Raw genomic sequence first — 56,217 nt, 5'->3', positions numbered from 1 at the left:
GCTGGCCCCCAGCATGGTGCCGTCACCGCCCACCACCAGAGCCAAGTCGCAGCGCGCGGCGATGTCCTCCAGCGCCAGCGTGGGCAACCCTTCCAGGCCATCGGCGGCGGTGGCCGTCTGGGCTTCCACCGCCACGGCACAACCCTGGGCCTGCAGCAGGGCTGCGATGCCGCCCAGCGCCGGGCGTGCCCGCAAGCTGGTCGCGCCCGGGGTACCGCCTTGCTGCTGCGGGGCGAGCGGGTAGCGGCCGATCAGGGCGACTTGGTGGAATTGCAGGCTCATGGTGGAAACCGGTGATATGTATCAATATACAGTATTGGCGCCGACTTTCAATCCCGCCACGCCCCTGTTTTGCAAGAATGAAGCGGGCGTGCACAGGGCGCATCGTTAGAATGATTTTCCATGCTGGATGACCGTGCCAAGTTGCTGCTGAAGACGCTGGTGGAGCGTTACATCGCCGATGGGCAGCCAGTCGGTTCGCGCACACTGTCGCGCGCATCGGGGTTGGAGCTGTCGCCTGCGACCATCCGCAATGTGATGTCCGACCTGGAAGAGTTGGGGCTGATCGCCAGCCCGCACACCAGTGCCGGGCGGGTGCCCACGGCCCGGGGCTACCGGCTTTTCGTCGACACCATGCTGACGGTGCAGCGCGAGCAGATGGCCACTCCGGAATTCGCACCGCACCAGCTCGTGCCCGACCAACCGCAGAAAGTCATCAGCAGCGCGGCCAATCTGCTGTCATCTCTATCGCAGTTTGTCGGGGTGGTGGTCGCGCCGCGCCGTTCCTCGGTGTTTCGCCACATCGAATTCCTGCGCCTGGGCGAGCGGCGTATTCTCGTCATCCTGGTTTCGCCCGAGGGCGATGTGCAGAACCGCGTGATCTTCACCGGGGCGGACTACTCCGCCTCCCAACTCAACGAGGCCGCCAACTACCTCAATGCCCACTATCTCGGCCTCACGCTGGAACAGGTAAAAGAGCGCCTGCAGGGCGAGGTCGAGAAGCTGCGTGGCGAGATCGCTGCCTTGATGCAGGCGGCCGTCACCGTCGGGACCGAGGCCATGAGCCAGCCGCAGGAGGAAGTGGTGATCGCGGGCGAGCGCAACCTGCTGGCGGTCAGCGACTTTTCCAGCGACATGAGCCATCTGCGCCGGGCTTTCGATCTGTTCGAGCAGAAGGCGCAGATCATGCGCCTGCTCGACAGCGCGGGCCAGGCCGAGGGCGTGCGCATCTTCATCGGCGGCGAAAGCCAGGTCGTGCCCTACGAGGAACTGTCCGTGGTCAGCGCGCCGTACGAAGTGGACGGACAGATCGTCGGCACGCTGGGTGTCATCGGCCCCACACGCATGGCTTACGACCGCATGATCCAGATCGTCGACGTCACGTCCAAGCTGCTGGGCAACGCGCTGAGCCATGGCAAATAAGCACGCGGCAAGGTCGGCGGGCGCCGTGCTGCCTCTTACAATCCCCCACTTCGCAGGCACGGCGATCGCGGTGCCTGCGTGGGGGGCGTTAGCTCAGTTGGTCAGAGCAGGGGACTCATAATCCCTTGGTCGCTGGTTCGAGCCCAGCACGCCCTACCAATCAATCCACCCAGCAAGGCCGGGCAGGGATGTTTCGCGAAGGCCGGCGGCACAATGCTGCGATGGACCCCATCCTTGACCGCCTTGCCACTTCCGTCGCCACGGCCCGATCCGTCGAGGAATTGACGCGGCCCCTGCTGGAGTTGCTCGAAGCCGCCACCGGCCTGGAGTCCACCTACCTGACGATGGTAGACCTGCAGCAGGGCGTTCAGAGCATCCTGTTCTCCAGGAATACCAGCCAGCTCGAAATGCAGGAAGGCCTGAGCTTCCCCTGGGAAGATTCCCTGTGCAGGCGGGCCCTGGAGTCCGGGCCGCTCTGCACGGACGATGCGGATGTGCGCTGGCCGGAGGCTGGCGCCGTGCGCCACCTCGGCGTTCGGACCTATATGAGCACGCCCGTGTACCTGGGGGATGGCGCCATGTACGGCACCCTGTGCGCCGCGAGCACGGACCGTCGCCCCCAACCAGCGCAGGCGCAGCGCCTGCTGAAACTGTTCGCCGCCCTGATTGCCCATCAGATTGAACGCGAACAACTTGTGGCGCAGTTGCTGCAAGCGAATGCGCGCCTGACGGCCTACGCGACCACGGACCCGCTGACGACGCTGTCCAACCGCCGGGCCCTGCTGCAGGAACTGACCCGCCAACTGGCCCAGGGCAAGCGGCAGAAATTCTGGGTTCTGGTGGCCTTCATCGACCTGGATGGTTTCAAGGCCATCAACGACCAGCATGGCCACGGCGTGGGGGACCAGTTCCTGGTCGAGATGGCGAATCGACTGAAGGTGGCCTTGCGAGCAGGCGATTTCGCCGCGCGACTCGGCGGCGATGAGTTCGTCGTCGTGGGGCAGGGGCCGGCCGACGCCCAAGCGGTCGAGGAAGCCAAGCAAGCCTTCCATTCCCGCGTGTCCGGCGCCACCAGCGGCCGCTTTCAGCTGGGTCCCATCACGATGGACTACGCTGGCGCCAGCGTGGGCATGCTGGCCGTCGAGCCAGGTCAGCACGATCCGGACGAGGTGCTCCAGCGGGCGGACTTGCTGATGTACCAGGTGAAGGCGACCAGGCGTTCACAGGGGTGATCTCACGGCCCTGGCCGCTTGGGCGGCGCGGATTGCATCTCTTGCACCGACCGGTTTTCGCATAGAGGTATGCATGTCCAGTCTGCACGCTGACCTCAGATCTGGAACACGGTAGGCGACGCCCCAGCCGTTGGCTGCGAACCACACTGGGGCGCGAAAAATATTGTATTTTTAATGGTAGTAATTATCATTGTCTGTTGCCTTCTTTTTATCGAAGGTGAACCCGTCGTTAGGCGATGAGGGGCGTGAGCCCCTTGAACATTGATGTGAATAAGCACAAGAAAATGAACAAAGCACGCGCAAAAATTGAAATGGCGAGCACAAACTTCCGTTCTGACCTCAGCAAGAAGCCGGTTGCACAGGCAGCCCTGCTGGCCTTGATGGGGATGGCATGGATGATGCCGGCTGCGGCGCAAACCGATGCATCGTCTGCTGATGCTGCCAATGTAAAGACGCTGGAGGCTGTGACGATCACCAGCCAGCGTGAAGCGCGGGTCAGCACCGGCGCCACGGGCCTGAATCTCGAAATCAAGGAAACGCCGCAGTCCATCAGCGTGGTGACGGCGGAGCAAATCAAGGATTTTGGTGTCACCAATCTCAATGACGCCTTGCGCTTGGGTACAGGCATACAGGTCGAGGAGACGGAAACCAACCGCACTCAATACACAGCGCGTGGTTTTGACGTCAAGAACACTCAGATTGATGGGGTTGGGATGCCCAACGACTGGGGCATCGTGACTGGCGCAATGGAGTCTTTTGGCTACGAAAAAATCGAGGTCATCCGCGGCGCGAACGGTTTGTTGACCGGCGTGGGAAATTCCTCGGGCACGATCAACTATGTGCGCAAGCGCCCCACTAATAACGAACAGGGTTCAGTGGGTGTGAGTTATGGCTCATGGGCCACCAAGCGGATTGAAGCGGACTATTCTTCGCCGTTTACAGAGGATGGCCGTTGGGCCGGTCGGGTGGTTGCGGCACGTGAGGAGGGTGGGTCCTATCTTCGTAGCTACGAAAAAGAACGTACCTTTTTCTACGGTGTGATCGATGGGCAGATTGGTGACAACGGCGTGCTGACACTGGGGTATTCCCATCAACAGTCTGACAGCACGGGCAATACCTGGGGTGCATTGACGTTCATGAACAGCGATGGCACTCAGAACGAGTGGAAGCGTGGTGCCTCGACGACACAGGATTGGACTTTCTGGGATACCAAGACCCAGAACGCATTCATGGAGTACGCGCATCAATTGAGCGTGGACTGGCAGTTGAAGTTGACCTACAACCACCGTCGTGTCAGCAACGACTCCAAGCTGTTCTACGCGACTGACTATCTGGGTGATGGCATGGACCCGGTCACTGGTGAAGGTTTGTACGGCTATCCATGGTGGGGCAAGGACAAGCTGACCGAGGACATGGCTGCGGCTACGATCAATGGTCGGTACGATCTGTTCGGGCGTCAGCACGAAGCCATGTTCGGCGTTAGTTTGTCCAAAAGCAAGGGAACGTATGACCAGTACGCCGCCACCTATGCCAATGCTGGAGATCTGAATGGTGATGGCTACAGTGACGGATACATCGAGATGCCCGGATTCCCGTGGGCTGGAAACGTCATTCCCGAGCCTGTCTGGGGCAGTCTGTCTACCTATCGCATCAACAAACAACGCATGACGCGTGCCTACGGCGCAACCCGCGTCGTGTTGGCTGATCGAATCAAGGCCGTGCTTGGCGCCAATTACACCGAATATCACCGTGAAGGTGTGAGCTATACGGTCGAATTTGACCAGACGGAAGGAAATGTCAGTCCCTATGCTGGATTGACCTATGACTTCACTGACAAACTGTTGGGTTATGTCAGCTATTCCGACATTTATCAGCCGCAAGATCAGTCGGATGCAAATGGCCGTTATCTGGAACCGACCAAGGGCGTGAACTACGAGGTAGGTGTGAAAGCGGATTGGCTGGACAAGCGCTTGCTGACCACGGTGGCCGTGTTCAGGGCAGAGCAGGACGGCTTGGCTACTGGAGCGGGGTACAACTCCAAGAACGAGTATTACTACAAGGGTGTTGATGTCGAGTCCACGGGCCTGGAATTCGAAGCCGTCGGCAAGCTGAACAGCTACCTCGATCTGACATTCGGCTACACCGCGCTGAAGTTGGACGGCGAAGACGGTGACGACACTTACGCATGGGTCCCGCGTCGAACCGCCAACCTGATCGTCAGCAGCCGATTGCCGGGCTACACCGCAGTGACGCTGGGTGTGGGTGGCCGTTGGCAGAGCGAGATATCCAACGTCGAGTCCAATGACTACACGGTGCGCCAGGACAGTTATGCGGTGCTCAATGCGTTCGCCGCGTGGCGGGTCATGTCCAGCACCACTTTGCGTTTCAACGTCAAGAACCTGACCGACGAGAAGTACATCAACACCCTGCGCTATAGCGGTCATTATGGCGAACCACGTAACTATCAGGTTTCTCTGAATCACCAGTTCTGACCGAAATTGGGCGACGACTGACCTTCTGAAACAGAAGACGCCTCCGGGCGTCTTTCCCATTCATCCTTATGCAACAAAAAACCATCAAAACTTGGTCCTGGCTGCACAAGTGGACCAGCCTCGTCTGCACGGCCTTCATGTTGCTGCTGTGCCTCACAGGTCTGCCGCTGATCTTCCACCACGAGATCGGGCACCTGCTGGGCACGGAGGTGGAAGCGCCGGAAATGCCCGCGGACACGCAGCGCGTCAGCGTGGACAAGGTGATGGCGGTGGCGAAGGCGCAGCATCCGGATCGGGTGGTGCAGTTCCTCTTCCCCGACGAGGACGACGCGAACATCTGGTTCGCGACCATGACGCCCACGCCCGCGCCCACCGACGATTTCCGTTCGGTGGCCATTGATGCCCGCACGGGCGCGGTGTTGGCCCAGCCCCGGTTCGACGAGGGCTTCATGTGGGTGATGTTCAAGCTGCACGTGGACCTGTTCGCCGGGTTGCCGGGCATGCTCTTCCTGGGTTTCATGGGCCTGTTGCTGCTGGTGGCCATCGTCAGCGGCGTGGTGCTCTATGGCCCCTTCACGCGCAAGCTGGAATTCGGCACGGTGCGCCGAGAAAACAGCCCGCGCGTCAAATGGCTGGACTTGCACAACCTGCTGGGCATCGTCACCCTGGTCTGGCTGTTTGTGGTCGGGGCCACGGGGGTCATCAACACCTTGGCCGATCCGTTGATCAAGTACTGGCAGTACGACCAGCTCAGCGGTCTGCTGCAGCCTTATCAGGGCAAGCCGCCTGTGCCCGAGGCCGAGCGCGGCTCGGTGCAAGGGTCATTGGACGCCGCCTTGCGGCATGTGCCCGGCAAGGAACTGTCCTTCATCGCTTTCCCGGGCACGGCCTTTTCCAGCCCACACCACAACACGGTGTTCCTCAAGGGCAACGAGCCCTTCACCGCGCGCCTGATCCAGCCGGTGTTGGTTGACGCCAAGACCAATGAGGTGACGGCGGCGCCGCCTTCGCCCTGGTACATCAACACCTTGCTGGTGTCGCAGCCGCTGCACTTCGGCGACTACGGCGGACGACCCATGCAGATCGTCTGGGCGGTGCTGGACATCGCGACCATCATCGTGCTGGGCAGCGGCCTTTACCTCTGGCTGGCCAAGCCCCAGGGCGCGGCGCGCCGTCGCCGGGACGAAACCGCGCAGGCGAATGAAAGCGCGGTGGTGTCATGAGCGATCAGCAACAGGAACTGAGCGGACCAGCCGTCTGGACCTGGCCTGTCGTGCTCGGCGTACTGACGGCAGTCGGCCTGATCGCGGCCTTGTTCAGCGAGGATGGTTTCGGTGACATGCTGGCCGGCGTCTGCCTTTGGGTGCCGGCCTTGGTCGGTCTCTGGTACGGCTGGCTGCGTCGTCGTCGCCCCGCCGACTGAGCCGACCGAACGCCGCGCCGCAGTTCGCGGGTTTGTCGGGGGCCGTGCGTGGCACGGTTCCTGAATGTCAAGGGGCATGGATGCCTCAGCCCGAGCCCAAGCTGTTGCCGCTGCCTCGGACGGGGCGGCGGCGGATGTGCCCGTCCAGACCATCGTCAAGGTCCGGCGCGACTACAACGCATGGGTGGCCAGTGAGACGCTGGAGGATTACGCGCTGCGCTACACGCCCCAGCGCTTCCGCAAGTGGAGCGCCTGGAATGTGGCCAACACGGCGGCTGGCGGGGCTGCGTCTTTCCTGATCCTGGAGGCCGTGGGCGCAACGCTGCTGGTGCAGTATGGCTGGGCCAATGCCGCGCTCGCCATCCTGGCGACCGGCCTCATCATCTTCCTGGCCGGCCTGCCCATCAGCGTCTACGCGGCGCGCTACGGGGTGGACATGGACCTGCTCACGCGCGGCGCGGGTTTTGGCTACATTGGCTCGACCATCACCTCGCTGATCTACGCCAGCTTCACCTTCATCTTCTTCGCGCTGGAGGCCGCCGTCATGGCCTACGCACTGGAGTTGGCCCTGGGCATTCCCCCGCGCTGGGGCTACCTGGTCTGCGCGCTGGTGGTCATCCCGATGGTGACGCACGGAGTTTCGGTCATCAGCCGCCTGCAGGTCTGGACCATGCCGTTGTGGCTCTTGATGTTGGTGGTCCCCTTCGTCACGGTTCTGGTGCTCGATCCGCACGCCTTCGATGGGGTTGTGCACTATTCCGGTGATCGCAGTGGTACGGCTGGTGTGAGTGCGCTGCATTTTGGTGCCGCCTTGACGGTGGGCGTGGCCCTGATGACGCAAATGGGCGAGCAGGCTGACTACCTGCGCTTCATGCCCGCCCGCACTTCCACCAACCGCCTGCGCTGGTGGGCGGGGGTGCTGGCCGGCGGGCCGGGCTGGGTGTTGCCGGGTGTGCTCAAGATGCTGGGCGGCGCCTTGCTGGCCTATCTGGCGCTGAGTCAGTCCGTGCCGGCGGACCGGGCGGTGGATCCGAATCAGATGTACCTGGCGGCTTACGAATACGTGTTCCCGCATTACGGCTGGGCGGTGGCCGCGACGGCGCTCTTCGTTGTGATCTCGCAGCTCAAGATCAATGTGACGAACGCCTACGCCGGCTCCCTGGCCTGGAGCAATTTTTTCTCGCGTCTGACGCACAGCCATCCGGGGCGCGTGGTGTGGGTGGTGTTCAACACCCTGATCGCCTTCCTGCTGATGGAAATGGACGTGTTCCAGGCCCTGGGCGACGTGCTGGGGCTCTACAGCAACATCGCAATCGCCTGGATGATGGCCGTGGTGGCGGACCTGGTCATCAACAAGCCGTTGGGCCTGTCGCCCAAGGGCATCGAGTTCAAGCGTGCGCACCTGTACGACATCAACCCCGTGGGCGTCGGCGCGATGGCGCTGGCTTCCCTGGTTTCGGTCACGGCCCACTTGGGGATGTTCGGGCCTCTGGCCCAGGCCTATTCGGCCCTGATCGCGCTGGGCGTGGCTTTCATCACCTCGCCCCTGATCGCCTGGGCCACGAAGGGGCGCTACTACATCGCGAGAGAAGCAGGGTTCCCGGACCAAACGTTGCGCGCGGCATCCATTCCCCCAAGGAGTTCTCCACCGACTTGGACGGGCCCTGACGTGGTGGGCATTGGCGCGACGGAAGCAGGCGCCTACCTGGGCGCGAAGCTCCAGCGCTGCGTGATCTGCGAGCGCGAGTACGAAGGGCCGGACATGGCGCATTGCCCGGCTTACCAAGGGGCGATCTGCTCGCTGTGCTGCACGCTGGACGCGCGTTGCGGTGACCTGTGCAAACCGGAGGCCAGTTTCTCGGCGCAGTGGAATGGGGTGCTGCAGCGTTTGTTGCCGCGTGCGCTCTGGCCCTATCTGGACCGCGGACTCGCACATTTCCTGTTGCTGATGCTCTTCACCGCGCCCCTGCTGGCTGGGGTCTTCGCGCTGTTCTACCAGCAGGAGTTGCAGGGCCTGATGCACCGCGGCCTGAGTTCCGCTGCCGAGTTGGGGGCGGCCGAAGCTGCCTTGCGTTCCGCTTTCCTCAAGGCCTATGTGGCCTTGCTGCTGGTCGCGGGCACGGTGGCTTGGTGGGTGGTGCTTGCGCACAAGAGCCGGCAGGTGGCGCAGGAGGAGTCCAACCGCCAAACCGCGCTGCTGCGCCGCGAAATCGACCTGCACCAGCAGACCGACGCCGCCCTGCAGGAAGCGCGGCGCGTGGCTGAGGAGGCCCAAGGCATCGCGGAGCACGCGCGTCGGCAGGCCGAACAGGCCAACCAGGCCAAGAGCCGCTACATCAGCGCCATCAGCCATGAATTGCGCACGCCGCTCAACAGCATCCTGGGCTACGCGCAGCTCATGGGCGAAGACCCGCAGGTGCCCGCGCACCGCAAGCACGCGGTGCAGGTGATCCGGCGCGGTGGTGAACATCTGCTTTCGCTGATCGAAGGCACACTGGACCTGGCCCGCATCGAGTCAGGCAAGCTTACCCTCGACGTGAAGCCCATGGCCTTTGCCGACGTCGTGCATGAACTGGCCGCGATGTTCGAATTGCAGGCTGCGGCCAAGGGCTTGGCCTTCCGCTTCGTGCCCCTGTCCACCCTGCCTGAGCGCGTGCGCGCCGACGAAAAGCGCGTGCGCCAGATCCTGATCAACCTGCTGGGCAACGCCATCAAGTTCACGGCCCGGGGCGAGGTGACATTCCAGGTGCGCCACGCGCGCGAGATGGCGCACATCGACATCCGCGACACCGGCCCGGGCATGGCGCTGGAGGAAATGGAACGTCTGTTCGAACCCTTTGCCCGCACGGCGTCCGCACAGGGTACGTCCGGCGCTGGCCTGGGACTGACCATCGCCAAGATGCTGACCGACCTGATGGGGGGTGAACTCACGGTGCAGAGCACGCCGGGCCTGGGCTCGGTCTTCCACGTCAAGCTCTTCCTGCCCGAGGTGCACGCCGCCTTGCCTACGGCCCGGCCGGCCTTGCCCAGGCCGCCGCGCCGTGGTTACCTCGGCGCGCGGCGCCATGTGCTGGTGGTGGACAACGAAGAGCCCGACCGCGAGATGCTCACGCAACTGCTGGTGCCTCTGGGGTTCGTGCTGCGCACCGCGTCCAGCGGCCATGACGCGTTGGACCTGTTGGCCGCAGGCTACCAGCCCGACGCCATCTTCATGGACTTGGCCATGCCCGGCATCGACGGCTGGGAGACCATCCGCCGCTTGCGGCGCATGAAGGGCATGGCCCAATTGCCCGTGGCCGTGGTCTCGGCCAATGCCTTCGACAAGGGCCTGGAAAATGACGCAGGCATCGCGGTGGCGGACTTCATCACCAAGCCCATCCGCCACAGCGAGCTGCTGGACTGGCTGGAACAGCGCCTGCAATTGCGTTGGACTGAACAGACACCTCTCTCGTCCCTGCCGTCCGTCACATTCGCTCCTGCGCCGGTCACGCCGCCTTCGGATGAACGGTTGGCCGAACTGAGGGAGCTCGCTGTCCTGGGTTACTACCGCGGCATCGTGCGCCTGCTCGACGACATCGAGGCGCAGAATCCCGTGCATCAGAGCTGGGTGGATCAGGTGCGCGGACTCACACGCGCGTACCGTTTCGAGGACATCCTTGCCCTGATCGATCCCTTGCCTCAGAAGACATGAGCGATACCCTGGACCAGGCCCTCAACCGTGCGCACAGCGACGTGGTGCTGATCGTCGACGACGTGCCGGACAACCTGTCGCTGCTGCACGACGCGCTGGACGAATCGGGCTGCACGGTGCTGGTGGCGCTGGACGGTGCCTCGGCCCTGCAGCGCGCCGTGCAGGCGCGGCCCGACATCGTGCTGCTCGACGCCATGATGCCGGGCATGGATGGCTTCGAAGTCGCGCGGCGCTTGAAGGCCGACGCGACCACGACTCACATTCCCATCATCTTCATGACGGGTCTGACCGAGACCGAGCACCTGGTCGCCGCGCTGGAAGCCGGCGGCACCGACTACGTGACCAAGCCCATCCGGCCCAAGGAAGTGCTCGCACGCATGCAGGTGCACCTACAGGGCGCGCGCGAGCGGCGCCAGGCGCGCAACGCACTCGACGCCTTCGGCTACGCCAGCGTCACCGTGCGTGCCAGCGACGGCCGCTTGATGTGGCAGACGCCGTTAGCGCGTGAACTGCTGGCGCGTTATTACGGCGAGCCCGCGCCGGGCCCGGCCCATGTGCCCGAGCCCGTGCTGGCCTGGTTGCGCCGCAGCGTCGAACATGCGCTGGAGGCCCAAGCCCGTGGCGAACCCCTGGCCGAACCGCCGCGCCTGAGCGTGGAGCAGGGCGCGCGTCGCCTCACCTTGCGCTTGCACCAGCGCGGCGACGATGCCCTCACGCCCGAGGCTGGCGGCGACTGGCTGCTCATCATGCAGGAGGCCTCGGACGAGTCCGTCATCGAAGCCATCTCCCTGAGCTTCCGTCTCACGGCCAAGGAGGCCGAGGTGCTCTACTGGGTGATCAAGGGCAAGATCAACCGCGACATCGGCGACATCCTGGGCAGCAGTCCCATGACCGTGAAAAAGCACCTGGAGCGTGTCTACGCCAAGCTCGGAGTGGAAACCCGCACGGCCGCCGCCGCGCTGGCGATGAACCGCATCCGGCAGTTGCATCCGCAGTTCGAGGGCTAGGGCCGGGCATGGGCGGCGTTGCCTGCGGCAGAATTGGTGCATGCACCACCTACCGCCTTTCATTTCACCCCAACCCTTTGACGATGCCGCAGCAGCCCTGGCCCAGGTCCAGCTGATCTATGACGCCAGCATCGCCCACCTGCGCGAAGGCATGCGGCGTTTTGTCGCCGGTGACGACAGCGCCGGGCCGGTGCGTGCGTTTTACCCCCTGGTGCGCATCCGCACGGACACCGTGCTGCGCCAACCGGTGGACGCCCAGGAGCGCCGCAGCTACGGTTTCGTGGCCGGCCCGGGCGTGTACGAAACCACGCTGACCCGTCCCGATCTCTTCGCCCGGTATTACCTGGAGCAGTTCCGCCTGCTGCTGCTCAACCATGGGGTGACGCTGGAGGTGGCGACCAGCCGCCAGCCCATCCCCGTGCATTTTTCCTTCGCAGAGAACGACCACATCGAGGGCAGCCTCAGCGCCGAGCGGCGCCAGAAGATGCGTGACTGGTTCGACCTGCCCGACCTCGAGGCCATGGACGATGGCATCGCCAACGGAACCCATGAGCCCCAGGCGGGGCAGCCGCAGCCTTTGTCGCTGTTCACCGCGCCGCGCGTGGACTATTCCCTGCACCGCCTGCGCCACTACACGGGCACGGTGCCCCGGCATTTCCAGAACTTCGTGCTCTACACGAACTACCAGTTCTACATCGACGAGTTCATCCGCCTGGGCCATGAGTTGATGCGGGACCCGGCCAGCGAGTACATCGCCTTCGTCGAGCCCGGCAACGTGGTCACGCGCCGCGTGGGCGAGGCTGCCGAGGCCGACGATGCCCTGGGCAGGGCCCCGCCCCGCCTGCCGCAGATGCCGGCCTACCACCTGGTGCGACCCGACGGCAATGGCATCACCATGGTCAACATCGGCGTCGGACCGGCCAATGCCAAGAACATCACCGACCACGTGGCCGTGCTGCGTCCGCACGCCTGGCTCATGCTGGGGCACTGCGCGGGCCTGCGCAACGGCCAGCAGCTGGGCGACTACGTGCTGGCCCATGCCTACGTGCGCGAGGACCATGTGCTCGACGAGGAGTTGCCGCTATGGGTGCCCATCCCGGCGCTGGCCGAGGTGCAACTGGCGCTGGAGCAGGCCGTGGCCGACGTGACCGAATTGCGCGGCGCGCAGCTCAAGCGCATTCTGCGCACGGGTACCGTGGCTACCACCGACAATCGCAACTGGGAACTGCTGCCCGAGAACCGCCCGCAGCGTCGCTTCAGCCAGAGCCGCGCCGTGGCGCTGGACATGGAAAGCGCCACCATCGCCGCCAATGGCTTTCGCTTCCGCGTGCCTTACGGCACCTTGCTGTGCGTGAGCGACAAGCCCCTGCATGGCGAGATCAAGCTGCCCGGCATGGCCGACCATTTCTACCGCGAGCGCGTGGACCAGCATCTGCGCATCGGCATCCGCGCGCTGGAGCTGCTGCGCCAGGGCGGCATCAACCAGTTGCACAGTCGCAAGCTGAGGAGTTTTGCCGAGGTGGCGTTCCAGTGAGTGCGGGAATGGAACTCTCCCTGCGGTCTCGCTTGGCGAGGCCGGGGGGGGACCGCCTTACTCCGGCCTGTAGCCACTGCTCTTGAGCAAAGAGGCACTCTCGGACACGTAGCGCTGGCTGTACTTTCTGAAGTCATCGACGCTTTCGATGACTGGATCGATCCCCAGTGGGGCATAAGCGCCAGACTTGACCAGCTGCCGGGTGGCTTCATTGATGGCCTTGTGCAGTGCCTGTTGCCGCTTGGCGGGCAGATCCTTCGGGCCCCAGACCCCGTACCAGGACTCCGCGACAAAGTTGGGGAAGCCGCTTTCGGCGGCCGTAGGGATCTCAGGCATCAGCGCGCTGCGCTTGGCCGATGTCACGATGATGGGCTTGACCTTGCCCGCCTTGGCCAGCGACTGCAGGGAGATGATGGAGTCGATCAGGATCTGGGTCGTGCCACCCGCGACGTCGGTCAGCGCGGGCGCAGTCCCACGGTACACAACGGTTGCAAGATTGAGTTGTCCCTCCTTGGCCAGCATCAAGGTCGCCAGATGGCTGGGCGCGCCCAGCGCGGGCAGGCCCGCGAACCACTTATCCGGCTCGGTGCGCGCAGCCTGCATGATGTCCTTGAGCTGGGTTTGCGGCAGGGTTGGTGAAATGACCATCAGCAAGGGGGCGGAGGCCGTTCGGGCGACGAAGCTGAAGTCCTTCAGGGGATCGTAGGGCGGCTTGGCCATGGCCTCGCCCGTCAGCACCTGGGTGGCCGCGGAGAACAGCAGCGTCAGGCCGTCGGCGGGCGCGGTTTGCACGGCCTTGCCACCGATGGTGCCGCTGGCCCCGGGGCGGTTGTCCACGATGACAGGTACCCCCAGGTCGGTCTGCAACTGCCGGGCCAACAGGCGCGCGGCGCTGTCGACGCCACCGCCCGCGGCGAAAGGAACAATGATCTTGATGGGGCCTTCAGGAAATTTTTCCTGGGCCAGGCCGCTGCTGGCGATGAGCAAGCCCATGAGTAAACCCATGAGCAAGCCCACAAGTTTCTGGATACGGATGTGCATGGTTGTCTCCTGAAGAAAATTGAAATCGTCAAACCTCACCGCGGTAAGCGCCACGCCAAGCCTTGGAACCGCCCAGCAGGGGAGCGGCCAGGGCCGGGCCATGCAGTTCCGCGTAGGACTGCAGGGTTCTGTTCATGCGTGGCAGCAGCCAGTCGGCGACCGCAGCGCTCGCCTCTCCGTTGCTCAGACGCTGCAGGATGTCGCGCACCGCCTGAGGCTGCATGGCCAAGGGCCCTTGCACGAGCAGGAAATCGACCACTTCGGTCAAACCTTCCCGCTCGCTCTGGGCCAGGAAATAGTCAGCGATGTCATGCTCGAAGTCTTCGAGCGTGACGGTCACGCCACTCATGGCGCAGGCGCAGCCCAGCGCGATGTGTTGGGCCGCCAGCCGATGCCAAAGCATGGAAAGGTAGGCGGCCTGATCACACTGGTGCGTGTCCATGGTGGTCCATTTCCTGCGTGACCTAGGCGCGACGTTGTGCGGTTTCCTGGGCATGGACCTGCAAGCCATCGTCGAGCACAACGCCATACAAATTCTCGGCCTGCGCGCGGCTCACGTAGCCTTCACGCACATCCTCGGCCACCCGCTCGGCGTCGCGTTCCAGGGGGTTGCCGAATCCGCCACCGCCACCTGACAGCATTTTGTAGGCGTCACCCCGCTCAAGGCGCACATTGAAAATTTTGGCGTTGGGATGGTCGGTCTTCCATTCACCCTTGTGTCGCACCGCCAGGCCGTTGCCCATGGCCTCGCCACCGCCTTCCAGCCCCCAGGGCTTGCAATGCACGCGGTCGATGCGGGTGGTGACCGTGAAGGGCGCGAGTGCCTGCACCACCATCTCGGCGCCCAGGCCGCCGCGATGCCTGCCCGCGCCACCCGAATCTTGTCGAATCTCGTATTTCTCCACCAGCACGGGGTACTTGGCTTCCAGTTGCTCGGTTGGACTGTTGTGGGTGTCTCCGTCGTTGATGCAGACGGTGACGGAAACCCCATCCTCGCTGCTCTTGGCGCCCCAGCCTCCGCCCAATGGGCCGATGCCCACGATGAACAGCCGTCCGTCGTCGGGTGAAATGCCATGGATGTTGGGGAAGACCAGGTCGGCGTGGTGACCCGCGATCGAACGATGCGGAATGGCCGGCGCCAGCGCCTTGAAGATGGTGTCGATCACCGTCATGGGAAAGGTCATCCAGACGCGCATGGGATAGGGCCGTTCCGCGCTGATCACGGTGCCCATGGGCATGATCACCTTGAGCGGACGGAAGCTCCCGTCGTTGACCGGGTAGTCGGTGGGGGTGGTCAGGCATTTGTAGGCGACCTGTGCGCAGGCGATACCCGTGGTGAAGCCCGAGTTGTAGAAACCCTTGACCTGCTTGCTCACGTCCGACAGGTCGATGGTCATCTCGTCGCCCTGGACCGTCACCTTGACCCGAATCGGGATGCGCTTGCCGATCTCCAGACCATCGTCGTCCATGAAGGATTCAGCTTCGTAGGTGCCATCGGGTATGGACAAGGTGTTCTCGCGCGCCACCGCCTCGGAAGAGTCCATGATCTGCTTGATCGAACCGTGCACCGCATCGGCACCGTAGCGTTGCAGCAGTTCGACGTAACGTCGCTCACCCGTGGTGATGGCGGTGATCTGGGCGCGCAGATCGCCCATCGCCCGTTCGGAGAGGCGCACGTTCATCGCGATGATGTCGATCAAGTCCTGGTTCACCACGCCTTCGCGCTGGTACTTCACGATGGGGATCTGTATGCCCTCGCTGTAGATGTCGGTGGTCACGTTGCCCAGCGTGCCGCCCACGTCCAGCCAGTGCGCCATGCAGCAGGTGAAGCCCTGCAGCTGGCCTTCGTGAAAGACCGGCATCGTGAAGGTGAAGTGGTTCAGGTGACTGCCCGTGGTGTAGGCATCGTTGGTCACCAGGATGTCGCCGGGCTTGATGTTGTCGTAGCCAAAGTGCCGAATCTTGGCCTTCACGGTCTCCGACATGCCGCGTATGAACATCGGCAGACCGAGGCCGATCGAAACGGTTTCCCCTTCCTTGGTGAAGAGGCCGACGGTGAAGTCCAGCGCTTCGTAGATGATGAGGTTGTAGGCCGTGCGCGTGAGGTTGGTCTTCATCTCCTCTGTCACCGCATACAGGCCGTTGCGAATGATCTCGACGGTGACCGGGTCGATGACGGTTGTCTGGGCCGTGGCTGTCATGTTCATGTTCGTTCGCTCCCGATGGCGATTTGCAGGTTGCCGAGTTCGTCCATGGACAACGTGTCGTCAGGCTGGACCACGGTGGTGGAGGCATGTTCTTCAATCAGCGCCGGGCCCGCGATGACGTTGCCTGCCCGCAGGTGATCACGCACGTAAACCGGTGTGTTTATCCATCCCGTCGCGCGGAAATACACCGGTTTGGTCGCGCGTATCGCCTGAGGCGAGGGCTGGGCCGTTCCCTGCGCCACGCTGTGCCGGGGCGGTTTTTTCATCGTGCCCAGAACCGTGACGCGCAAGCTGACCAGATCCGCCGGCTCCTTGGGCGCGGACGTGCCATAGCGCACTTTGTGCAACTCGTCGAACTGCTGTTTGATCGCAGCCCGATCCTTGGCCGCGAAGAAGGCTTGCGGCAGGTCCACGGTCACCGCGTGTTCCTGGCCGACGTAGCGCATGTCGGCGGCGCGTTCGATGACCACGCCTTCGGGCTTCACGCCCGACTGGGCCAGGGCGGCGCGGCCTTCGTTTTCCATGGACTGGTAGGCGGCCTCGATGTCATCAAAGGACACGTCATTGAGCTTGCGAAAGACCGAGCGCACGTAGTCGTAGCGCAGATCGGAAAACAGCATGCCGTAGGCCGAGAAATAACCCGGCGCATAGGGGATCAAGACCTTGCGGATGCCAATCTCCCGAGCGATGGCCGATGCGTGCAGCGGACCGGCTCCGCCGTAGACCACCATGGTGAAGCTGCCCGCGTCCAGGCCCCGTTCGGTGGTGACGGCCTTGACGGCGTGCGACATCTGCGTCACCGCGATGCGCAGGATGCCATCGGCGGCCTCGGTCGGCTCCAGCCCCAGCGGGCTGGCCACCCGTTCCAGCATCTGGCGTCGGCATCCGTCAAGGTCCAGCCTGAGTTCACCGCCCAGGAAGTGGTCGGCATCCAGGCGGCCGAGCAGCAGATTGGCGTCCGTGACCGTGGGGTCCTGGCCACCGCGGCCGTAGGCCACGGGCCCGGGGATGGAGCCGGCACTTTGCGGGCCGACGCGCAGAGCCTTGCCGGTCTCGACGCGCGCGATCGATCCTCCACCCGTCCCGACTTCATGGATGTCCATCATCGGAATCTGGATGGGCAGCGCGCGTTCGTAACCGCCGATCAGTGCCGAACCCGTGGTGAGCGGGCGACCCTCGCTGATCACCCCCGCCTTGGCCGTGGTGCCACCCATGTCGAAGGCGATGGCGTCGCCCATCCCCAGCTGGGCGCAGATGGCCTGCGCGCCGATCACCCCGGCCGCGGGGCCGGATTCGAGCATGCGCACGCAGCCCACCTTGGCATGCTCCACCGGGAACAGGCCGCCGGTGGACTGCACGATGTAGAAGTCGCCTTCGAAGCCCTGGCCGCACAGGTGCCGCTCCAGCTGGCCGAGGTACTCGCTCACGCGGGGGCCGACGTAGGCATTGGCAACCGCCGTGGACACGCGCTCGAACTCGCGGTATTCCTGGGAGAGCTCATGCGAAGCGCAGACAAAGGCACCAGGCAGTTCTTCCTGCAGGATGTGTTTGACACGCTGTTCGTGCGCCGGGTTGCGGTAGGAGTGCAGTAGCAGCACGGCCACGGCCTCGATGTCCTGGCGCTTGAGCTCGCGCGCGAGCTCACGCACGGCGGCTTCATCCAGCGGTTTGTGGATGCTGCCGTCGGCACGCAAACGCTCCGAGACTTCATGGCGCAGCGAGCGCTTGACCAGGGGCTGATGCTTGTTGAAGAAGAGGTTGTAGGCGTCCGGGCGGTTCACGCGGCCGATTTCGTAGATGTCACGAAATCCCTCGGTGATCAGCAAAGCGGTCTTGGCGCCGTTGCGTTCCAGCAAGGTGTTGATGGCGATGGTCGAGCCATGCAGGAACAGGTGCCCGTCGCGCCAGTCGATGTGGGCGCTGTTGATGGTGTCCTGGATGCCCTTGACGAGTTCGCCGTGCGTGGACAAGGCCTTGCCGAACAGCAGTTTTCCGCTGGTCTCGTCAAACGCGGCCATGTCGGTGAAGGTGCCGCCGATATCGACGGCGATGCGCAGCGATTTCTTGGATGTGGAGGCGTTCATTGCGTGCTCAGGCCTCGTCGGTGATGACGTTGCGCAGAACGCCCAGTCCGGTGATCTCGATTTCGATCACGTCACCGGCTTTCATGTAGACCGGCGGCTCGCGGCGGTCACCCACGCCGCCGGGCGTGCCGGTGGCGATCACGTCGCCGGCCGACAGCGGCGTGAAACCGGACAGGTATTCGATGATGACGGGCAGGGTGTAGATCAGATCGGCCAGGGAGGCTTTTTGCATCACCTGTCCATTCAGGCGCGACGCGATCGTCAGTCGGTTGACGTCGGGGATCTCGCTAGGCGTTGCCATGTAGGGGCCGAAAGGCCCGGTGGCCGGGAAGTTCTTGCCTGGTGTCCATTGGTGGGTGTGGCGTTGCCAGTCGCGCGCGGTGCCGTCGTTGAAGCATGCGTAGCCGGCGATGTGTTCGAACGCCCGGGCCTGGGGGATGGCGCGTCCGCCCTTGCCGATGATGACGGCCAGTTCGGCCTCGAAGTCGAAGCGCTGCGTTGCCTTGGGCTTGAGCATCTTGGCGCTATGCGCCAGCAGGCTGTCCGCGTAGCGCGTGAAGATCGCCGGGTACTCGCTGTCGGGGCGCTTGGTCTCGGCGACGTGGGACTTGTAGTTCAGGCCCACGCACAGAATCTTGCCCGGGTTGGGGATGACCGGCAGCAAGCGGGCCTGGCCGGCGGATACGGTGTGGCCCGAGGTGCGCGCCACGCGGTCCAGCTCGTCCAGCCGATCGGCGGCAATCACGGACTTCAGGTCGGGATACCGGGCCTCGAATTCCGACGGTGCCTGGATCCAGGTCTGTTCATCCTTCCAAACGCCGTAGCTCGAGCGGCCTCCGATCTCAAAACTCACAAAACTCATGGCTTGCTTTCCTTTTGTTTTCCTGTTCGTCACCGTGAGGCGACGGGGTTGTCCATGGATCGGCAGTCTAGGAATGCCCGAGTCATCTGCATAGAATGCAGTCGGAGATTTCAGAATTGCCTAATCAGGCATAACGTGAGGCGCGCATGCAGTTTCAGATTCAGGATTTCCGTCTGTTCCTGGAAGTGGCCGAACTGGGCAGCCTGACCAAAGTCGCCGCGCGGCGCCAGACTGTTCAGTCACACATCAGCCGCCAGATCAGCGCGCTTGAGAAGGCGTGCGGCAGCCCTTTGTTCCGGCGCACCGGCCGGGGAGTGGCCCTGACCGAGTTTGGTCAGCATGTCGAGCGACGTGTCAGGGCCTGGTTGAGCGGCTGTGACGAGCTTTTTGCCGAGATCCGGCAGACTTCCACCGTGCCCATGGGCGAGGTGCGCATCGGCATCCTGCCCTCCATGGCACATCCCTTGATGAGCCATGTATTCAGTCGCTTGCGACAGGACTACCCCAGGATCGTCCTCAATGTGCGCGAGGGGCAGGGCGGGGAGCTGGATGCCATGCTCGACACCGGCAGCGTGGACATGGCGATTCTGTTTCGCTTCGACAAGCCGCGCGGTCATGACGAAGTCTTGCTGGCAACGGTGGACACGTATCTGGTGTCGAGCCCCGGCGCGGCCCGCACGCAGGGGGAGACCGTGGGATTCAGGATGCTTGAAAACCTGCCGCTGGTGTTGCCGCGACGTCCTGCGCATTGGCGGGCCATCCTGGACGAGACGGCCCGCAGCCAGGGTTTTCATCTGCAGGCGGTGATCGATGCGGATTCCCTGCGTCTCCAGAAGCAGGTGTTGGTCGAGAACCCGAATCTGTATGCCTTGCTCGGGCCGTTTTCCATCGACGAAGAGTTGCGCCAGGGCAAGCTGCAGGCCGCCAGGCTTGTGGCACCTGATCTCAAGCGGTATGTCACCTTGGCCCATCCGAAGTGGGGGCAGCTGACCCAGGCCAGCCGCATCGTCTCGCAACTGATACGGGAGACCGTGCAGGTTTGGGGCGGCCAGATGAAACCCCCTGTGTAAATCGACGCTCAAGCCTCGCAGTAGACGGGCGGCAGCAGCTTGATTCGCGGGGTGTGGCACGTATGTTGCATGTGTTCATGTATACAAGATCAAATGCTGCAACATGGTGCAAGTTCCCCCTCCCGTCCGAGCTTCAACGCCCATCCCCTGTTCCGAAGGCGCGCGCGCCTGGATTTCCCGTGATGCATCGCCGCTGCAGGGTGCGGCTGCCGGGCCGCTGGCTGGCCTGCGCTTCGCGGCCAAGGACAACATCGACGCGGCGGGCTTGCGCACCACGGCGGCCTGCGAGGCCTTTGCCTACAGGCCTGCGGCGCACGCGACGGTGGTGCGCAAGCTACTCGATGCCGGTGCATCGCTGGCGGGCAAGACCAACCTGGACCAGTTCGCCTGCGGCCTGAACGGCACGCGCTCGCCTTGGGGCGCTGTGCCCAATGCCTTCGACCCGGCTTATGTATCTGGTGGTTCCAGTTCCGGCTCGGCCTATGTGGTGGCCACGGGGCAGGTGGACTTTGCCCTGGGCACGGACACGGCGGGTTCGGGTCGGGTGCCGGCGGGCCTGAACAACATCGTCGGACTCAAGCCTTCCAAGGGGCTGATCAGCGCGCGTGGTGTCGTCCCGGCCGCGCAGAGCGTGGATTGCGTCTCCATCTTCGCCCGCAGCGTGGGGTTGGCGGCCCAGGTGCTGGAGGCCGCACGGGGTTACGACGCCGAGGACCCGTATTCCCGCCAGCTGACGCTGGCGGACCGGCCTTTCCCCAAGACCTTCCGTTTCGGCGTGCCTGATGTGCTGGAGTTTTTCGGCGACAAGCTGGCCGAGGCCGAATTCGACCGGGCGCGTGCGCGTTTGCGTGAATTGGGCGGCGTGGAAGTGCGCTTCCGCTACCAGCCTTTCGCTGAGGCGGCGGCGCTGTTGTATGAAAGCGCGCTGGTCGCCGAGCGTTACGCTGCCGTTCGCGATTTCTTCGACGTGCATGAAGACCAGGTCATGGAGCCCGTGCGCGGCATCATCGCCCAAGGCCGGGCCTATGACGCCGCCGACCTCTGCATCGCGCAAACGCGGCTGCGCGCCTTCGGCCAGCAGGCCGCTGCGCAATGGCAAGAGGCGGGCGGCCAAGGCATGGACCTGATCTGCGTGCCGACCGCGCCCACGCACTACACCATCGCGCAGATGCAGGCCGATCCTGTGGTACTCAACCGCAATCTCGGGGCCTACACCAACTTCGTGAATCTGCTGGACTACGCGGCGCTGTCCGTGCCCAGCAGCATCCGGTCCGATGGCCTGCCTTTTGGCATCACGCTGATTGGCCAGTGCGGCAGCGACTGGCAACTGGCCGAGTTGGGCCAGCGCTACCACCACGCAACGGGCTTGATGCAAGGTGCGACCGGTGAACCTTTGCCCGTGCCGGCGCCCATTCCCGGCATCAGGTCTTCAGCTTCCGCATCGGCCACGGTGCGCGTGGCGGTGGTGGGCGCGCACCTGTCGGGCATGCCGCTCAACCCGCAACTGGCCGAGCGTGGCGCCCGTCTGCTGACGCAGACCACGACCGCGCCGCATTACCGGCTTTACGCCTTGCCCGGCACGGTGCCGCCCAAGCCTGGTTTGCAGCGCGTGGCTGACGGGCAGGGCGCGCGCATCGTGGTCGAGGTCTGGGAGATGCCGATCGAACACTACGGGTCCTTCGTCGCACTGGTGCCTGCGCCCCTGTCCATCGGCACGCTGGCGCTGGACGACGGCAGCAGCGTGCAGGGTTTTCTGTGCGAGGCGCTTGCCCTGGACGGCGCCCTGGACATCACGGCCCATGGCGGCTGGCGCGCCTACCTCGCGGCGCAGGCCGCACCGACCGCCCCGCGCGACACGCGGGCCTGAAACATGCATGCCTCTCTTCAACCCACTCTGCAGGAGCGTTCCATGAAAGACACCCACCTCTCCAACTCATCCTCCACCGCGACCACGCGCCGCAAGCTCGTGCAGGCGGGGGGCGCTGCCGCCATGCTGGGCGTGCTGGGTGCACCGGCCCTGGTGCGCGCGCAGAGCGGCCCCAAGATCCGCATCGGCTACTGGCCCATCGCTGCGGGATTGCCTTTCTACACGGCCATCGAACGCGGTTTCTTCAAGGAGGCGGGCCTGGACGTTGAAGCCCTGCGTTTCGCCGGCGCCCAGCAGGTGATGGAGGCCGTGCTGTCCGACCGCGCCGACGGCACGGCCAATGGCACGGGTTCGGCCAACATCGCCATCGGTGAGCTCGCCCAGCCCGGCACCTTCAAGATCTTCTGCTCCAACCCGAGCAATGCCAAGAACGTGCTGGATCAGGTGCTGGTGCCCAAGGACAGCCCGGCCAAGACCATCGCCGACCTCAAGGGCAAGCGTGTTGCTTCCGGCCCTGGCATCCAGAACGTGACGTTGGCCAAGACTGTGTTCGAAAAAGGTGGCGCCACGGGCGTGACCGTGGTGGAACTGCCCATTGGCCAGCATGTGGCCGCGCTCGCCGCAGGCCAGGTGGATGGTTGCTACACGCTGGAGCCCACGGGCACCATTGGCCGTATGAATGGCACGACACGCATGCTGGAAGCCGGCGTGATCGCCAAGTACGTGCTGGGCGATCCGATGGCACCGTGGTTCGGCGGCTCGGCCTCCTTGTCCTCGGCCTTCATCAAGAAGTACCCGGCCGAAGCGAAGAAGTTCATCGCCGCCTACGGCAAGGGCGTGCAGTTCGTGCGCAGCCAGGCCGTCGAGGCGCGCCAGTACCTCAAGGGCTACACCGCCATCGAAGGCCCGCTGACGGGCGAGGTGCCCTTGGCCGCTTACACCATGTACAACGAGTTCACGCCGGCCGACGTGGCGCACTTCCAGAAGTTCTTCGACCTGTTCGCCGAGAAGGGCATCTTCTCCTCGCGCCTGATGGTCGACAGCATGCTCTACAAGGGCTGAGGGCCGGACACATGACGGACTCAACCTCTGCTCCGGCGGCCACGCCCTGGGCGCAGGCCGCGGCCAGAATGCCGGCGGTGCCACGCAAACGGAACTGGTCCAAGGCCCTGCCTTTCATCGGCCCACTGCTGCTCTTTATCGTCTGGGACCTCGTGGTGCGGCTCGGGATGGTCAAGCCCATCCTGCTGCCGCCACCGGCCGCCACCGTGGGCACGCTGCTCAACGGCCTGGCCGGTGGCCCGCTGCTCACGGACTTCGCCGTCACCCTGTGGCGGACCACGCAGGCCTTCCTGATCGCGGCCGTGGTGGGCGTGCCCCTGGGCGTGGTGCTGGGCAGCGCCGAGAAGGCCTACCGCAGCGTGGAGTTCCTGATCGATTTCTTCCGCTCCACGCCATCCTCAGCACTGATCCCGCTCTTCCTGATGATCTTCGGCGTGTCTGACATCAACAAGGTGGCCATCGCGGCGTTCGGTGCCTTGCTCATCGTGGTGTTCAACAGCGCCTATGGCGTCATCAACGCGCGCAAGCAGCGGGTGATGGCGGCCAAGGTCATGGGGGCCTCGCGCTGGCAGATCTTCAAGGACGTGCTGATCTGGGAAAGCCTGCAGCCCAGCTTCGTGGGCCTGCGCTCGGCGGTGTCCATGGCCTTGGTGATCGTGATCGTGGCCGAGATGTTCATCGGTTCCGACAGCGGCCTGGGCAACCGCATCATCAACGCGCAGCAGGTCATGAACGTGCGCGATATGTATGCGTCCATTCTGTCTGCAGGCATCCTGGGCTATGTGCTCAACATCTTGTTCCTGCTGGCTGAGCGCCGCATCGTGCATTGGTCGGGGAGATAAGCCATGAGTGTCGTCATCAATGCGCCCGTGTTCGCCGACGTACCGGCCTCGCCTTTCCAACCCGGACCGGCCGGCACCCACATCACCATCCGCGGCCTGACCAAGTACTTCGCGGGCTGGCCGCTGTACGAGAACTTCGACCTGGACATTCCCAAGGGCAAGATCGTCTCGGTCTTCGGGCCGAACGGTTGCGGCAAGTCCACGCTGATCAACATGATCGCGGGGCTGGTGCCCATCGACAGCGGCGAGATCCTGTTCGACGGCAAGTCGCTCAAGGACACCAAGATCGGCTACGTGTTCCAGAACTACCGCGAAGCGATGTTCCCCTGGATGCGCACCATCGACAACATCGCCTACCCGCTCAAGCTCGAAGGCCAGAGCAAGGCGGAGGTGGACCGGCGCATGGCGGAACTGGTGGCCAGCTTCGACGTCAAGTTCGACCTGAACCGCTACCCCTACGAACTCTCGGGCGGGCAGCAGCAGACCGCGTCCATCATGCGTGCGCTGGCACCCAAGCCCGAGGTGCTGTTCCTGGACGAACCGTTCTCGGCGCTGGACTTTGAAATGACGCTGTTCATCCGCGAAAAGCTGCAGGAGGTGTTCATGCAGACCGGCACCACCATGCTGCTGGTCTCGCACGACCTGGAAGAAGCGGTGTACCTCGCTGATCAGGTGCTGCTGTTGACCAAGCGCCCGACCAAGGTGGCCGAGATCCTGCCGTACGACGATGCGCGTCCGCGCACGGTCGAGACCTTGTCGGAAGCCAGCTTCGTCGCGACCAAGAAGAAGAGCCTGGAGATCTTCCAGCGCGAGGTTCGACGCTAGGACTGTTTCAGCCCGGCGGCTTCAGGTAGGCCTCGACCATGGCGCGGCAGGTCTGCAGATTGGCTTTCTGCCAGCCTGGTTTGTGCAGGTCGCGCTTGAGGATGTGCGAGAGCGTGTGGGCGTGCTGCCGGCCGTAATAGGCCAGGCCGGCCATGGCGATGTAGAGCTGCAGTGCGTCGATGTCGGCGCGCACTTCGCCCGTGGCCGCACCCCGCGCCAGCAGCTGGCGGATGCGGCTGACCACGGGCACCGCCATCTTGGGGATGCGCTCGGACAGCGACAGGTGCCGGGCTTCGTTCAGGTTTTCGAAGGCCAGCAGCTTGCGCAGCTTGGGATGGTCGGCGAAGTGCTCGGCGATGAAATCGAAGGCACGCAGCAGACCTTCCATGGGCGGCAGATCGTCGGGGATGGCCTGCAACTCGGCCTGGCGCAGTTCCGCCATCACCGTGTCCAGCACCTCCAGGTAGAGGCCGTCCTTGTCGCCGAAGTAGTGGTAGAGCATGCGGATGCTCGTGCCGGCGGCCTGGACGATGCGGTCGGTGCGTGCGCCGCTGTAGCCGTGGCTGGCGAATTCCTCGACGGCGGCTTCCAACAGCCGCGCGCGGGTGCGCTCCGGGTCGCGACGGGCGGGTGTGCGGCTCGTGGTGCCGCTGGGCGAGCTGCTGCGTGCGCGGGGTGCGGCCTTGCGGGGGGGGCTGGGGCGGCGGGTGCTCAAAAGCGGGTTTCCTTGGGGGGTGACAGCGCCATAGCGAGGTCGAGCAGGCGCTCGTCGTTGCCCGGCGCGGAGATGAAAGACAGGCCCACGGGCAGGCCCTGGGCCTGGCACAGCGGCAGCACGAGCTGGGGCAGGCCCGCCAGCCCGGCCAGAGCGCCCAGGGCCAGTGCGTGTTCGTAAAAGGCGTTGCGTTCCTCGGCGCCTGCAGCGCGGCTCAGTGCCACCGTCGGCGCGGCCGGCAGCAGCCAGGCTTCGTCGGGGCCAAGCCGTTCCCGCAGCGCCTGTGCCGCCCTGATGCGCCAGTCGCGCCAGCGCGGCCACAGAGCGTCGTCGAGCGCGAGCGCGCCTGCGAAGCGCGGCGCGATCGTGGGACCGAAGCGCGGGCGCCGTGCGCGGATCCAGGGGCCGAGGTGGGTGCGAATTTCCAAGCCCTGGAGTGTGGCATAGGCGGTCAGCCAATCCCGCCAGGACGGTGCGTTGTGCGTACCGTGCATATCGTCGTCGCCAAAGGCCTGGCGCTCCTCCCGAATGCCTGCGCGCCGGGCCCAGTCCAACAAAGCCTCGCGCACCGGGGGCGTAGCCAAGTCGAGTGCGTCGCGTGCGATGCACAGGGTCAGAGGGGGACGGGCGGGTTTTGGTGAGTGGCCCAGCAGCACCTGACCGGCACTGCGCAGCAAGGCGGCGTCGCGCGCGAACCAGCCCACCGTGTCCAGGCTGGGCGCGAAGGGCAGCACACCGTCCAGCGCAATGCGCCCGTGTGTGGGCCGCAGGGCATGCAGGCCGCAGAAGGAGGCGGGCACGCGCACCGAACCGCCGGTGTCCGTGCCTAGGGCCAGGTCGGCTTCGCCCCAGGCCACGGCGACGGCGGAGCCGCTGGACGAACCGCCGGGCAGCCGTTCGGGGTCATGCGGATGCATCGGCGTGCCGAAGAAGGCGTTCTCGCCTTCGAGACTGAAGGCCAGTTCGTCGGTGACGGTCTTGCCGACGACGCGCGCGCCCGCGTCGCGCAAAGCGGCGACGCAGGGCGCGTCGGCCGCTGCTCCGCTTTGCGCAGCCGCCCAGTCCGGGTTACCGCCGCCCGTGACCGCGCCGCCCACATCGATCAGATCCTTGACGGCCAGACGGACGCCGTCGAGCAGGCCGTGGCCGGTCGGCGCGCGTTCCGTCCGAGCGCCGGGGACGAAGGCGCCGGACGTGCCGGATGGGCGTTCGGCTGTGCCAGACATGCTCAAGCCGGCAGGGCGCGCAGCACGGCGGCGGAATCGGTGACGAAACCGAAGCATTTCTTGACGTTCCAGATCGTTGCCTCGGTGCAGAAATAGGGCGAACTGGTGGCGCAGCAGTCGCTGAGCATGACGCAGCCGTAACCCAGGAAGTTGGCGTCGGTCAGGGTGTGCAGCACGCACTGGTCGGTGTTGCAGCCGGCGAAGAAGATGCTCTTGACGCCCAGGTTGCGCAGGATGCTGTCCAGCGGTGTGTCCCAGAAGCCGCTGATGCGGTGCTTGTCCACCAGGTAGTCGCCGTCGCGCGGCGTCAGTTCGTCGACGATGGCCGCGGGCCAGGAATCCTTCTGTAGCACGTGGCCCTTGCCATTGGGCAGCGGGTCACCCAGGCCCACGCCGCTGCCGCTGTTCTTGTAGAGGTGGATCTGGTTGGGCGGCATGTTGGCCAGGTCTGGGCGGTTGCCCCAGTTCACCCAGATCACTGGGACGCCGGCTTGGCGCAACCCAGGCAGCAGCGCTTGCAGCGGGGCGATGGGTGCGCGGTCGGCCTGGTAGTTGCCGCCAATGTGGTCCACCCAGCCGCCCTCGGTGCAGAAGTCGTTCTGCAGATCGATGATCACGATGGCCGTGCGGCGCAGGTCCAGCACCAGGTTCTGCGGCTCCGCGGTGACGCGTGCGCGCACCGGCGCGGGCGGTTCGACCGACATGTCGACTTCGCGCTCGCTGGCGACCCAGTAGTACTGCGGGGCCAGGCCCAGGGCGTTGTCGGGGCGGGTATCGGGAATGTAGGGATGGGATTTCATGGGGACTCCTGCAATGTAGGGCCAAAGGACACGATTTGGGGCGTGGTTTTGGGTGTGATGCGCCGCGGTTTGGTGCGACTCCTCGCTTGCGCACCACCTGCGCACCGTGAACGCACCGAATCGCCGCCACCGGGACCAGAAAACCCGGGTTTCAAGACCAGCCCCGGCTGGCATCGTTATTGCAAGAGCCATGCCTGTAAGTAATCAATTATTTACTTGCCGAAACCCATACGCTGAAAGGTCCCGTCATGGAAACTTCCGTTTTTTCCCGTCGTGTGTTCGCCCTGGGCGGCCTGGTCGCTGCCTTCCTGCTGGCCGTGCCGGCGCAAGCCGCCGACCCCCTGGCCGTCGGCATCCTGATTCCCGGCTCCAAGTCGGACAAGGGCTGGATGGAATCCGGCTATGACGGCCTGGTCGCCGCGCAGAAGGAGTACGGCGCCAAGATCAAGGTGCAGATGATCGAGAACATCAACTACGCCGACATGGAGCAGGCGCTGACCAACCTGGCCAGCAAGAACGCGCTGGTGATTGGCGTGGGCGGGCAGACCCAGGCCGCGGTGCTCAAGGTGTCCAAGCGCTTTCCCAAGGTCAAGTTTTCCATCGTCGGCGGCAACAAGTCCGAGGAACTGGCCAATGTGGCCGGCTACGACGTGAAGCAGGCCGAGATCGCCTTCGTTGCGGGCGCGGCCGCCGCCATGCTGTCCAAGAACGGCGCCGTCAGCTACGTCGGTGGCATGGAGATTCCCTCCATCGTCAACGCCGGCAAAGAATTCGGCAACGGCGCGAAGTACATCAACCCCAAGATCAAGTACTTCGAGAACTACACGGGTGACTTCGACAACGTCGCCAAGTCCAAGGAGGCCACGCTGGCCGCCATCGCCCAGGGCGCCGATGTCCACTACCACATCCTCAACCTGGGCTTGCGCGGCATGGAGCAGGCGGCCAAGGAAAAGGGCACGAAGATCATCGGCAGCTACACCAACTACTGCGGCAGCGACCCGCTCTACGTGGCCTACAGCATCACGGGCGTGGGTTTCCAGGTGCAGTACGCGATCAAGGAAGCGGTCGCCGGCACCTGGAAGGCAGGTTACAAGCCTTTCGGCCTGGCCATGGGCCCCAAGGCGTCTGACATGGTGATCTGCGGCGGCACGGCCGAGCAGAAGACCAAGCTGGAACAGATCAAGAAGGACATCCAGTCCGGCAAGATCAAGGTGCTGGAAGGCTGAGCCATGCCCGCCGGTTTGCCCACCTCGACCCCAATGCACGAGGGCCCTCGTGCCGGTGACGGCGCGGCCCTGCTGCGGCTGGTCGGCCTGTCCAAGCGCTTTGGCGCCCTGCAGGCGCTGAGCGAGGTGTCGCTGGAACTGCACCCCGGCGAGATCCATTGCCTGCTGGGTGAGAACGGCGCTGGCAAGTCCACGCTGTGCAACCTGGTCTTCGGCGTGCACCAGCCCGACGCGGGCGACTTGATGCTGGCCGGCGCGCCTTACCGGCCGCACTCGCCCGCCGACGCGCTGGCGCAGGGCATCGCCATGGTGCACCAGCATTTCAGCCTGGTGCCCGACATGACGGTGCTGGACAACCTCTTGCTGGGTCAGGCGAACGATGCGCGCTGGGGCGTGCTTGACCGCAAGGCCGGCGCGGCGCGCATCCGGGCCATGCGTGAGCGTTACGGCCTGGAACTGGACCCACAGGCGCGCATCCAGGATTTGTCGGTGGGTGAACGCCAGCGGGTCGAGATCGTCAAGTGCCTGGTGCGTGATCCGCGTCTGCTGGTGCTGGACGAACCCACGGCCGTGCTGCTGCCGGACGAAATCAAGGCTTTGCTCGCGGTCTGCGAGCGCGTTGCGCAGCAGGGCTGCGGCGTCGTTCTGGTCACGCACAAGCTGGCCGAGATCCAGCAGATCGCGCACCGCGCCACGGTGCTGCGCGCCGGTCGCGTGGTGGCGCGCTCGGAAGCGCCCGCGCGCGAGATCGACGCGCTGGTGCGCGCCATGATCCAGCGTGAACTGCAGACGACAGCGCAGGCCACCGCGCAGGCACCGGGCCCCGCTTCCCTGGTCCCGGCACGGGCCCCGCGCCTTCCCGGCCAGCCCGTGCCCGAGGCCGCGCTGCACGCCGACGGCCTGACCGTGCGCGACGCGGACGGCGTGCTGCGCCTGGACAACTTCACGCTGCTGGTCGAGCCGGGCGAGATCGTCGCGGTCGCGGGCGTGGAGGGCAATGGCCAGAGCGAATTGGGTGCCGTGCTCTCGGGCATGCTGGCGCCGACCGAAGGCCGTTATTTCATCCACGGTCAGGAGCTGACCCGCGCCACGCCGCGTGCCTTGACCCGCGCCGGCTGCGGCGTCGTGCCCGAGGACCGACATGCCCTGGCCTGCGTGACCGGGCTGAGCGTCACCGACAACCTCTTGCTCGACCGCCTGCGCGACTACCGCCGTTTCGGTCTGCTCGACCGGTCGGCCATGCGCACGGCCGCGCTGGACTTGATGCAGCGTTTCGACGTGCGCGCGGCCAGCCCCGACGTGGCCTTCGGCGGCCTGTCCGGCGGCAACCAGCAAAAAGCTGTGCTGGCGCGCGAACTCACGCTCGACTCCTTGCGTTTCCTGCTGGCGGCGCAACCGACGCGCGGCCTGGACGTGGGCGCGGTAGAAGCCGTCTACGGCCACATTCGCGCGGCCGCGGCGCGGGGCGTGGGTGTGCTGCTGATCTCATCGGAACTGGACGAACTGCTGTCGGTGGCGCACCGCGTCGTGGTCCTCTACCGCGGCCGCATCATGGGCAGTTGCGCGACGGCCGGGGCCGATCGCGCCCGCATCGGCGCCTGGATGGCCGGGCATCGGGTAGAGGAAGAGGTGCTGGCATGAGCTTGGGACATTCGATGCGGATTCACTTGCGGCCCAGTCCAGCCCTGCTGGTCTCGGCCGCGGCGGTGCTGTTGGCCTTCGGAGTGGGCGCGGTGCTGATCGCCCTGCTGGGCGTGCCGGTGGGCGAGGCCGTGGCGGCTTTCGCCGAAGGCGCCTGGGGCTCGCCCTATGCCCTGGCCGCCTCGCTCAACCGGGCCCTGGTCTTCATGCTCGTGGGCCTGGGTTTCATCCTGGCCGAGCGCGCCAGCCTCACCAATGTGGGCGGCGAGGGCCAGATCGCGGTCGGTGGCATCGCCGCCACGGCGTTCTCGCTCTGGGCGCCCGTGGCGGGCCTGCCTTTCGGCCTGTCCTTTGTCGTGCCGATGCTGGGCGCCTGCCTAGCGGGCGCGCTGTGGGGCGGCATCGCGGGCGTGCTCAAGGTCAAGGCCGGCACCAATGAAGTGATCGCCACGCTGCTGCTGTCCTTCATCGCGATCTGGATGGTCTATGGCAGCGTGCAGTCCGAGAACCTGCTGCGCCGTCCCATGACGAGTTCGGCCACCTTGCCGGAGTCGTTGGAAATTTCCCAAGCCACGCAGTTGCCGTTGCTGACGGGCGATCCGTCCATGCCGCTGCACGCGGGCCTGATTTTGGGCATCGTGCTCGCCATCGTCGTCGCGGTCGTCCTGCGGCGCACGGTGCTGGGCCTGCAGCTGCAAGCCACGGGCCTGAACCCGCGCGCCGCGCGCCGCGCCGGCATGCCCATCGACCGGCTCACGGTCGGCGTGCTCTGCGCGGCGGGCGCCTTCGGTGGCCTGGCCGGTGCCTGCATGCTGCAGGGCGAGCAGTACACGCTGAAAGCCGGGTTCTCCTCGGGCTACGGTTTCGACGGTCTGGTCGTCGGCCTGCTGGCGCGCGGCTCGGTGCCGGGCGTGATCGCCGGTGCGCTGCTGTTCGGCTTCCTGCGTTCGGGTGGCATCAATATGGAAATGGTGGCGCAGGTGCCCACGGCCCTGGTCGTGGTGATCCAGGGCCTGATCATCGTCACGCTGGCCGGCGCGGCCCTGGGTATCCAGCGTTTGGAGGCCCGGAGAAAATGAAAGGTCGCACATGATCGATCCCGAACTGGCCGCCGTCTTCATCGGCTCCAGCATCCGCCTGGCCGCGCCCCTGCTGCTGGCCGCCACCGGTGAGTATGTGAGCGAGCGCGCCGGCGTGCTCAACATGAGCGTGGAGGGCATGATGCTCGCGGGCGCCTTCGCGGGCGCCACGGCCTCCTGGCTCACCGGCTCGCCCTTGCTGGGCCTGTTGTTTGGCGTGCTCTGCGTGCTGCCCATCGCCTGGCTGCAGGCCTTTCTGAGCATCACGCTGCGCGCCAACCAAATCGTCACCGGCATCGGCATCAACATCCTGGTGCTCGGCGCGACTACGCTGGGCTACCGCGCGCTGTTCGGCAGCCGCTCTCGCGCCGAGATTCCGGGCCTGGACAAGTGGGCGCCGCCGGGGCTGGCCGACATTCCCTACCTCGGCGAGCATGTGTTCACCCAGACCTGGTTGCTGTATGCCGCGGTGCTGGTCGTCCTGGCCGTGGCCTGGGTGATGCGCTCCACCGCCGCCGGCCTGGCCGTGCACGCCGCCGGCATGTCACCGCAGGCGGCCAGCCACTCGGGGCTGAAGGTCCGACGCATCCGCTATGGCGCGGTGCTGTTCACCGGCTTCATGTCGGCGCTGGCGGGTTGTTTCCTGTCCATCGGCGACATCCATACCTTCACCGAAGGCATGACCAGCGGCGCGGGCTACCTGGCCATCGCGGCGGTGATCTTCGGCAACTGGAAGCTGGGCCGCACCCTGCTGGCCTGCGGTCTGTTCGGCGCGGCCACGGCCTTGCAGTTCCAGTTGCCGGCCATGGGCGTGCAGGTGCCCAGCGCCTTGCTGATTGCTCTGCCTTATGTGTTGGCCCTGCTGGCCGTGGGCGGCCTGGTCGGTCGCCAGGTCGCGCCGGCGGCGCTCACGCAACCGTATGCAGGCCATTGACTGAGGGAGACCCTGGAGTGAGCGACGACGATATGCTGACTTATGTGCGCGCCTCGGCGCGCTTGCTGGCTCTGCCTCTGGACGAAGCCCGCGTCGCGCGCGTGGCCGGGCATCTGCAGCGCACGGCCGCGCTGGCGGCCTTGCTGGAGCGCGTGGATCTGTCGGTCGAGGACGAGCCGGCCGAACTCTATTGCCCCGCGCGGCCCGTGCCGGGAGCGTCCACATGAGGGCCGTCGCCATGAAGGCCGCCGAAGTCGCACGCGCCATCGCGGCGGGGCAGCTCAGCGCGACCGAGGCCCTGACCCAGGCCACCGCGCGCATCGAGGCGACGGAGCCGCGTGTCAACGCCTTCACCGCCCGCACCTTCGAGCGCGCCCGCCGTGAGGCGGCCGATGTCGATGCCCGGCGCGCGCGTGGCGAGACCCTACCGCCCCTGGCCGGTGTGCCTTATGCGGTCAAGAACCTGTTTGACATCGAGGGTGAGGTGACGCTGGCTGGCTCGAAGATCAACCGCGATGACCCGCCCGCGCGGGCCGACGCCGTGCTGGTCCAGCGCATGCGTGCCGCGGGCGCGGTGCTGGTCGGCGCGCTCAACATGGACGAATACGCCTACGGTTTCACCACCGAGAATTCGCACCACGGCCCCACCCGCAATCCGCACGACCTGAGCCGCAGTGCGGGGGGCTCTTCGGGCGGTTCGGGCGCGGCCATCGCGGCCGGGCAGGTGAACATCACGCTGGGTTCGGACACCAATGGCTCGATCCGCGTGCCGTCCTCGCTCTGCGGCGTCTGGGGGCTCAAGCCGACCTTTGGCCGGCTCTCGCGCCGGGGCAGTTACCCCTTTGTGCACAGCATCGACCACCTGGGGCCCTTCGCCGATTCGGTGGAGGGATTGGCCCTGTCCTACGACGCGCTCCAATACCCGGACGCGCAGGACCCAGCTTGCCACGCGCGCGCGGTGCAGCCGGTGATACCCGCTCTGGCGCAGGGCGTGGCCGGCTTGCGCGTGGGTGTGCTGGGTGGCTACTTCGAGGACCTGGCCACGCCACCCGCCCGCGCGGCCGTGTCGGCCGCGGCCCGGGTGCTGGGTTCGCGCGATGTCGTGCTTTGGCCCGACGCCGCCGAGGCCCGCGCTGCGGCCTTCATCGTCACCGCCAGCGAGGGCGGCAGCCTGCACCTGGACCATCTGCGCCAGCGCGCCGACGAGGTCGAACCCCTGTCGGTGGACCGTTTCATCGCCGGGGCCTTGCAGCCTGCCGCCTGGACCACGCGGGCCCAGCGCTTCCGCCGCGTCTACCGCGACAAGGTGAACGCGTTGTTCACGCGATGGGACGTGCTGCTCGCGCCGGCCACGCCGGTCGCGGCACCCGTGCTCGGCACGGAATGGCTGGAGATCAATGGCCAGCGTCTGCCTTGCCGCCCCTCGGTCGGTCTGCTCACGCAACCCGTGTCCTTCGCCGGTTGTCCGGTGGTGGCCGCGCCGCTCTGGCCCGGGGGCGAGGCGGGTCCGCTGCCGATCGGCGTGCAGATCATTGCCGCGCCTTGGCGTGAAGACCTGGCGCTGCGCGCCGCCCATGTATTGCAGGAGGCGGGCGTGGCCTGCCTGAAGGAGACGCGACTGTGATGGACATCAATCTGCCCGAGGTGCTGGCCGAGGTGACGGCCGCTTTCGAGCGCTACGAAGCCGCGCTGGGGGCCAACGACACGGCCGTGCTGGACGAGCTGTTCTGGGACAGCCCGCACACGCTGCGCTACGGTGCCGGCGAAAACCTGTACGGCATCACCGCCATCCGCGCCTTTCGCAATGCGCGTCCGGCACCCGGAGCGCGCGAGATCTTGCGCACGGCCATCACCAGCTATGGGCGCGACTTCGCGACCGCCAACGTCGAATTCCGCCGTCCGGGCGTGGACCGCACGGGCCGCCAGAGCCAGACCTGGCTGCGCACGCCCGAAGGCTGGCGCGTGGTGGCGGCCCATGTCAGCTGGATGAGCTGAATGGATGGAACCGGGTGCGCAGGCTGAACAGAACGGCGTGAGGCATACCCCATGAGCTGCATGCCCTGACAGTGAAAGAAAAAAGGAGGTCGACCATGCGCATCCATGCCCAACCCTTTCCCTACGAATGCGACCCGCGCGCGACCGCGCTTGTGCTCATCGACATGCAGCGCGACTTCATCGAGCCCGGCGGTTTCGGCGAGACCCTGGGCAATGATGTGGCGCTGCTGGCAGCCATCGTGCCCGCTTGCCGCACCGTGCTCGCCGCCTGGCGGCGCGCGGGCGGCCTGGTGGTACACACGCGCGAGGCCCACCAGCCCGACCTTTCGGACTGTCCACCGGCCAAGCGACTGCGCGGTAACCCCAGTTTGCGCATCGGCGATGTCGGCCCCATGGGCCGCATCCTGGTCGCCGGGGAGCCGGGCAATCAGATCATCGACGCGCTCGCGCCGGCGCCTGGCGAACTGGTGATCGACAAACCCGGCAAGGGCATGTTCTGGGCCACGGGCCTGCATGAAAAGCTGCAGGCGCGGGGCGTGTCACACCTGATATTCATGGGCGTGACCACCGAGGTGTGCGTGCAGACTTCCATGCGCGAGGCCAATGACCGCGGTTACGACAACCTCTTGCTCGAGGACTGCACCGAGAGTTATTTCCCGGCCTTCAAGGCCGCAACCTTGGAGATGGTCCGCGCCCAGGGCGCCATCGTTGGCTGGACGGCACGGAGCGAGGCACTGCTGGCTGCGCTAAAGTAGGCCCCGAGCCTACTCATGCCCACGTCTACCCCCGCCACCCGTCGTCCCGGGCGTCGCAGCACGCCACAACCGCCTTCGCGTTCCGAACTGGTTTACGAGCAGCTCAAGCGCGACGTGGCCGATTTCAGGCTGGTGCCGGGTGACCGCTTCACCGAAAACGAAATCAGCGAGCGCCTTGGTGTGTCACGCACCCCCGTCCGCGAGGCCTTGCTGCGCCTGCAGCAGGAGGGCCTGGTCGAGGTGCTGTTTCGCAATGGCTGGCGGGTGCTGCCCTTCGATTTCGAGAAATTCGAGCAGCTCTACGACCTGCGCCTGGTCATCGAGACGGCGGCCGTGCAGCGCCTGTGCGGCGACAACCCGCTGGTGGACCATGCCCGTCTGGAGGCGCTGAACGCCGTCTGGCTGGTGCCCGCCGAGCAGCGCAGCGGTGACATCCGCCAGGTGGCGCAGTGGGACGAGGAGTTCCACGCCAGCCTGGTGGCCGCGGCCGGCAACGCCGAGATGGCGCGCGTGCACCGGGACGTGACCGAGCGCATCCGCATCATCCGCCGGCTCGATTTCACCAAGCCCGCGCGCATCGACGCCACCTACGAGGAGCACGCCAAGATCCTGCGCGCCGTCCAGCGCAAGCGCGGCGACCAGGCCGTGCTGCTGCTGCGTGCCCACATCGAGACCAGCCAGGCCGAGGTGCGCAAAATCACGCTGCACCAGGTGCATCTGGCCCGGCATGCGGGTTGAGCACCGGGATCGGAGATACTGCATCGCATGACCCATGCCGTTGCCCTCAATCTCGCCCTGCAAGGCGGTGGCGCGCACGGTGCCTACACCTGGGGTGTGCTGGATGCGCTGCTGGCCGCAGGAGAGCCCGAAGGCCAGGGCGACGTGGAAGTCGGGACGGGGGGCGCCGTGGAGTTCGAGGGGCTCTCCGGCAGCAGCGCGGGCGCGGTGAACGCCGTGGTGTTGGCCGATGGCTGGCTCAAGGGCGAGGCCGAGGGCATCGGTGGCCGCGCGGGGGCGCGCCGCGGCTTGCACAGTTTCTGGACCGCGCTGGGCCAGAAGATGCCAGCCCACACGGTGGATCCGCTGGGCTTTGGCCTCGTCAGTCCTAGCCAAGGAGCCGTCAGCCTGGGCTCTGCGGGGCGGTTGCTGGCCAGTTGGGCCAGCCAGTTCTCACCGGCCCAGATCAACCCCTTCGACCTGAACCCCCTGCGCGACCTGCTGGTCGCGCAGATCGACTTCGAGGCCCTGCGCCGAAAGTCGCCCTTCAAGCTCTTCATCGGCGCGACCCAGGTCAACACGGCGCGCTTGCGGGTCTTTCGCGAGCATGAACTGAGCGTGGACGTGCTGCTGGCCTCGGCCTGCCTGCCGCGCATCCATCGCACCGTGATGATCGAGGGCGAGCCTTACTGGGACGGCGGCTACAGTGCCAACCCGGCGGTCTACCCGCTGTTTCAGGCCTGTCGCAGCAGCGACGTGCTGCTGGTGCTGCTCAACCCACTGCGCCGCAGCCGCATGCCGCAGAGCGCGGCCGAGATCGAGACGCGCATCGCTGAGCTTGGATTCAACACCCATTTCATGCGCGAGATGCGCATGTTCGCCTCCTTGCCCTCGCATTCCTTGTTCAGCACCAAGCTGGAGCGCCGTCTGCGCGCGATGCGCTTTCACATGATTGGTGGCAGCGAGCTGGAAAGCCTGGCGCGCAGCGAAAGCAAGCTGCTGCCCTACGCGCCCTTCCTGCAGTACCTCCATGCGCAAGGCCGCGAGCATGCGCGGGACTGGCTGCGCGACAACGCCGTCCATGTCGGACAACGCTCCAGCATCGACGTGCAGGCGCTGTTCGCCTGAGGCCGCCCGCCGCAGTGGTTGGGGTGCTCAGGGTTTCGCGGGGAGCACCGTGCCCATGCAGTCCCCGAAGCCGATGCGTGCTGCACCCGGCTTCTCGCAATATCCCCGCAGTGTCACGCTGTCGCCGTCGAGCAGAAAAGTGCGCTGCTCGCCGTCGGGCAGGGTCAGAGGCTGCTTGCCGCCGCGGGTCAATTCCAGTAGCGCACCGGCTTCGTCGAGCGTGGGGCCGGACAGGGTGCCGCTGCCGAACAGATCGCCGGGCTGCAGATTGCAGCCGCCGACGGTGTGGTGGGTGACCAGTTGCGCCAGCGTCCAATAAGCATGCCGGTAACTGGTGCGCACGATGCGGTGGGCGCCTTGCCCGGCCTGGCGCATGCGGCTGGTCTGGATCAGCACTTCGAGCTGGATATCAAAAGCCCCCCCTTCGCGATTGGACGCGCTGTCCAGGTAGGGCAGGGGTTGAGGGTCTCCATCCGGTCGCGTGAAGGCCATGCGGTACGGTGCGAGCGCTTCCAGCGTCACGATCCAGGGCGAGATCGTGGTCGCGAAGTTCTTGGCGAGGAAAGGGCCGAGCGGTTGGTATTCCCAGGCCTGGATGTCGCGGGCGGACCAGTCGTTGAGCAGGCACAAGCCGAACACATGGTCCTCGGCTTCGACCAGCGGCACCGGTTCGCCCAGTGCATTGCCCTGCCCGATGAAGATGCCGAGTTCCAGCTCGATGTCCAGCCGCTGCGTGGGTGCGAGCGTGGGTGCCGTTGTGGCGGGGTCGGCGCCGGGCACCATCAACTGGCCCCTGGGCCGATGGAACTGCTGGCCTGACACGCCGATGCTGCTGCTGCGTCCGTGGTAGCCAATCGGCACCCATTTGTAGTTGGGCAGCAGCGGGTTGTCGGGTCGGAAGAGCCTGCCGACGTTGGTGGCGTGGTGGACCGAGGTATAGAAATCGGTGTAATCGCCGATGTGGGCCGGCAAGGCGTATTCCACCTCGGCCTGGGGTGTCAGGTGGGCTTGCAAAACGGCTTGCACTGCGTGCGAGGCCTCGGGGCGCAGCCCGCGGGAGAGGGCCAATCGCAGGCTCGACCAAGCGGTGGGGCCGAGCGCCATCAGCGCGTTGAGTGCGGCATCTTCTCGGCAGAGCGTGAGTGCAGCGGCAAGGCCGGCGTCCAGCTTCAGTGCTTGGTGGACCGCATGCGCTGCCAGGTCCAGCACCTGATCACCGATGCCGACCCCGGCGCGGAACCGCTCGTCCGTCTGGCTGCGTCGGAAGATGGCGTAAGGCAGGTTCTGGATGGGAAAGTCGCTCACCGTGGCGGCTTGGGCCTCGACCGTGTCACTGGCCGCGATCGCGGCACGGGGATTCGCGGACAACACCCAGCTGCGCAGTGCCGGGTCGTGGGTTTCGTTCAGACGGTGATGGCGTGTCGTGGTCATGGAATAGGGCAGGTGGGTGGAGCGCTCTAGTCGGATTACTTCGCGTCGGCCAGTTCCAGCGCATGCATCCAGGCCGCGTGCTTGGGGGCGCGCTTGGTCTGGGCCCATTCGTTGAGCATGTCCCATTTCACCTCGGCCGCGCGCCGGTTCAGTTCGGGTGTGCTGGTGTCCACGGCCAGTTCGAGGCGGTGGCCATTGGGATCGAAGAAGTAGATGGACTTGAACAGGGTGTGATCGGTGATGCCCACGACCTCGATGCCGTCGGCCTGTAGGCGGGATTTCACTTCCTCCAGGGTGTCCAAGCTGTCCACCTCGAAGGCAATGTGCTGTACCCAGGCGGGGGTGTTCTCGTCGCGGCCCATTTCGGGCTGCGTGGGCAATTCGAAGAAGGCCAGCACGTTGCCACCGCCCGCGTCGAGGAAGATGTGCATGTAGGGGTCATGCGCCTTGGTGGAGGGCACGTGGTCCTCGGCGAAGGCGAGTTGGAAGTCCATGTTCAGGTACTTCTGGTACCACTCCACAGTCTGCTTGGCGTCCTTGCAGCGGTAGGCGACGTGGTGGATCTTGGATATCTTCATGAGGGGCTCCTCGTGGCGTGGAAAGAGTGAACGGCGATGGAGTAGACAGCTCGGGCATGGCTCAGAGCGCCGATATGGCGTCTTCGTCCTCCGGCTCGCTGAGGTCCGCTGCGCCACGGGCGAGCGCCGGGCCTTGGTTGTGCGCCACCAGCCGGTCGAGCAGATCACTCAGCTGGGCCTGCTCGGCGGGCGTGAGGCAGCCGACGATTTCGGCGTTGCGTTCGTGAACCAATTGCATGGCGCGCGCGCAGGCCTTGCGGCCCGCCGCGGTCAGTGTCAGCGTGACGCCCCGTCCATCTTGTTGACTGTCGCGCTTGCTGACCAGGCCCAGCGTCACCAGGGCCTGCGCGGCACGGCTGGCCTGACTTTTGTTCAGGTTGGCGTAGCGCGCCAGGTCCTTGACCGACAAGGACTCGAAACGGCCGATGGCGGTCAAGCAGCGGCCATCGCTCAGACTGAGCCCGACCGTCCCAGGGTAGCGCTGCTGGGTCTCCAGATCACTCAGCTTGTGCAGCAGATGCAGCCGGTACGTGAAAGTACGTTCCAGCGGGACGGAGTCGGGGGTCTGAGTCACGCTCACTCCACCGTGATGTTGGCGGCCTTGATCACCGGGCCCCACTTGGCGCGCTCGGCCGCGGCGTAGGCGGCCATTTCCTCGGGTGTGCTTTCGATGGCCTCCAGACCCAGCGCGATCAGGCGGGCCTTGACGTTGTCGTCGTTGAAGGCGTCGCGCAGGGCCTTGTGCAACTTGGCCACCACCGGCGCGGGTGTGCCGGCGGGCACGACCACGCCTTGCCATGCATAGGCTTCAAAGCCTTTCAGGCCTTGTTCGTTCAGCGTGGGCACGGTGTTGAAGCCGCGCACGCGGCGGGCGCTGGCCACGCCGATGGGCTTGAGCTTGCCGCTCTCCAGGAAGGCCTTGCCGGCGGCGGTGTCCACGAACATGAAGGGAATCTGACCGCCGACCACGTCCTGGATGGCGGGCGCGGCGCCGCGGTAGGGCACGTGCGTGAGCGTGAGCTGGGTCTGTTGAGCGAAGAGCGCCGTGGCCAGGTGGTGCGGGCTGCCCGCACCCGGCGAACCGTAGTTGGCGCCGTTGGTTCCGGACTGCTGGGTCTTGGCCCAGGCCGTGAATTCCTTCAGGTCCTTGGCAGGCACCTGCGGGTTCACGGCCAGGATCAGCGGAAAGCGCACCGTCAGGCCGATGGGCGCGAAGCTTTTTTCGGCGTCATAGGGCAGCTTGCGATAGAGGAAGGGGTTGGCCGCCAGCGTGGCCGTGTCAGCCGACAGCAGGGTGTAGCCGTCCGCCTTGGCTTCGGCGACGTAGGCCGCGCCGATGCTGGTGGCCGCGCCTGGCTTGTTGTTGATGACGATGGGTTGTCCCAGGGTGCGGCTCATGGATTCAGCCAGGGTGCGTGCCAGCACGTCGGTGCCACCGCCGGCCGGGTAGGGCACCACCCATTCGATGGGTTTGCTGGGGAAACTCTGGGCCATGGCGGGGGGCGCGGCCAGCAGGCCAGCGGACATCAGCGTGGCTGCCAGGCTGGCCGTGAACAGGCGGCGGCTGGCGGTGGAAATCACGGGCGAAGTGGGGGTGGGCATGGTCTGGTCTCCTGGTCTGGTTGACGCCGTGTGAGCCGGCTGCGGCACTGTAGCGCCCTCATGGTTGCGCGCGCAACCATTTTGTTTCATGTCTGGCTAGGGGTTTGCCCTGGACTGATGCGAGTCAGGGTTGCGCAGCGGGGCTCGCCGGTCGGCGGGTGTGGGGCCACCGCGTCAAGCGCCGAGGGGTGTACGCCGTCCGGCGTATTCCTGTGGCGGGCCGCCTTTTTTACATTGGCCTTGCTTTCTTCCCACCCACCTTCCCTCATCGAACGGAGTCCTCCCTCATGAAAACCCAACGTCGTTACACCCTCAAGGCGCTGGCCGCGGCCGCCGCCGTGACCACCTTCGGCCTGACGGGCCTGTCGGCCCAGGCTGCCGACACCATCAAGGTCGGTGTGCTGCACAGCCTGTCCGGCACCATGGCCATTTCCGAGACGGTGCTGAAAGACACCGTGCTCATGGCCATTGACGAAATCAATGCCAAGGGTGGCGTGTTGGGCAAGAAGCTGGAGCCCGTGGTGGTCGACCCGGCCTCCAACTGGCCCCTGTTCGCCGAGAAGGCCAAGCAGCTGCTGACGCAGGACAAGGTGGCCGTGGTCTTCGGCTGCTGGACCTCCGTGTCGCGCAAGTCCGTGCTGCCGGTGTTCGAGGAACAGAACGGCCTGCTTTTCTACCCTGTGCAGTACGAGGGTGAGGAACTCTCGAAGAACGTGTTCTACACGGGTGCCGCGCCGAACCAGCAGGCCATTCCCGCCGTGGAGTACCTGATGAGCAAGGACGGCGGTTCCGCCAAGCGTTTCGTGCTGCTGGGCACCGACTACGTCTACCCGCGCACGACGAACAAGATTCTGCGTGCCTTCCTGAAGAGCAAGGGCATTGCGGACGCCGACATCATGGAGGAGTACACCCCCTTCGGCCATTCGGACTATCAGACCATCATCGCCAACATCAAGAAGTTCGCTTCCGCCGGCAAGAAGACGGCCGTGGTTTCGACCATCAACGGCGACTCCAACGTGCCCTTCTACAAGGAACTGGGCAACGCGGGCCTGAAGGCCACGGACGTGCCGGTTGTCGCCTTCTCGGTCGGCGAGGAAGAGCTGCGCGGCGTGGACACCAAGCCGCTGGTGGGCCACCTGGCCGCCTGGAACTACTTCATGAGCATCAAGAGCCCGGCCAACACCGAGTTCACCAAGAAGTGGGCCGCCTACGCCAAGGCCAAGAACATCCCCGGCCACAAGGACAAGCCGCTGACCAATGACCCGATGGAAGCGACCTACATCGGCATCAACATGTGGAAGCAGGCCGTCGAGAAGGCCAAGACCACGGACGTGGATGCGGTGATCAAGGCCATGGCCGGTCAGACCTTCAAGGCGCCCTCGGGCATCACCTCCAAGATGGACGAGAAGAACCACCACCTGCACAAGAGCGTGTTCATCGGCGAAGTCAAAGCCGATGGCCAGTTCAACGTGGTGTGGAAGACGCCCGGCCCGGTCAAGGCCCAACCCTGGAGCCCCTACATCCCCGAGAACAAGGGCAAGAAGGACGAGCCGGACGGCAAGACAAAAATGTAATTTGGGCTTGCAGCTTGCGCGGCGGGTTCCCCATGCGGGGGGCGCGCCGCGCCGGGCCGCCCCAAGCGGTCGCGCCGCCCCCCAGTGGGGGGAGGTGGTCGTAGACCACTTCGGGGGGCGTCCAATTTGTATGGGATTTGCAGCGTGAGCGTGGTGCGCCGCGTTCACTCTAGAGATTCCAGTGATGCTGAAAAAACTTTTGCTCTCGTCATGTGCCGTGCTGTTCGCAGCGCAGGCGCACGCGCTCACGCCCGAGCAGGCGCAAGCCATCGTGATCGGCGATTCGAGTGATCGCATCGTGGCCATGCAGCAGGCGGTGCAGACGCCGGACGCACGTGTGACCACGCTGTTGCAGGCTTTGGCCGACGACATGGTCAAGGTGCACGAGGGCCGGGTCATCCTCGTGCGTGAGGTGAATGGCGAGTGGAAAGGCGAGGACCCGACCACGGGCCAGCCCGTGGCCCTGCCCGAGGATGCGGAGGACGTGGTCAACAACAACCGCATGCGCGGCGAGATCGCCAACGCCTTGGCCGCGCTGCAGCTCTTTGGTCCGGACGCGGGTGGCCGATTGGCAGCGGCCAAGGCGCTGGCGACCGAACCCGACGAATCTCGCCTGCCGCTGATCGACAAGGCTCTGGCCGCCGAAAAGGACGAGGCCGTGCGCGAGCAGCTCAACCTGGCGCGCGCGGCCATTCTGCTGTCCAGCGCGGAGCCCGCGCAGCGCTACGCGGCAGTGCAGGCGTTGGCCGTGTACCGCACGCCAGCCACGCGGCAGTTGCTGGGCCAACAGCTCGCGAGCGAGGAAGACGCCCGGGTCAAGGCGGCCATCCAGGCCGCCCAACGCGCCATTGAGGACCACCTGGCCTGGGGCGAGCGCGCGGGTGTGCTGTTCACCGGCATCAGCCTGGGCAGCATCCTGCTGCTGGCCGCGCTGGGGCTGGCCATCACCTACGGGCTGATGGGCGTCATCAACATGGCACACGGCGAACTCATCATGATCGGCGCCTACGCCACCTATGTGGTGCAGGGCTTGTTCCGCAGCTACCTGCCCGGCGCCTTCGACTGGTACCTGGTCGCGGCCATGCCCGTGGCCTTCCTTGCCTCCGCGTTGGTGGGCGCGGCGCTGGAACGCGGCGTGATCCGCTTTCTTTATGGCCGCCCGCTGGAAACCCTGCTGGCCACCTGGGGCATCAGCCTGGTGCTGATGCAGGCCGTGCGTTCCCTCTTCGGTGCGCAGAACGTGGCGGTGGAAAACCCGGCCTGGATGAGCGGGGGCTGGCAAGTGCTGTCCAACCTCACGCTGCCCTACAACCGCTTGGTCATCATCGCTTTCGCCTTCGCGGTGCTGCTGGGCATGGCCTTGCTGATCAGTCGTACGCGGCTCGGCCTGTTCGTGCGGGGCGTCACGCAGAACCGTCCCATTGCCGCTTGCATGGGCGTGAACACGGCGCGGGTGGACACCTATGCTTTCGCGCTGGGTTCGGGCGTCGCGGGCCTGGCGGGTTGCGCGCTGTCTCAGGTCGGCAATGTCGGCCCGGACCTGGGCCAGGGCTACATCGTCGACTCCTTCATGGTCGTGGTGCTGGGGGGCGTGGGCCAGCTCGCGGGCACGGTCTACGCCGCGCTGGGCCTGGGCCTGGTGAACAAGCTGCTCGAAGGCTGGCAGGGCGCGGTGCTGGCCAAGATCATGGTGCTGGTCTTCATCATCGCCTTCATCCAGAAACGACCGCAAGGCATCTTCGCCCTCAAAGGGCGATCGGTGGACTGAGGCACGGCCCGACATGACGACGACTCCCCTGACCCTCCCTGCCGCCGCGCCCCTGTTGAACCGACGCGGCTGGACGGCCTTCCTCGCGGCCCTGATCGCCGTGCTCGTGCTGGCACCCGTGCTCAACCTGCTGGTGCCCGAGGGCCATGTGTTCCACATGAGCAACTACACGGTGGCCTTGCTCGGGCGCATCATGTGTTACGCCATCTGCGCGCTGGCCATGGACCTGATCTGGGGCTACACCGGTATTCTTTCGCTGGGCCACGGTCTCTTCTTCGCCCTCGGCGGCTACATGATGGGCATGTACCTGATGCGCCAGATCGGGCGCGATGGCCAGTACAAGAGCGACATGCCTGACTTCATGGTGTTCCTGAACTGGAAGGAATTCCCCTGGCACTGGGCGCTGAGCGACAGCTTCATCGCCACCGTCATCCTCGTCGTGCTGGTGCCGGGCGTGATCGCCTTCGTCTTCGGCTATTTCGCCTTCCGCTCGCGCATCAAGGGCGTGTACTTCTCCATCATCACGCAGGCGCTGACCTTCGCGGCCATGCTGCTCTTCTTCCGCAACGAGACGGGTTTTGGCGGCAACAACGGTTTCACGGACTTCAAGCGCATCCTGGGCATCCCGATCGGGCAGGGCATGCGCATGACGCTGTTCATGCTGACCGGACTGACGCTGCTGGGCTTCTTCCTGCTTGGCCGCTGGCTGATGAACGCCAAGTTCGGCCGGGTGCTGCAGGCCATCCGCGACGCCGAAAGCCGGGTGATGTTCTCGGGCTACAACCCCCTGGGCTACAAGCTCACGATCTGGACGCTCTCGGCCGTGATGTGCGGCATCGCGGGCGCGCTCTATGTGCCGCAGGTCGGCATCATCAACCCAGGCGAGATGAGCCCGGCCAACAGCATCGAGATCGCGATCTGGGCGGCGGTGGGTGGGCGCGCGACGTTGATCGGTCCCATCGTGGGTGCGTTCGTGGTCAATGGCGCCAAGAGCTGGCTGACCGCGGCCTTCCCCGCGTTCTGGCTGTACTTCCTGGGGGGCCTGTTCATCCTGGTGACGCTGTTCCTGCCCGACGGCATCGTGGGCTTGATCAAGCGCCTGTGGAGAAAATTCCGGGGGAGTTCCAAAGAATGACGCCCGATCTGCTTGAACAGGGCGCGCAACGCGCCCAGGCACAACAGCGTGAGGCCGCGCGCCAGAACACCGAAGCCGGCGGACAGCAGGCCAGCTATGGCCGCTTGCTTAAGACCGGCGAGGTGGATGTGACGCATGGCCGCATCCTCTACCTGGAGGATGTGAGCGTGAGCTTTGATGGCTTCAAGGCCATCAACAAGCTGAGCCTCGACATTGCCCCCGGTGAGCTGCGATGCATCATCGGGCCCAATGGCGCGGGCAAGACGACGATGATGGACATCATCACGGGCAAGACCCGGCCCGACGAAGGCACGGTCTTTTTTGGCTCCACCATCGACCTGCTGCGCTACAACGAACCGCAGATCGCGCAACTGGGCATCGGGCGCAAGTTCCAGAAACCCACGGTGTTCGAGCAACTGACGGTGTTCGAGAACCTGGAGCTGGCACTGAAGATGGACAAGAGCGTGCAGTCCTCCATCTTCTTCAAGCTGGATTCCGCGCAGGCTGACCGCCTGGCCGACATGCTGCACACCATCCACCTGGCCGACAGCGTGGACCGGCAGGCGGGCAATCTGAGCCACGGCCAGAAGCAGTGGCTGGAAATCGGCATGCTGCTGATGCAGGACCCCAAGCTGTTGCTGCTGGATGAGCCGGTGGCTGGCATGACGGACGAGGAAACCGCGCGCACGGCCGAGCTCTTCCTGACGCTCAAGGGCAAGCATTCGCTGATGGTGGTGGAGCACGACATGAGCTTCATCAAGACCATCAGCGACATCGTGACCGTGCTGTGCGACGGCGCGGTGCTGGCCCAGGGCACGCTGGAGCAGGTGCAGGCGGATGAACGGGTGATCGAGGTGTACCTTGGGCGGTGAGGATTTTCTTTTGCCGCTCGCGTTGCATTGCTTGCATGGGTTGCGATGCAACGCGGCAAGGACTGTGTGGCTCCGCTCAAAGGACACGGGTCGCTGCGCGACTTCCCTGCGCTGCTCGCGGTTGGCGGGGGACGCGCCAACTCGCTGCGCTCAGACACGGCGCGTCCCTTTTTCCGCCAACCGCTGCGCTGCTCGGCCGCGTCCATTCGCTGCACCACACAGGCCTTGCCGCGTTGCGGTGACGGGTGTTGCGGGCGCAGCAGGGCAGAGCGCGGCAGAGGGCTCGGATTTCTATTCGGGTGTCGGTGCCGTGTGCCAAACACCTCAGCCTCAGAACAGGGCACTGAATTTCTCGACACCACGAAGCCTGACGAACGGTGCCCCCGGCCCGGCCCGTCTGCGCCGCCGAGAAGCGCAGGGCGGCCGGTCGGCACGCGCGCTGTCGCGCGTGCTCTGTGATCTGACTCATCGCGTCTGTCTGAGCGGAGTGAGCGCAGCGAACGCAGCGAGTTACGCGATGGACCGGTTGTCCGAGCATCGCAGGGCAGCCGCGCAGCGGCCGGCGCAATCGGGCCGGGCTGGGGGTGCCGTTCGGCAGGCGCTCTTCGCCGTAGTCACAGCGCAAGCGGGAGAGCCAGCACCATGCTGAAAGTCAAGAACATCAACCAGTATTACGGCGGTTCCCACATCCTGCGCGACGTGAGCCTGAGCGCCACCCTCGGCAAAGTCACCGTCGTGCTGGGCCGCAACGGCGTGGGCAAGACCACCCTGCTCAAATCACTCATGGGCCTGGTGCCGATCAAGAACGGCAGCATCGAGTTCGAAGGCAAGGACATCCACAAAACCACGCCCTACGAGCGCGCCCGCGCCGGCATCGGTTTTGTGCCCCAGGGCCGAGAGATCTTCATGCGCCTGACGGTCGAGGAAAACCTGCGCATGGGCCTGGCCAGCCAACCCGGCGGCACGCCCATCCCGTCCGAGTTGTACGAGCTGTTCCCCGTGCTCAAGCAGATGCTGGGGCGGCGCGGCGGGGATCTCTCGGGCGGTCAGCAGCAACAACTCGCCATCGCCCGCGCGCTCGCGGCCAAGCCCAAGCTGCTGGTGCTCGACGAACCCACCGAAGGCATTCAGCCCAGCATCATCAAGGACATCGGTCGTGTCATCCGCATGCTGGCCGACCGCGGTGACATGGCCATCCTGCTGGTCGAACAGTACTACGACTTCGCCGAGGAACTGGCCGACGACTACGTGGTCATGGAGCGCGGCGCAGTGATTGCCTTCGGCCCGGGCAGCGAAATGAAGGACAAGGGCATCCGCCAGCTGGTGGCGATCTGAGTGGATGCCGAGCGGACTCAGCGCGGTTGTGCTTTCCGTCGCTTGCCGAGGTAAGGCAGGGCGAACAGCCAGAGGCCAGTGCCCAGCAGCAGAAAGAGCGGCGGCAGCGGCGCGTAGACGATCCACATCGGCGCCTGCCCGTCATTCATCGCCATCGCGGTGAAGTTGGCGATCACCGTGAGGGTGAAGACGAGCGATACCCAGCGGTGGAATTGACGGATGCCGTGGTTCCAGTTCATGGTGGTTTTCTTTCCCTGTTTTTTCCGCGTTTTCATCCGCGTGCCTGGACCAGCTTCCAGCCATTGCCGGAGGGGTCGCGAAAGCTCGCATCCACGCTGCCATAACGTTCCACCGGTTCCTGCGTGAATTCCACGCCGCGTGCCTGCATCTGCGCATGGGCGGCGCGGCAGTCGTCCACGGTCAGCACCAGCGGCGGCATCGCGCCCTTGGCGACCAAGGCCTGCAAGGCCTGAGCCGTCGCCGCGTCGTGCACCGGTGGGCCGGGCAGGAACAGGCCGAGCTGGAAGGACGGCTGATCGGGGAGCTGGACCGTGAGCCAGCGGTAGTCCCCATTGCGCGCATCCGTGTGGACACGAAAACCGAGCTGGTCGACGTAGAAGGCGAGCGCCTCATCCTGGTCGCGCACGTAGAGCCCGACGACTTCAACACCTGGGCGCATGGCCATGTCCTTTCCTGTGGTGGGTTCAGGCGCGGTTTATACCGGCAGCCTCCCGGCGGCGCTTCTCCGAAACTGCGATATCGAGCGCGGGCCGTTGCGCCGCGTTCAGAAAGCAGGCGGGCACGAGGGCCAGGGTCCGCCTTTGCTCTGGCGCGCGAGCACGCGCCTGGGCCCGCGCCGCGCTGGGGCTCAGGCCCGTGATGTCGCGGAAGGTGCGGCCGAAGCTGCCCAGGCTTTCCCAGCCGGTCTGGAAGGCGATGTCGGTCACGGGCAGTTCGGTGTCGCGCAGCAGGGCCAGGGCCCGCTCGATGCGCCGCGTCAGCAGGTAGCGGTGGGGCGGTAGGCCGAAGGCCTCGCGGAAGGCGTGCGCGAAATGCGTGGCCGACACGTTGCTCACGCGCGCCAGCCTAGCGATGGGCCAGGCCTCCTGCGAGGCGGCGTCCATGCGGTCCTTGGCGCGCAGCAGCCGGCGCAGCAGATCGGGTGGTGTCTGCAAGAGAGCGGACGTGGAAGCAGGGGATGCCTTGGTCATCTGGCCGCGATGATGCCGCATCGCCTGCCGCGCCGGTCTCTGCCCAAGCGCCATCGAAGTCAGCGGCTCGAACCCATATCGTGGTAAGTCGCAGTCGCGAGTCGGGTTTTTGGGCGGTCACTCAAGGCATGCAGTTTTAGAATGGGCCCTCATCAAACGCCGCAAGGTGCTTCCTTGATGAAGTGCCGCGCGGCGTTTGGTTTTTGAGCACGTCCCAGCCCATGTACGCCACCCGCTTTTCGCATCCGCATGCCCATCGCGTCCTGCGCCGCCAGGCGCGGTGTTGCGCGCGGGTGAACGCGAAGCTGGGGGCAGCCCTCACGCGCGGCATGGTGCGCTCGCGCAGCACGCTCACGCCGCCCCTGCCGGGCGAGCGTTTCGCCGTGCTGCGTTATGCGACGAACCGACGCTCCGAGCCTCCGCTCAGTCGCTCGTTCATGAATCGCCTGTCCTGACCGGACGGCGGAAGCCATTTCGCCCTGGGACCTGAGCCCAGGGGTTTGCGTCCCGGCAATGCCCCGGGGCGCCACGGTGCCGAAACCGCGCTCACCGACTTCATTCCGTCTTTTCGCGCACGCGCACCGAAGTCGTTTCCGTCGCCGGCCTTTCCATCCCAGGCCGTCGTGGCGCCGTGCGCGCCGGGACCGCCCTAACCAGGAGTCCATCCCGCATGACATCGCCGTATTCAACGCCGCCTGCCCACGACGGTTTCCCCGCGCTCGATCGCCCGCTCGTGTTGGCGACTGATCTGGATGGCACCTTCCTGGGCGGCAGCGACGCCGAACGCGCTGCGCTCTACCGCTGGTTGCAGGTCATGCGCGAGCGGCAGCCGCGGGACGTCACCCTGATCTTTGTCACCGGGCGGGATTTGCCCTTCATCCGCAGCATCGTGGCTGCCGGCACCGTGCCTCGGCCGGACTACGTGATCGGCGACGTGGGCACCACTATCGCGGGTGGTCCGGAGATCACGCCCCTGCCCGGCTTGGAAGAGGACATCGCCACGCGCTGGAAGCGCGGCGCGGACTCCGCCGCGCAGGCGCGCGAGCGCCTGCGGGCCCTGTTGGCCCATGAGCCTGGTCTGCGTGAACAGGACACGCCCTTCCGCTACCGCCTGAGCTACTGGTACGAGCCCGCCGTGCTGTCGCCCGAGACTCTGCCCAAGATCGAGGAGGCTGGTTACGACGGCCTGCTGTCGGCCAACACCTTTCTGGACGTGCTGCCGCGCGGTGTCTCCAAGGGCCCGACCTTGCGGCAGCTGATCTCCCACCTGAGCCTGCCGCCCCAGGATGTGCTGGTCGCGGGTGACACCCTCAATGATCTGTCCCTCTTCCAGACTGGCCTGCGCGGCGTGGCAGTGGGCAATTCCGAACCGGCCTTGCTGGATCGTCTGCAGGCATTGGAGCGGGAGCAGTCCCAGAACGAGCCTGCCTGGGCGCCATCGATCCAGTCGCGGCGCATTTTCCGCAGCCCTCGCACGGGCGCGGCCGGCATCCTGGACGCGGTTCATCACCACGGTTTTGTCGCGCGCGATTTCTTCGCGCCTGTTCGCTGACCTTTTGACGCAATGAAGAAAAAGGAGCCTTCCATGGAAAACAAGAACAAGCCCTCCGATCTCGTGATCGTCTACCACCGCCAGCCTTACGAGGAACGGATGGAGAACGGCCAACTGGTCTACAAGGAGCACGCCAGCCCCAATGGCATCGTGCCCACGCTCAAGAGCTTCTTCGGCTCGGTCGAGCGCGGCGCCTGGGTGGCCTGGAAGCAGGTGGAAGGCAAGGGACGCGAGGCAGAGAAGTTCGAGCGCGTCGTGCGCATCCAGGATTCCTACGGCACCTACAACGTCTCACGCCTGCCCCTGACCCCGCAGCAGGTGCGCAGCTTCTACCACGTCACCTCCAAGGAGGCGCTGTGGCCCATCCTGCATTCCTTTCCCGAGCGCTACAACTACGACGCGGTGGACTGGCCGACCTTCCGCGAGGTCAACCGCCTGTTCGCCGAGGCCGCCGTGGCCCAGGCCGCGCCCGGCGCGGTGATCTGGATCCATGACTACAACCTCTGGCTCACGCCGCACTACGTGCGCAAGCTGCGCTCTGACGTGAAGATCGCCTTCTTCCACCACACGCCCTTTCCCTCGTCCAGCATCTTCAGCATCCTGCCCTGGCGCGACGAAATCATGAACAGCCTGCTGGACTGTGACCTGGTGGGCTTCCACATCCCGCGTTACGCGGCGGGGTTCGCGGCGGCGGCGCGCAACCTCAAGGGGGCCAAGATCCTGGAGGAGGCGCCCGCGCCGTCCAGCATGTCGCACCAGGGCCTGGCGTTGTCGCAAGCGTCCTCGCCCGTCAAGCTGGGTTACCAGGGGCGCGTGGTCCACGTCGATGCCTGCCCGGTGGGAACCAACGTGCCTTACATCCGCGAACTGGCGGCGCGTGAGACAACGCAAGCACGCGAGATGCGCATCCGCGAGGAACTGGCCGGGCGACGACTCATCATGTCAGTGGGCCGCGCGGACTACACCAAGGGCACGCGCGACATGCTGTTGGCCTACGAACGCCTGCTGGAGCGTCAGCCCGCGCTGGTCGGGCAGGTGCAATTGCTGGTCACCTCGGTGTCGGCAGCCGCGGGCATGGGGGTCTACCGCAACGTTCAGCGTGAGATCGAGCAGATCTCCGGGCGCATCAATGGCCGCTACAGCACCCTGGCCTACCGGCCCTTGTGGCTGTCTACCTCGGCCATTCCCTTTGAGGAATTGATCGCCTACTACCGTTGCGCCGACGTGTGCTGGATCACACCCTTGCGCGACGGATTGAACCTCGTGGCCAAGGAGTACGTCGCCGCGCGCGAGAACACCGATGGCGGCAACCTGGGCGGCGCGCTGGTGCTATCGGAGTTCACGGGCGCGGCGGTGGAGCTGGACGGTGCGGTGCTGGCCAACCCCTATTCCAACTTCCAGATGGATGCCGCCATTGACCGCGCTCTGGCGATGCCGCCGCAGGAGCAGCAGGAGCGCATGGCCAGCATGCAGCGCAGCGTGGAGCGCTACGACGCCGCGAAATGGGCGCGACACACATTGGAGAAGTTCAATACGCTGTGAACCTGGGCGTTTTCGGTGGTTGGAAGCAGCATTGCAAAAAAGGAGACAAGTCCATGACTGACCATGCAATTCTGGGCACCTGGGACTGGGCGATCATTGGCGCCTACTTGGTCATCGTGATCCTGATCGGCGCCTGGGCGACGCGCAAGGCGAGCACATCCGGGGAGGAGTTGTTCCTTGCCGGGCGCAGCCTGGGTTTCGTGGTGGTGGGTCTGTCCCTCTTCGCCTCCAACATCTCGTCGACCACGCTGATCGGCGTCGCGGGCGCGGCCTACAGCAGCGGCATCAGCGTGGCGCACTACGAGCTGATGGCGGCGCTGGTGCTGGTCTTCATGGCCGTGGTGACGATTCCCGTCTTCCTGCGCGCCCGCGTGACCACCATACCCCAGTACCTGGAGCGGCGTTTCGGTCCCAAGTACGGCCCCATCGTCTGTCGCTATGTCTCGGCGCTGACCATCTTCCTGGCCATCTTCGTGGACACCGCGGGCAGCGTCTACGCCGGGGTGCTGGTGCTGCAGGTGCTGGTGCCGGGCATTCCCTTTCTGCCCGCCTGCATCGGGTTGGCGGTGTTCGCCGGGCTCTACACGGCGGCGGGCGGCCTGCGCGCCGTGGTCTACACCGACGTGCTGCAAGCCCTCGTTCTGCTGGTCGGCGCGGGCATCATTGCCTGGGAAGTCTTCGCGCAGTTCGATTTCTCCTGGGCCACGGCCACGGCAGCCATCCCGGCCGACAAGCTTTCACTGGTGCGTCCCTTGGACGACCCCAATCTCCCTTGGCTGGGGGTGATCCTCGGCCTGCCCGTGCTGGGCTTCTATTACTGGGGCGCCAACCAATACATCATGCAGCGCGTGCTGGGTGCACGTTCATTGGAGCAGGCCCGCGGCGGCGCGATGCTGGCTGCGGCGCTCAAGCTGCTGCCCCTGTTCCTGATGGCCATCCCGGCGGCCTTTGCTTTTGCGCTGCTGCCGGACTTGTCCAGCGGGGACCAGGTGTTCCCGACAATGATCGTGAAGTTCCTGCCCGCCGGCTTGACCGGACTGGTGGTGGCGGGCCTGATCGCGGCCATCATGTCCACCATCGATTCAACGTTGAACGCTTCCTCCACCCTGGTGATGGTCGACTTCGTGCGCGCCGAGGAGCGGGGCTGGTCCCAGCGCCGCATCGTGGCGGTGGGCCGTCTCACGACGGCGGCCTTCGTCACCGTCGCGGCGCTCTGGCCGCTGGTCATCCGCGATTTCCCCGGCCTGTTCAACTACATCCAGCAGGTCTTTTCCTACGCCGTGCCGCCTCTGGCCGTGGTGCTGCTCATGGGCATGTGCTGGCAGCGCATGAGTGGCCGTGCTGCGCTGCTGACGCTGGTGGCGGGCCATGTTCTGGGTGCGCTCATCCTGGTCTGGCGCATGGGGGCGCAAGCCCGGGGCCTGGATGACGGGCTGCCGCATTTCACCGTCGTGGCCGGGCTCACGACCCTGTTCTGCGTGGTCCTGGCATGGGCCTGGTCTCGGACGGCCGAACCCCAGTCGGCCAATGCAGCGCAGGCCCAGTCTGATCCAGGCCTGTTGTGGCGCCCCGTGGATGCCGCGACACAAGAGCGCGGATGGCGGGACTACCGCTGGCAATCGCTCGTGTTGGTGCTGGCCGTGGTGCTTGTCATTGGGGTCTTCTGGTAGCGAGGCCCGGGGTTGGTCCGCATGCGAGCTAACCCCCATGTCTGAACCGAGACGGTCACACAAAAAACCGGTCGCAGCCCGTAAACTCTGCCCTCTTTTTCAGGAGGAAAGGGATGCCTGCACTTGCAACGGAGTTGGCGATCGAGACGCACGGCCTGCGCAAGCAGTTCGGTGATTTCGTCGCCGTTCAGGGGATCGATCTGGCGATCCCGCGCGGTTCGGTCTACGGCCTGCTCGGCCCCAACGGCGCGGGCAAGACCACCACCATCCGCATGCTGACCACCTTGCTGCGCCCCAGCGGCGGCACAGCCCGCGTGCTCGGGCATGACCTGGTGAGCGAGGCTGCCCAGGTGCGCGCCAAGGTGGCCGTGACGGGCCAGTTCGCCTCCGTGGACGAAGACCTGACCGGCGAGGAAAACCTGATCCTGATCGCTCGCCTGCTCGGCTTTTCCTGGGGCGCGGCGAAGGCACGAACCAAGCAGCTGCTCGCCGCCTTCGACCTGGAGGAAGCCGCCAAGCGCCAGGCCCGCAATTATTCGGGTGGCATGCGGCGCCGGCTGGACATCGCGGCCAGCCTCATCGTCACGGCCGACCTGCTGTTCCTGGACGAGCCCACCACGGGCTTGGACCCGCACAGCCGCAACCAAGTCTGGGACATCGTGCGCGCCATCGCCGCCGAAGGCACGACCGTGCTGCTGACCACGCAGTACCTGGAAGAGGCGGACCGCTTGGCCGAGCGCATGGCGGTGATCGAGCATGGCAAGGTGATTGCCGAAGGCACCAGCCGCGAACTCAAAGCCTCTGTGGGTGGTCGCGCCCTGCAACTGCGCCTGGCCGATGTGACTCAGCGCGCGGCAGCCGAAGAGATCCTGCGCCGCGTCTTGGGTGAAGCGGTGGGTGAGATGCAGACGGGTGACGAAGACGACGAAGGACTGTTGCGTGCCAAGGTCGCGCGCGACGAACTCGCGCCTCAGGCCCTGGCGCAACTCGCGGCCGCGAACATCGCGATCGCCGAATTCGCCCTGGCCCAGCCCAGCCTGGACGATGTGTTCCTCGCCATCACCGGCAAACCCGCGCAAGACCAAGCCACGGACAAGGCCAGCAAGCAAGGAGAAAAGCAATGAGCAGCGACAAGATTTCCCTGCATGGCGTTCTGAGCAAGGACCCGCGTCCCGCGCGCGCCAGCGCGAGCGCGGCCGTGCTGACCCTGGCCTGGCGTGCCATGCTCAAGATCAAGCATGTGCCCTTCCAGCTCTTCGACGTGCTGGTCTTTCCCATCATGATGACCTTCATGTTCACCTACCTGTTCGGTGGCGCGCTGGCGGGTTCGACCGACGCCTACCTGCAGTGGCTGATCCCAGGCATCGTGGTGCAGACCCTGGTCTTCCTGACCATCTACACCGGCATGGGCCTGTGTACCGACATCACCAAGGGCCTGTTCGAGCGCTTCCGTTCGCTGCCCATCTGGCAGCCCAGCCCCATCGTCGGCGCGCTGTTTGGTGATCTGAGCCGTTACCTGCTGGCCGCCCTCGTGGTGCTTACCGTCGGCTTGATCCTGGGCTTCCGACCCACGGGCGGTGTGACCGGCGTGGTGCTGGCCCTGCTGCTGGTGCTGCTCTTCACCTCGGCCCTGTCCTGGTTCTGGATCATCATCGGCATGCTGGTGCGCACGCCCGAGATGGTGATGACCACCAGCATGCTGCTGCTGTTCCCTCTCACCTTCGTCAGCAACATCTTCGTCAACCCGACGACCATGCCCAGCTGGATGCAGACCGTGGTCAACCTCAACCCCGTGACCCACCTGACCAACGCCGCGCGTGGACTCATGCATGGCAATGTGGTGGGGGGGGATGTGGTCTGGGTGCTGGTTGCGTCGGCCGTCATCACTGCCGTGGCGGCGCCGATTGCGATGCGGATGTATTACCGGGAGCGGTGATTTCAGTTGTCACTATTGATCTAAGTGTCTATGCCTTGGAAAACAGCGCACCCTGACAAATACATCGCAGCACTTGAAAAATCAGGTGAAGCAGAGGTTCGCGCCGCGATAGCGCGGGGAGACCCTTGGGTCAGTGGTATGTACAGGGAAAGTGCGGAGCAATGGCTACAGGCGAAAGCTGATAGCCGTTCTGAGGCACGAGAAGACGAAAGCTTGCGTATTGCTCGCCAGGCGGCTCGCTGGTCTATGTGGGCCACTGTTATTGCCCTTCTTGCCGTAATCATCTCTGCTCGGGAGCTCGTGGGAGAACTCGTGCATTTTGTTTTCGGGAAAGGCTAATGCACTGGTGAATAAAACGAGTGCTACTTCCTCCGCAACCCCAACGCAATCGCCCCCGCCACCACACCCCAGAACGCCGAACCCACGCCCGCGATCACCACGCCGCTGAGCGTGACGAGGAAGGTGATGAGCGCGGCTTCGCGCTGGTCTTCCTGAGCGAAGGCGGCGGCCAAGGCACCCGCGATGCTGCCCAGCAGCGCCAGGCCCGCGATGGCCGCGACCAGTTCCTTGGGGAAGGCCAGCAGCAGGCCCGTGACGGTGGCCCCAAAGATGCCGACCAGCACGTAGAGCCCGCCGCAGACCACGGCGGCGGTGTAGCGTTTTGCCTTGTCTTCGTGTGCTTCGCGGCCCATGCAGATGGCGGCGGTGATGGCGCTGAAGTTCAGGGCGAAGGCACCAAAGGGCGCAAGCACCAGGGTGGCCACCCCCGTCATCGTGAGCAGGCGCGAGATGGGCATGTCGTAACCCGCCGCGCGGATGGCCGCCACGCCGGGCAGGTTCTGTGAGGCCATGGTCACCACGAACAGCGGCAGAGCCAGGCTGACGATGGCCGACAGCGTGAAGCTGGGCGCGGTGAACACCGGCACGGCCAGCGAGAAGCTCACCGTGTTCCAGGCCAGCTGGCCTCGCAGCGCGGCATAAGCGACGGCGACCACCAGGGTCAGCGGCACCGCGTAACGCGGCACGAAGCGCTTGCCCAGCAGGTAGGTGGCCAGCATCAGCAGCACCAAGGGCAGCGCGGTCTGCGCGGCACCAAAGGCGTTGAGGCCGAAGCGCGTCAGCACGCCCGCCAAC

The 56,217-nt window shown here is 65.5% G+C and carries 52 protein-coding genes and 1 tRNA gene (2 of these 53 cut by a window edge); 36 read left to right on the top strand and 17 right to left on the bottom strand.

Features of this window, described 5'->3' with window-relative positions; all coding sequences use genetic code 11:
• Positions 1-282 carry the 5' portion of an NAD kinase gene (locus AZ34_RS16280; RefSeq protein WP_035610025.1) on the bottom strand. It extends 654 nt beyond the left edge of the window, so 282 of the gene's 936 nt are visible here — the first part of the coding sequence; its start codon is at positions 280-282; its stop codon lies off the left edge, out of view.
• 120 nt (positions 283-402) lie between these two features.
• On the opposite strand from AZ34_RS16280, the gene hrcA reads away from it, so the two are divergent.
• The 9 genes from hrcA (at position 403) to AZ34_RS16235 (ending at position 12,801) form a co-directional block, all read left to right on the top strand.
• Positions 403-1,422 (top strand): heat-inducible transcriptional repressor HrcA, encoded by a 1,020-nt coding sequence (gene hrcA / locus AZ34_RS16275; RefSeq protein WP_035610022.1) that lies wholly within the window; start codon positions 403-405, stop codon positions 1,420-1,422.
• A gap of 82 nt (positions 1,423-1,504) precedes the next feature.
• A tRNA-Ile gene (locus AZ34_RS16270) sits at positions 1,505-1,581 on the top strand.
• A 62-nt stretch (positions 1,582-1,643) separates the two neighbouring features.
• Positions 1,644-2,654 (top strand): sensor domain-containing diguanylate cyclase, encoded by a 1,011-nt coding sequence (locus AZ34_RS16265; protein WP_035612010.1) that lies wholly within the window; start codon positions 1,644-1,646, stop codon positions 2,652-2,654.
• A 254-nt stretch (positions 2,655-2,908) separates the two neighbouring features.
• Complete coding sequence (locus AZ34_RS16260; RefSeq protein WP_231495555.1) at positions 2,909-5,146, top strand: TonB-dependent siderophore receptor; 2,238 nt, start codon at positions 2,909-2,911, stop codon at positions 5,144-5,146.
• 68 nt (positions 5,147-5,214) lie between these two features.
• Complete coding sequence (locus AZ34_RS16255; RefSeq protein WP_035610018.1) at positions 5,215-6,369, top strand: PepSY-associated TM helix domain-containing protein; 1,155 nt, start codon at positions 5,215-5,217, stop codon at positions 6,367-6,369.
• Entirely contained in the window at positions 6,366-6,569 is a 204-nt protein-coding gene (locus tag AZ34_RS16250) for a hypothetical protein (RefSeq protein WP_035610015.1), read from the top strand. The genes AZ34_RS16255 and AZ34_RS16250 overlap by 4 nt, the downstream gene beginning before the upstream one ends.
• A gap of 76 nt (positions 6,570-6,645) precedes the next feature.
• The gene (locus AZ34_RS16245) at positions 6,646-10,260 is read left to right on the top strand and encodes an ATP-binding protein (protein WP_035610011.1); all 3,615 of its coding nucleotides are present in this window, start codon (positions 6,646-6,648) and stop codon (positions 10,258-10,260) included.
• Positions 10,257-11,267 (top strand): response regulator transcription factor, encoded by a 1,011-nt coding sequence (locus AZ34_RS16240; RefSeq protein ID WP_035610009.1) that lies wholly within the window; start codon positions 10,257-10,259, stop codon positions 11,265-11,267. The genes AZ34_RS16245 and AZ34_RS16240 overlap by 4 nt, the downstream gene beginning before the upstream one ends.
• A gap of 40 nt (positions 11,268-11,307) precedes the next feature.
• Positions 11,308-12,801 carry an AMP nucleosidase gene (locus tag AZ34_RS16235; RefSeq protein WP_035610006.1) on the top strand — a complete coding sequence of 498 codons (1,494 nt, stop codon included), beginning with the start codon at positions 11,308-11,310 and terminating at the stop codon, positions 12,799-12,801.
• 57 nt (positions 12,802-12,858) lie between these two features.
• Here AZ34_RS16235 and AZ34_RS16230 read toward each other — a convergent pair whose 3' ends face one another.
• Genes AZ34_RS16230 through AZ34_RS16210 form a run of 5 tightly spaced genes read right to left on the bottom strand, consistent with a single transcriptional unit; the run spans position 12,859 to position 18,995 of the window.
• Positions 12,859-13,842: a Bug family tripartite tricarboxylate transporter substrate binding protein gene (locus tag AZ34_RS16230; RefSeq protein WP_035610003.1), complete on the bottom strand. Its 984-nt coding sequence runs from the start codon at positions 13,840-13,842 to the stop codon at positions 12,859-12,861.
• Between the two features lie 28 nt (positions 13,843-13,870).
• A complete protein-coding gene (locus AZ34_RS16225; protein WP_051509966.1) occupies positions 13,871-14,284 on the bottom strand; it encodes a hypothetical protein in 414 nt (137 codons plus the stop codon).
• 22 nt (positions 14,285-14,306) lie between these two features.
• Entirely contained in the window at positions 14,307-16,049 is a 1,743-nt protein-coding gene (locus AZ34_RS16220) for a hydantoinase B/oxoprolinase family protein (RefSeq protein WP_197026580.1), read from the bottom strand.
• Entirely contained in the window at positions 16,046-18,133 is a 2,088-nt protein-coding gene (locus tag AZ34_RS16215; RefSeq protein WP_035609999.1) for a hydantoinase/oxoprolinase family protein, read from the bottom strand. Before AZ34_RS16215 ends, AZ34_RS16220 begins: the two co-directional genes overlap by 4 nt.
• Positions 18,134-18,140: 7 nt before the next feature.
• Positions 18,141-18,995, bottom strand: a complete 855-nt coding sequence (locus AZ34_RS16210) for a fumarylacetoacetate hydrolase family protein (protein WP_035609996.1) — start codon at positions 18,993-18,995, stop codon at positions 18,141-18,143.
• A gap of 146 nt (positions 18,996-19,141) precedes the next feature.
• Between AZ34_RS16210 and AZ34_RS16205 the strand changes: the two genes are divergently transcribed.
• The 5 genes from AZ34_RS16205 (at position 19,142) to AZ34_RS16185 (ending at position 24,661) form a co-directional block, all read left to right on the top strand.
• Positions 19,142-20,065, top strand: a complete 924-nt coding sequence (locus AZ34_RS16205; RefSeq protein ID WP_035609993.1) for a LysR family transcriptional regulator — start codon at positions 19,142-19,144, stop codon at positions 20,063-20,065.
• 103 nt (positions 20,066-20,168) lie between these two features.
• Positions 20,169-21,932 (top strand): allophanate hydrolase, encoded by a 1,764-nt coding sequence (gene atzF, locus AZ34_RS16200; protein WP_051509965.1) that lies wholly within the window; start codon positions 20,169-20,171, stop codon positions 21,930-21,932.
• Positions 21,933-21,974: 42 nt separating this feature from the next.
• Entirely contained in the window at positions 21,975-22,994 is a 1,020-nt protein-coding gene (locus AZ34_RS16195) for an ABC transporter substrate-binding protein (RefSeq protein ID WP_035609990.1), read from the top strand.
• A gap of 11 nt (positions 22,995-23,005) precedes the next feature.
• A complete protein-coding gene (locus AZ34_RS16190; RefSeq protein WP_035609987.1) occupies positions 23,006-23,836 on the top strand; it encodes an ABC transporter permease in 831 nt (276 codons plus the stop codon).
• Between the two features lie 3 nt (positions 23,837-23,839).
• The gene (locus AZ34_RS16185) at positions 23,840-24,661 is read left to right on the top strand and encodes an ABC transporter ATP-binding protein (protein WP_035609984.1); all 822 of its coding nucleotides are present in this window, start codon (positions 23,840-23,842) and stop codon (positions 24,659-24,661) included.
• 7 nt (positions 24,662-24,668) lie between these two features.
• Here AZ34_RS16185 and AZ34_RS16180 read toward each other — a convergent pair whose 3' ends face one another.
• From AZ34_RS16180 to AZ34_RS16170, 3 genes are read right to left on the bottom strand one after another with little or no spacing between them, the layout of a single operon-like run.
• Positions 24,669-25,376 (bottom strand): TetR/AcrR family transcriptional regulator, encoded by a 708-nt coding sequence (locus AZ34_RS16180; protein ID WP_035609981.1) that lies wholly within the window; start codon positions 25,374-25,376, stop codon positions 24,669-24,671.
• A complete protein-coding gene (locus AZ34_RS16175) occupies positions 25,373-26,602 on the bottom strand; it encodes an amidase (protein WP_051509963.1) in 1,230 nt (409 codons plus the stop codon). Before AZ34_RS16175 ends, AZ34_RS16180 begins: the two co-directional genes overlap by 4 nt.
• A 2-nt stretch (positions 26,603-26,604) precedes the next feature.
• Positions 26,605-27,402, bottom strand: coding sequence for a cysteine hydrolase (locus tag AZ34_RS16170; protein WP_051509962.1), 798 nt, complete (start codon positions 27,400-27,402; stop codon positions 26,605-26,607).
• Positions 27,403-27,650: 248 nt separating this feature from the next.
• Here AZ34_RS16170 and AZ34_RS16165 point away from each other — a divergent pair, with 248 nt between their 5' ends.
• The 10 genes from AZ34_RS16165 (at position 27,651) to AZ34_RS16120 (ending at position 36,877) form a co-directional block, all read left to right on the top strand.
• On the top strand, positions 27,651-28,628 hold the full coding sequence (locus tag AZ34_RS16165) for a BMP family protein (protein WP_035609975.1): 978 nt from the start codon (positions 27,651-27,653) through the stop codon (positions 28,626-28,628).
• A 3-nt stretch (positions 28,629-28,631) separates the two neighbouring features.
• Positions 28,632-30,269: an ATP-binding cassette domain-containing protein gene (locus tag AZ34_RS16160; protein ID WP_035609973.1), complete on the top strand. Its 1,638-nt coding sequence runs from the start codon at positions 28,632-28,634 to the stop codon at positions 30,267-30,269.
• Positions 30,266-31,348, top strand: coding sequence for an ABC transporter permease (locus AZ34_RS16155; RefSeq protein WP_051509960.1), 1,083 nt, complete (start codon positions 30,266-30,268; stop codon positions 31,346-31,348). The genes AZ34_RS16160 and AZ34_RS16155 overlap by 4 nt, the downstream gene beginning before the upstream one ends.
• Before the next feature lie 10 nt (positions 31,349-31,358).
• Positions 31,359-32,282, top strand: a complete 924-nt coding sequence (locus tag AZ34_RS16150) for an ABC transporter permease (RefSeq protein WP_197026579.1) — start codon at positions 31,359-31,361, stop codon at positions 32,280-32,282.
• Between the two features lie 17 nt (positions 32,283-32,299).
• Positions 32,300-32,509 carry a DUF4089 domain-containing protein gene (locus AZ34_RS16145; RefSeq protein ID WP_035609970.1) on the top strand — a complete coding sequence of 70 codons (210 nt, stop codon included), beginning with the start codon at positions 32,300-32,302 and terminating at the stop codon, positions 32,507-32,509.
• Positions 32,506-33,906, top strand: a complete 1,401-nt coding sequence (locus AZ34_RS16140) for an AtzE family amidohydrolase (protein WP_035609967.1) — start codon at positions 32,506-32,508, stop codon at positions 33,904-33,906. The genes AZ34_RS16145 and AZ34_RS16140 overlap by 4 nt, the downstream gene beginning before the upstream one ends.
• Positions 33,906-34,277: an oxalurate catabolism protein HpxZ gene (gene hpxZ, locus AZ34_RS16135; protein ID WP_035609964.1), complete on the top strand. Its 372-nt coding sequence runs from the start codon at positions 33,906-33,908 to the stop codon at positions 34,275-34,277. The genes AZ34_RS16140 and hpxZ overlap by 1 nt, the downstream gene beginning before the upstream one ends.
• Positions 34,278-34,372: 95 nt before the next feature.
• Complete coding sequence (locus AZ34_RS16130; protein ID WP_035609961.1) at positions 34,373-35,032, top strand: cysteine hydrolase family protein; 660 nt, start codon at positions 34,373-34,375, stop codon at positions 35,030-35,032.
• A gap of 15 nt (positions 35,033-35,047) precedes the next feature.
• Positions 35,048-35,770 (top strand): GntR family transcriptional regulator, encoded by a 723-nt coding sequence (locus tag AZ34_RS16125; RefSeq protein WP_035609958.1) that lies wholly within the window; start codon positions 35,048-35,050, stop codon positions 35,768-35,770.
• Positions 35,771-35,797: 27 nt separating this feature from the next.
• Positions 35,798-36,877 (top strand): patatin-like phospholipase family protein, encoded by a 1,080-nt coding sequence (locus AZ34_RS16120; RefSeq protein ID WP_035609955.1) that lies wholly within the window; start codon positions 35,798-35,800, stop codon positions 36,875-36,877.
• A 27-nt stretch (positions 36,878-36,904) separates the two neighbouring features.
• Here the strand turns inward: AZ34_RS16120 and fahA are convergent, their stop codons facing one another.
• The 4 genes from fahA to AZ34_RS16100 all read right to left on the bottom strand — a co-directional run bounded on the left by fahA (position 36,905) and on the right by AZ34_RS16100 (position 40,488).
• Complete coding sequence (gene fahA / locus AZ34_RS16115) at positions 36,905-38,308, bottom strand: fumarylacetoacetase (RefSeq protein WP_035609952.1); 1,404 nt, start codon at positions 38,306-38,308, stop codon at positions 36,905-36,907.
• Between the two features lie 35 nt (positions 38,309-38,343).
• Positions 38,344-38,886: a VOC family protein gene (locus AZ34_RS16110; RefSeq protein ID WP_035609949.1), complete on the bottom strand. Its 543-nt coding sequence runs from the start codon at positions 38,884-38,886 to the stop codon at positions 38,344-38,346.
• Positions 38,887-38,947: 61 nt separating this feature from the next.
• Positions 38,948-39,460, bottom strand: a complete 513-nt coding sequence (locus AZ34_RS16105; RefSeq protein ID WP_035609946.1) for a MarR family winged helix-turn-helix transcriptional regulator — start codon at positions 39,458-39,460, stop codon at positions 38,948-38,950.
• 2 nt (positions 39,461-39,462) lie between these two features.
• A complete protein-coding gene (locus tag AZ34_RS16100; protein ID WP_051509959.1) occupies positions 39,463-40,488 on the bottom strand; it encodes a Bug family tripartite tricarboxylate transporter substrate binding protein in 1,026 nt (341 codons plus the stop codon).
• 287 nt (positions 40,489-40,775) lie between these two features.
• On the opposite strand from AZ34_RS16100, the gene urtA reads away from it, so the two are divergent.
• The 5 genes from urtA (at position 40,776) to urtE (ending at position 47,172) form a co-directional block, all read left to right on the top strand.
• Positions 40,776-42,062: an urea ABC transporter substrate-binding protein gene (gene urtA, locus AZ34_RS16095; RefSeq protein WP_035609944.1), complete on the top strand. Its 1,287-nt coding sequence runs from the start codon at positions 40,776-40,778 to the stop codon at positions 42,060-42,062.
• 184 nt (positions 42,063-42,246) lie between these two features.
• Positions 42,247-43,830, top strand: a complete 1,584-nt coding sequence (gene urtB, locus AZ34_RS16090; protein WP_035609941.1) for an urea ABC transporter permease subunit UrtB — start codon at positions 42,247-42,249, stop codon at positions 43,828-43,830.
• Positions 43,831-43,843: 13 nt separating this feature from the next.
• Positions 43,844-44,965, top strand: a complete 1,122-nt coding sequence (gene urtC, locus AZ34_RS16085) for an urea ABC transporter permease subunit UrtC (RefSeq protein WP_035609938.1) — start codon at positions 43,844-43,846, stop codon at positions 44,963-44,965.
• On the top strand, positions 44,962-45,837 hold the full coding sequence (gene urtD, locus AZ34_RS16080; protein ID WP_035609936.1) for an urea ABC transporter ATP-binding protein UrtD: 876 nt from the start codon (positions 44,962-44,964) through the stop codon (positions 45,835-45,837). The genes urtC and urtD overlap by 4 nt, the downstream gene beginning before the upstream one ends.
• 642 nt (positions 45,838-46,479) lie before the next feature.
• A complete protein-coding gene (gene urtE, locus AZ34_RS16075; RefSeq protein ID WP_035609934.1) occupies positions 46,480-47,172 on the top strand; it encodes an urea ABC transporter ATP-binding subunit UrtE in 693 nt (230 codons plus the stop codon).
• A 17-nt stretch (positions 47,173-47,189) separates the two neighbouring features.
• On the opposite strand, the gene AZ34_RS16070 is transcribed toward urtE, so the two are convergent.
• From AZ34_RS16070 to AZ34_RS16060, 3 genes are read right to left on the bottom strand one after another with little or no spacing between them, the layout of a single operon-like run.
• The gene (locus AZ34_RS16070; protein WP_035609932.1) at positions 47,190-47,411 is read right to left on the bottom strand and encodes a hypothetical protein; all 222 of its coding nucleotides are present in this window, start codon (positions 47,409-47,411) and stop codon (positions 47,190-47,192) included.
• Between the two features lie 32 nt (positions 47,412-47,443).
• Complete coding sequence (locus AZ34_RS16065) at positions 47,444-47,851, bottom strand: VOC family protein (protein WP_035611993.1); 408 nt, start codon at positions 47,849-47,851, stop codon at positions 47,444-47,446.
• A 25-nt stretch (positions 47,852-47,876) separates the two neighbouring features.
• Positions 47,877-48,383 (bottom strand): helix-turn-helix transcriptional regulator, encoded by a 507-nt coding sequence (locus tag AZ34_RS16060; protein ID WP_035609930.1) that lies wholly within the window; start codon positions 48,381-48,383, stop codon positions 47,877-47,879.
• Between the two features lie 221 nt (positions 48,384-48,604).
• Between AZ34_RS16060 and AZ34_RS16055 the strand changes: the two genes are divergently transcribed.
• From AZ34_RS16055 to AZ34_RS18805, 7 genes are all read left to right on the top strand, one after another.
• A complete protein-coding gene (locus tag AZ34_RS16055; protein ID WP_035609927.1) occupies positions 48,605-48,838 on the top strand; it encodes a hypothetical protein in 234 nt (77 codons plus the stop codon).
• Between the two features lie 215 nt (positions 48,839-49,053).
• The gene (locus AZ34_RS16050; protein ID WP_035609924.1) at positions 49,054-49,935 is read left to right on the top strand and encodes an HAD-IIB family hydrolase; all 882 of its coding nucleotides are present in this window, start codon (positions 49,054-49,056) and stop codon (positions 49,933-49,935) included.
• A 33-nt stretch (positions 49,936-49,968) separates the two neighbouring features.
• Positions 49,969-51,477: a glucosylglycerol-phosphate synthase gene (gene ggpS, locus AZ34_RS16045; RefSeq protein ID WP_035609921.1), complete on the top strand. Its 1,509-nt coding sequence runs from the start codon at positions 49,969-49,971 to the stop codon at positions 51,475-51,477.
• A 53-nt stretch (positions 51,478-51,530) separates the two neighbouring features.
• Positions 51,531-53,147, top strand: coding sequence for a sodium:solute symporter family transporter (locus tag AZ34_RS16040; RefSeq protein WP_035611992.1), 1,617 nt, complete (start codon positions 51,531-51,533; stop codon positions 53,145-53,147).
• Between the two features lie 113 nt (positions 53,148-53,260).
• Positions 53,261-54,271, top strand: a complete 1,011-nt coding sequence (locus tag AZ34_RS16035; protein WP_035609918.1) for a daunorubicin resistance protein DrrA family ABC transporter ATP-binding protein — start codon at positions 53,261-53,263, stop codon at positions 54,269-54,271.
• Positions 54,268-55,083, top strand: a complete 816-nt coding sequence (locus tag AZ34_RS16030) for an ABC transporter permease (RefSeq protein ID WP_035609915.1) — start codon at positions 54,268-54,270, stop codon at positions 55,081-55,083. Before AZ34_RS16035 ends, AZ34_RS16030 begins: the two co-directional genes overlap by 4 nt.
• Positions 55,084-55,113: 30 nt before the next feature.
• A complete protein-coding gene (locus AZ34_RS18805) occupies positions 55,114-55,422 on the top strand; it encodes a hypothetical protein (protein ID WP_231495554.1) in 309 nt (102 codons plus the stop codon).
• A 23-nt stretch (positions 55,423-55,445) separates the two neighbouring features.
• Here AZ34_RS18805 and AZ34_RS16025 read toward each other — a convergent pair whose 3' ends face one another.
• On the bottom strand, positions 55,446-56,217 hold the 3' portion of the coding sequence (locus AZ34_RS16025; protein ID WP_035609912.1) for a benzoate/H(+) symporter BenE family transporter. The gene runs 392 nt beyond the window's last position; 772 of the gene's 1,164 nt are visible here — the last part of the coding sequence; its start codon lies beyond the right edge, outside the window; the stop codon is at positions 55,446-55,448.

The organism is Hylemonella gracilis str. Niagara R (assembly GCF_000600295.1).
In the GTDB taxonomy this organism is placed as follows: domain Bacteria; phylum Pseudomonadota; class Gammaproteobacteria; order Burkholderiales; family Burkholderiaceae_C; genus Hylemonella; species Hylemonella gracilis_A.
Note: the sequence above shows the minus strand (reverse complement) of the source record. Positions and strands in the feature narration are given on the sequence as shown.

What these genes read in the sequence shown, in the direction of transcription:
- AZ34_RS16205 (WP_035609993.1), top strand. Translation starts at nt 19,142, where the DNA reads ATGCAGTTTCAGATTCAGGATTTCCGTCTGTTCCTGGAAGTGGCCGAA.
- AZ34_RS16065 (WP_035611993.1), bottom strand. Translation starts at nt 47,851, where the DNA reads ATGCGCCCAGGTGTTGAAGTCGTCGGGCTCTACGTGCGCGACCAGGAT.
- AZ34_RS16030 (WP_035609915.1), top strand. Translation starts at nt 54,268, where the DNA reads ATGAGCAGCGACAAGATTTCCCTGCATGGCGTTCTGAGCAAGGACCCG.
- AZ34_RS16250 (WP_035610015.1), top strand. Translation starts at nt 6,366, where the DNA reads ATGAGCGATCAGCAACAGGAACTGAGCGGACCAGCCGTCTGGACCTGG.
- AZ34_RS16130 (WP_035609961.1), top strand. Translation starts at nt 34,373, where the DNA reads ATGCGCATCCATGCCCAACCCTTTCCCTACGAATGCGACCCGCGCGCG.
- AZ34_RS16050 (WP_035609924.1), top strand. Translation starts at nt 49,054, where the DNA reads ATGACATCGCCGTATTCAACGCCGCCTGCCCACGACGGTTTCCCCGCG.
- AZ34_RS16185 (WP_035609984.1), top strand. Translation starts at nt 23,840, where the DNA reads ATGAGTGTCGTCATCAATGCGCCCGTGTTCGCCGACGTACCGGCCTCG.
- AZ34_RS16195 (WP_035609990.1), top strand. Translation starts at nt 21,975, where the DNA reads ATGAAAGACACCCACCTCTCCAACTCATCCTCCACCGCGACCACGCGC.
- AZ34_RS16170 (WP_051509962.1), bottom strand. Translation starts at nt 27,402, where the DNA reads ATGAAATCCCATCCCTACATTCCCGATACCCGCCCCGACAACGCCCTG.
- AZ34_RS16220 (WP_197026580.1), bottom strand. Translation starts at nt 16,049, where the DNA reads ATGAACATGACAGCCACGGCCCAGACAACCGTCATCGACCCGGTCACC.
- AZ34_RS16110 (WP_035609949.1), bottom strand. Translation starts at nt 38,886, where the DNA reads ATGAAGATATCCAAGATCCACCACGTCGCCTACCGCTGCAAGGACGCC.
- AZ34_RS18805 (WP_231495554.1), top strand. Translation starts at nt 55,114, where the DNA reads ATGCCTTGGAAAACAGCGCACCCTGACAAATACATCGCAGCACTTGAA.
- AZ34_RS16060 (WP_035609930.1), bottom strand. Translation starts at nt 48,383, where the DNA reads ATGACCAAGGCATCCCCTGCTTCCACGTCCGCTCTCTTGCAGACACCA.
- AZ34_RS16125 (WP_035609958.1), top strand. Translation starts at nt 35,048, where the DNA reads ATGCCCACGTCTACCCCCGCCACCCGTCGTCCCGGGCGTCGCAGCACG.
- AZ34_RS16165 (WP_035609975.1), top strand. Translation starts at nt 27,651, where the DNA reads ATGGAAACTTCCGTTTTTTCCCGTCGTGTGTTCGCCCTGGGCGGCCTG.
- AZ34_RS16235 (WP_035610006.1), top strand. Translation starts at nt 11,308, where the DNA reads ATGCACCACCTACCGCCTTTCATTTCACCCCAACCCTTTGACGATGCC.
- AZ34_RS16120 (WP_035609955.1), top strand. Translation starts at nt 35,798, where the DNA reads ATGACCCATGCCGTTGCCCTCAATCTCGCCCTGCAAGGCGGTGGCGCG.
- fahA (WP_035609952.1), bottom strand. Translation starts at nt 38,308, where the DNA reads ATGACCACGACACGCCATCACCGTCTGAACGAAACCCACGACCCGGCA.
- urtC (WP_035609938.1), top strand. Translation starts at nt 43,844, where the DNA reads ATGACGACGACTCCCCTGACCCTCCCTGCCGCCGCGCCCCTGTTGAAC.
- AZ34_RS16190 (WP_035609987.1), top strand. Translation starts at nt 23,006, where the DNA reads ATGACGGACTCAACCTCTGCTCCGGCGGCCACGCCCTGGGCGCAGGCC.
- urtA (WP_035609944.1), top strand. Translation starts at nt 40,776, where the DNA reads ATGAAAACCCAACGTCGTTACACCCTCAAGGCGCTGGCCGCGGCCGCC.
- AZ34_RS16100 (WP_051509959.1), bottom strand. Translation starts at nt 40,488, where the DNA reads ATGCCCACCCCCACTTCGCCCGTGATTTCCACCGCCAGCCGCCGCCTG.
- AZ34_RS16215 (WP_035609999.1), bottom strand. Translation starts at nt 18,133, where the DNA reads ATGAACGCCTCCACATCCAAGAAATCGCTGCGCATCGCCGTCGATATC.
- ggpS (WP_035609921.1), top strand. Translation starts at nt 49,969, where the DNA reads ATGGAAAACAAGAACAAGCCCTCCGATCTCGTGATCGTCTACCACCGC.
- AZ34_RS16210 (WP_035609996.1), bottom strand. Translation starts at nt 18,995, where the DNA reads ATGAGTTTTGTGAGTTTTGAGATCGGAGGCCGCTCGAGCTACGGCGTT.
- AZ34_RS16140 (WP_035609967.1), top strand. Translation starts at nt 32,506, where the DNA reads ATGAGGGCCGTCGCCATGAAGGCCGCCGAAGTCGCACGCGCCATCGCG.
- AZ34_RS16175 (WP_051509963.1), bottom strand. Translation starts at nt 26,602, where the DNA reads ATGTCTGGCACAGCCGAACGCCCATCCGGCACGTCCGGCGCCTTCGTC.
- hpxZ (WP_035609964.1), top strand. Translation starts at nt 33,906, where the DNA reads ATGGACATCAATCTGCCCGAGGTGCTGGCCGAGGTGACGGCCGCTTTC.
- AZ34_RS16230 (WP_035610003.1), bottom strand. Translation starts at nt 13,842, where the DNA reads ATGCACATCCGTATCCAGAAACTTGTGGGCTTGCTCATGGGTTTACTC.
- AZ34_RS16240 (WP_035610009.1), top strand. Translation starts at nt 10,257, where the DNA reads ATGAGCGATACCCTGGACCAGGCCCTCAACCGTGCGCACAGCGACGTG.
- urtE (WP_035609934.1), top strand. Translation starts at nt 46,480, where the DNA reads ATGCTGAAAGTCAAGAACATCAACCAGTATTACGGCGGTTCCCACATC.
- urtB (WP_035609941.1), top strand. Translation starts at nt 42,247, where the DNA reads ATGCTGAAAAAACTTTTGCTCTCGTCATGTGCCGTGCTGTTCGCAGCG.
- AZ34_RS16055 (WP_035609927.1), top strand. Translation starts at nt 48,605, where the DNA reads ATGTACGCCACCCGCTTTTCGCATCCGCATGCCCATCGCGTCCTGCGC.
- AZ34_RS16040 (WP_035611992.1), top strand. Translation starts at nt 51,531, where the DNA reads ATGACTGACCATGCAATTCTGGGCACCTGGGACTGGGCGATCATTGGC.
- urtD (WP_035609936.1), top strand. Translation starts at nt 44,962, where the DNA reads ATGACGCCCGATCTGCTTGAACAGGGCGCGCAACGCGCCCAGGCACAA.
- AZ34_RS16245 (WP_035610011.1), top strand. Translation starts at nt 6,646, where the DNA reads ATGGATGCCTCAGCCCGAGCCCAAGCTGTTGCCGCTGCCTCGGACGGG.
- AZ34_RS16265 (WP_035612010.1), top strand. Translation starts at nt 1,644, where the DNA reads ATGGACCCCATCCTTGACCGCCTTGCCACTTCCGTCGCCACGGCCCGA.
- AZ34_RS16150 (WP_197026579.1), top strand. Translation starts at nt 31,359, where the DNA reads ATGATCGATCCCGAACTGGCCGCCGTCTTCATCGGCTCCAGCATCCGC.
- AZ34_RS16155 (WP_051509960.1), top strand. Translation starts at nt 30,266, where the DNA reads ATGAGCTTGGGACATTCGATGCGGATTCACTTGCGGCCCAGTCCAGCC.
- AZ34_RS16255 (WP_035610018.1), top strand. Translation starts at nt 5,215, where the DNA reads ATGCAACAAAAAACCATCAAAACTTGGTCCTGGCTGCACAAGTGGACC.
- AZ34_RS16070 (WP_035609932.1), bottom strand. Translation starts at nt 47,411, where the DNA reads ATGAACTGGAACCACGGCATCCGTCAATTCCACCGCTGGGTATCGCTC.
- atzF (WP_051509965.1), top strand. Translation starts at nt 20,169, where the DNA reads ATGGTGCAAGTTCCCCCTCCCGTCCGAGCTTCAACGCCCATCCCCTGT.
- AZ34_RS16035 (WP_035609918.1), top strand. Translation starts at nt 53,261, where the DNA reads ATGCCTGCACTTGCAACGGAGTTGGCGATCGAGACGCACGGCCTGCGC.
- hrcA (WP_035610022.1), top strand. Translation starts at nt 403, where the DNA reads ATGCTGGATGACCGTGCCAAGTTGCTGCTGAAGACGCTGGTGGAGCGT.
- AZ34_RS16160 (WP_035609973.1), top strand. Translation starts at nt 28,632, where the DNA reads ATGCCCGCCGGTTTGCCCACCTCGACCCCAATGCACGAGGGCCCTCGT.
- AZ34_RS16225 (WP_051509966.1), bottom strand. Translation starts at nt 14,284, where the DNA reads ATGGACACGCACCAGTGTGATCAGGCCGCCTACCTTTCCATGCTTTGG.